This is a genomic window from Spirosoma luteum DSM 19990, assembly GCF_000374065.1.
In the GTDB taxonomy this organism is placed as follows: domain Bacteria; phylum Bacteroidota; class Bacteroidia; order Cytophagales; family Spirosomataceae; genus Spirosoma; species Spirosoma luteum.
In genome coordinates, this window is record NZ_KB893312.1 from 115344 (window position 1) to 173014 (window position 57671).

Below are 57671 nucleotides of genomic sequence, written 5' to 3' on the forward strand. Positions count from 1 at the left end.
AGATTTCATTAAGCTGGTGTTCATCGCCATTATCGTTGCCAGCCCCCTAGCCTGGTACGCCATGAATCGGTGGCTACAAGGCTTTGCCTACAAAGTCGCTATCGAGTGGTGGATGTTTGCCGGAGCAGGCTTACTGGCGGTGGGTATTGCGCTCTTGACGGTAAGTTTTCAGAGCATAAAAGCTGCGCTGATGAACCCAGTTAACTCATTGAGATCAGAATAACGACCGGGGCCTGGTTACTGCTCCGCCCCCGCGTTCTAACCCCAAAACGATACAACTATGTTGAGGAACTACATCAAAATTGCGTGGAGAAATCTGCTTCGTAACAAGGTCTTCTCGTTCATTAATATTACCGGGCTGGCGCTGGGCATAGCTACATGCCTGCTCATCAGTTTGTATGTGTACCATGAGCTGAGTTACGACCGGTTTCATAAAAAAGCGGACCGTATTGTGCGCGTTACGTTCCGGGCCAACATGAATGGCAACAAAATCAACGAGGCTCACGTGATGCCGCCAACCGCCCAAAGCCTGCTGCTCGACTATCCGGAAGTGCTCGAAGCTACCCGGCTGCGGCATGCGGGCGAACTCCTGCTGACGAAAGGAAATGACCTGGTTCGGGAGAATGCCGTTGCCTTCGCCGATGCTAATTTTTTTGAGGTATTCAGCTTCCCACTGGTGAACGGGAACCCCAAAACGGCCCTGCTCAGGCCTAACACAGTGGTGATTGCCGGAAAGATGGCCCGTAAGTATTTTGGTGATACCAACCCTATCGGCAAAACGCTGGCCCCAAAAGGTAGCAAACAGGTGCTGCAAGTAACGGGTGTTATGGCGGATTTTCCGGACAATTCACACTTTCGCTACGATTTTCTGGTAGCTATGGCGGGGGTGAATGAAGCTAAAGCGACTTCCTGGATGCAGTCAGAATTTTTCACCTATCTCGTGTTGCCGGAAGGGTACGACTACAAACAACTGGAAGCCAAACTCCCGCAGGCAGTAGAGAAGTACATGGGGCCGGAGGTTCAGCAGGCGTTCGGTATGTCTTTCGTTAAATTCCGCGAAGCTGGCAACGACCTGGGCCTGAAACTGCAACCCCTGACCGACATTCACCTGCATTCCGATTTCGCCTACGACCTAAGTCCGTCGGGCGATATCCGGTACGTGTACGGGTTTGGTGCCATTGCCCTGTTCATGCTCCTGATTGCTGCCTTCAACTTCATGAACCTCAGCACGGCGGGGGCCGCCAAACGAGCGGGCGAAGTTGGCATTCGTAAAGTGATGGGGTCGGTACGAAGCGCGTTGGTTTGGCAGTTTCTGGTCGAGTCGCTGTTGCTAACGGCTATTGCTCTGTTGCTGGGCATTGGTCTGGTGTTGCTGGTCCTGCCTGCCTTCAATAGCATAACGGGTAATAGCCTGACCTTTAATTTTTTGGCTATGCCGGTGCTATTGCCGGGTTTGGTGCTGTTTGGGTTGGTAGTAGGCATTCTGGCGGGGAGCTATCCGGCCTTTTTCCTGTCGTCGTTTAAACCGATTGCCGTACTGAAAGGTGGTACGGCATTCCGGGGGGCGGGGCGGCAACGGGTGTCGCTTCGTAGTGCGCTGGTAGTAATCCAGTTTTGTTTGTCGTTCATACTCATTGTTGGTACGGTGATTGTTTCGCAGCAGCTGACCTTTATCCGAAACACAAAACTCGGTTACACTAAAGAGCGGGTGCTGGTGCTGCACGAAACGGGGCGGCTGGGCAAAAACGAAACATTGTTTCGCCAACAGCTTTTGCAGGATTCTCGGGTAATAAATGCGAGCGTTTCGGGCTACGTCCCCGCCGGACCTTCCTACAATAATAACTTCCTCGTTTACGGTGACAACAAGGCCGGGCAGTATGTGAAAGGTATCCGGTACGATGTTGATGACCGATATATTCCGACGCTGGGCATGACAATGGCTGCCGGACGTAATTTTTTCCCGGCTTTCAGCACCGATTCGTCGGGCATCATCCTCAACGAAACGGCGGCCAAACAACTTGGTTGGGGCAACAATGCCATTGGCCACATCGTTACGAGACCCAGCAACGATGGCAGCAAAGAAACATACCGCGTCATTGGCATCGTGAGGGATTTTCACTTCAGATCGTTACACGAGCGCATCACCCCGCTCATGATGACGCTGGGGGATAACAATGGTACTATCCTGGTGAACGTGAAGACGGGCGACGTAGCGAACCTGCTGAAAACGATTGGCAATCAGTGGCATGCATTTGGCGTCGATGTACCGTTTGCGTATTCATTTTTGACCGACGATTTCAACGCTGTGTACCGGGCCGAGCAGCAAACGGGTCAAGTACTGGGGCTGTTTAGCGGACTGACTATTTTCATTTCCTGTCTGGGTCTGTTTGGTTTAGCCATCTTTACTGCCGAGAGTCGTACCAAGGAAATTGGCGTTCGCAAAGTGCTGGGTTCCAGTGTAACGAGTATTGTGGCCCTACTCTCCAAAGATTTCCTGAAACTGGTACTGTTGGCCATCCTCATCGCATCGCCGATAGCCTGGTACGCTATGAGTCAGTGGCTGAAAGACTTCGCCTACAAAATTGACATCGAGTGGTGGATGTTTGCCGGAGCGGGCTTGCTGGCGGTGGGCATTGCGCTCTTGACGGTAAGTTTCCAGAGCGTGAAAGCCGCCCTGATGAACCCGGTGAAGAGTTTGCGAAGTGAGTAGCGAGATTAGCGCCGGTACAAGCCTTTTATCGTTGGCTAGCCAACGCTTGTTAACGGCAGCTCACGAATCTGGTTTTCTTTGGCTGTCCATGTCAGAAAAACATCTTACGACTTATTACCCTTTCACAAGGAACACCGTGACCCCCTGGACCGTATAGTTCTGGTAATGGCACTGACCGATGGATTAGCCGTAGTATCGCGGAACACAACATTGTATTGTACCGTGACCTTGTTGAAACGCTCTGGTAATCTGGTACACTTCCCGTAAAATTTCCGCTAATACCATCGTTTATTAGCCCATCCGGTTAATTTTGCACCGGCTTCTGGCCAATTTTGCCCAATTTTCCCATCCTATGTCTAAGAAAACCAAGATTGTTGCCACCATTGGTCCGGCTTCCGACACGAAAGAACAATTACTGGCGCTAGCCAGAGCGGGCGTAAATGTGTTCCGGCTGAATTTTTCGCACGGTACCCATGAAGATCACCTGATGCGGCTAACGCGCATTCGGGAAATAAATGAGGAATACCACTTGAACCTCTGCGTATTACAGGATTTGCAGGGACCTAAAATTCGAATTGGCAACGTCGAAAACAAGGATGGTGTTACAATTGTGCCTGGCCAGGAACTGGTCTTTACCAATGATGATATTGTCGGCACCGCCGAACGGGTTAGTACACCCTACAAAAATATGTATCGGGATGTGCATCCGGGCGAGCGTATCCTGATGGACGATGGCAAACTGGAAGTTAAAGTACTGCGTAAAGAGGGTACCGATGTAGTAACTGAGGTCGTTTACGGTGGTCTGATGAAGTCCAAAAAGGGGGTAAATCTGCCTAATACGAAGGTGTCTATGCCCGCCGTAACCGAAAAAGACTGGGCCGACCTCGAATTTGGTCTTGAGCATAATGCTGAGTGGATTGCCCTCTCGTTTGTACGCGAAGCATCCGAAATTATCGAGATAAAAGAATATATTAAGTCGAAAGGCAAGACGAGCAGGGTTATTGCGAAAATCGAGAAGCCCGAAGCAATTGCCAATATCGACGAAATTATTGCCGCTACCGACGGCCTGATGGTGGCTCGTGGTGACCTGGGCGTTGAGTTACCCGCCGAAGAGGTGCCGATGATTCAGAAGATGCTGGTTGAGAAGTGCAATAAAGCCGCTAAACCGGTTATTGTGGCAACGCAAATGCTCGAAAGCATGATTGACGCGCCCCGGCCAACCCGCGCCGAAATCAACGACATTGCCAACTCCGTTATGGATGGGGCCGATGCCGTGATGCTCAGTGCCGAAACCGCGTCGGGCAAATACCCAATCCTGGCCGTTGAAAGCATGGCCAACACCATCCTGCAGGTAGAAAAATCGACCGATAAGATTTACTTCCGCTACCACGCTTATGTGAATGAGCACCCCACCGAAAATGTCCTGAACGACAACGTGGTGATGAGTGCCTGCCGACTCGCCCGCGATACTCAAGCCCGCGCTATTATCGGCATCACTAACTCTGGCTATACGGCCGAACGGATTTCGCACCACCGCCCAAAAGGCGATTTGCTGGTGTTCTCCAATGATGCCCAACTTCGGAATACGCTTGGTTTGTACTGGGGTATTCAGGTCATTCCGTATGAGCAGGATTTGAGTCTGAGTGTTGATCAAACGGTGGAAGGCATCAAAGACATTCTTGTTAGTCAGGGGCGGTTGGATGATGGCGACATTTTCGTCAACACGCTCAGCGTACCCCTCAGCCAATCCCGCCGGACTAATACGGTGAAACTGAGTATCGTCGACTGATGTAGCGGGGCCTCCGATTGGGTGAAAAGTTGATGAGTTAATCCGTTTAAAACGTTTTGCGTTGGTCAATGACCAACAAACCAGTTAACCAATCATCCGGCCAACTGCCGATAAATACTAAAAAGCCGCGAAACCAAAGGTCATCGCGGCTTTCTCTTTTTACTGAAAATGAAGAACGGTAAGAGGAAGAATCGGTTTGTTAGTTAACCCAATTCAGGCCTTTTCTGTTTTCGATTCCTTATTTTCTTCGGCAACCGGGGGTTCGGTAGCCTCTATTTCTTCTGATTCTACGGGTTCCTCAGTGGCTACCTCAAATACTTCGGGTGCATGCTGACTCAGGATGGTGTACCAGCTAATCAATTTCTTGATGTCGGCTGTTCGAACGCGGTCACGGTCGTAAGTAGGGACAACCGATGCCATAAAGTCAGCCATTTCCTCATTCGATCCTTTGGTGTCGGTAGGAAGTTTGTCGTTGTATTTCTCCCGGACGGTAAGCAATACATCGCCGAGTGACACGGATTTCTCATCGCTATCATCATCGACATAGATGGAAATATCATTCAATACCGACACACGGGCCGTTGGCCCCATCATGGTTTTTGCTTTTTTGTCGTCTAATGATTCAACGATAACGCCGGCCCGACCCGGTTTTAAAATTCGGTAAAGGCCACTATAGCCAGCCACATTGGCAATCTGTTTTAATGCTTCCATTAGCGTGATTTTGTAAATTGGTAACGTGTAGTGTAACAGGGGTATTGCTTAAACGGTAAAGAGTGAATAGGCAAATGAGCAGAAAATGACATTCCCATTTATTTCTTTTTACCTGTCATATACGCTTCATTCAGGGGTCGGATAAACGATAAAATCTCTTCGCGACCGGCACTCGTGATGGCTGATGTAATAAAAAACTGGGGGGCTTCTTCCCATTCCTCCAGCAGGGTGGTGCGGTAATTATCAATGGTCGCCTGGAGTTTGGGACCACTGAGTTTCTCGGTTTTGGTGAAGACAATAACGAAAGGTAAACCCCGCTCGCCCAGATTACTCATGAAGTCGAGGTCGCGTTTTTGAGGCTCAATCCGGGCATCGACCAGCACAAAAATGCAGAGCAGATTAGGGCGGCTGGTTAAGTAACCGTCGATAAGAATGGCAAATTTTTCGCGTTCAGTTTTACTGACCTGAGCGTAGCCATAGCCGGGCAAATCAACCAGATACCACGACTTATCGATAAGAAAATGATTGACAAGTTGCGTTTTTCCCGGCTTTCCCGAAATTTTAGCCAGTGTTGTCCGGCTCGTCAGCATATTGATCAGCGACGATTTTCCCACGTTTGAGCGGCCAATAAAGGCGTATTCGGGCCGATTGGGTGGGGGACAAAGAGCCGGGTCGGAATTACTGACCAGGAATTCAGCTTGCTTGACGGGCATAAGTAGAAGACGGTAAAACGGCCGCAAAGTTCGGAAAGATTAAGCAGAATGGCACACGATTTGTAATTTGCATGCCCATCAATATAATTACGGATAAAACGAGCGTTTCAGGGTAGAAACGAAAAACGCCCGTTCGTGCGTTATAGAATCGAAAACCTACAAAGACCACCGGCTCGCCGGGTTTGACTATGAAAAAACTATTTTGGTTGTTTGCAATTGCCCTTATCGGCGTTACTGTACTCCCGACTATCGCTGCTTTTGACCCTATCAAATCAGGCACTACCACTAGCCGAATGGCTCCGAAAGACAGCCCTGAGGGAATTCAGTTTACGGAAGCTTCCTGGAAAGACATTTTGAAAAAGGCAAAAGCGGAGAAAAAAGTTATTTTTCTGGATGCCTATGCCAGCTGGTGTGGTCCCTGTAAGTTGCTCCAGAAGAATGTTTTCACCAAGAAATCCGTTGGCGATTACTACAACAGCAAGTTTATAAACGTGAAAATGGACATGGAAAAAGGCGAAGGCCCGGCTTTAGCGCAGGTTTACCCACTGGAAGCCTATCCTACATTGCTGTACATCGACGGCAACGGAAAAATTCTGCGGAAGGTCCTGGGCCTCCAAACACCAGAAGCACTGATTGCCATTGGCAAGAGTGTAAAGTAAGCAGGCAATAAATTTGGTTTGTAACGAAAGAGGCTATTTCTCATAGAATAGCCTCTTTTTGTGGGCTTATTATTTTCTTTCTGGTAATAACGTAACAAATAGAAAGGAAACCCGAAATGAGCACAGCCAGCATAAACTGATGAACAGCAGACCAGTCCAGTGCCCGCAGAACTAACCCATTTATACCAGCCTGCATGAAGGCATACCCAGCCGCGACGCCCAGATGTGGCCAACCCCGCTGACTAATCAGTAACTGATACAGATGTGACTGGTGCGCCCGAAAAATGTTTTGTCGCCGGTGTATTCGATAAACAATGGTGAGAAGGCTGTCTGCGCCGTAGACTGCCAGTAGCAACAGGGGCAGATAGGTATGTTGTTCGTTGATGACGGTAAGCAGATTGTAGAGCATAATGAAGCCAATGCCGATACTGCCTACATCGCCCGCAAAGCAGATGGCTTTGGGCCGGGCGTTGAAAAAACTAAAAACCAGTAGTGCTACGAATACGAATGGATATAAAATTGGTGAACGGCTATCCATTTCATCTCTTTGAAGATACCACAGTGTTCCAATGGTGAGGAGACTGTAAAAAGCAGTCATACCGTTGATGCCATCCATAAAGTTGTACGCGTTGATAATCGCAACTCCCAGCACTAATAATCCAAGAAATAGCCACCAGTCCGTAGAAGAGGTATGTGTCTGTATCAGTAACATACTGATGGCTATTGACTGGGCAAAAAAACGAAACCGGACTGGGATACCAGCAACGTCGTCGCCGAAACTAATCAGCACCACGACGGTCAGGCCACCAAAGAACCAGGGCTGATTGAATGGGACACTCAAAACCATAGTCAATACGGCCAGATAAACGATAATCCCTCCACCCCGAACCGTCCTGGTAGTTTGGTGCAAACTCCGTCCGTTTGGTACATCGAATAAGCGAAAATGCCGCGCCAGCCGGATGTAAAGAAGTTCTAGCCCCAGTAATAGAATGGTCAGGAGGCCGTAGTTAGTCAAGGTCATTTGATTAAATCGGGTAGGTATTCATACCAATTTATTGACGGGTGATTTATTGCTTTTCGGGTGACCCATTGTCCTGATAATGTGCCGGGCTAGTTCCTGATTGATGGTATGCCGTGCGAACCGTCGTTTGAAGTCAACCCGTTCCTGCGTTCGGTAAGGCGTTTCGCGTAGTTGCCTGACCAGACTCTCTGCATCGGTAGGGTTGAAAACGAGAGTGTTCGGCAGGTAATACCGGATGAATGCAGCGGCATACCCACTAACCCCGGCCAGAATGGGCTTATCCGTAGCGCCATACTCAAACAGTTTGGACGGTAACACGCGCTGGCAGGCATCCCAGTTGTTCAGATGTACTAGTAAGTAATCCGCGTTTTGGTAAGCCGTTATCAACGCCTGTCGGTTGCAGGGAGGACGCAACTCAACGTTGGCACATTGTTTTTCCAGAAGGGCTGCCTCCAGTTTATATTTTGCCCCACCGTCGCCAATCACAACAAACCTGTACTCATTCTCCAATTGTTTCGCGGCTTCAGGGATGAGTTTATGCAGCCCCTGCCCATCACCGATATTGCCCGCATACAAGATGATTTTGGGCCAGCGGTTCAGGTGTGGCCGACTGGCCGGTACGGCCAGAAACGGGGTGTCGATACCATTCGTGCAATAGCTGTACGTGGCTTGCCGATACGCGTTAAAATAAGGTCGGAAACCTTCCGAAACCAGATTGATGTGCGCGGCATAGCCAAATGTGTAGCGCTCCACACGTTTCAGGAATGGATTCAAACAGACGTAAGCGAGTGGGAAACGGACAACCTCGGTTATCGCTTCCCGAAACAAATCGCGCATATCCAGAAAGAGGGGAACCGCTCGTTTGCGGGCTAGTCTGGCCCCCAGAAAAGCGGTAAACAAGCGGGAAGAAGAGGCAACAACCAAGTCGTAATCTTGCTCTTTCGTGAGCCGGTGAGCGGACCAGAAGTAAGACCAAAAGGCAACAATCTGACCAGCCAGTCCGCTTTTATGCTTCGGGACGCGGATGCGCTGTACCAGAACCGCACATTGGTCGGTAGGCCATTCATCCTGGTCAGATGCGGCTGGCGAGTAGGATGCGTACCGGTTTGGGTGGGTAGTAACCACCTGAATCGAGTCATGGGCAGTCAGTTGGCCAGCCAGTTCGCGGACCAGCGTCGTATTCCGGAAAGAACCGGGGCACAGGTCAGGCTCAAAATAAAAAGTCAGGTAGAGTATCTTCATTCGATTAGGGTGAGGACTGTTTCTAAGCAGGTCGAAAAATTAACGACAAGGCAGTGGCCTGACCGCAATTGGTTGAATCCATTGGCCATCTCATAAGCTTTGATGCGCCACACCGGTTTGGTTGCAGAGCGAAACGTTATGGCCAATGGGCCTGCCCGCACGCCATCGTCGAGCAACTGCCAGATTACGGAAGGATGAAAGTAAAACCGGGCGGTACCCGCCTGCCCGGATGCCGTTCCGGCTGGCCAGGTCAATAGTTGATCCGTTATCGAAATCGTATCGGCACCAATCGACCAGTTTCGTTCGTGGATAATTCCCCGATGCCGGTACCCATCATGCCGGGCTGTCAGTGAAGTAGCCGTATCGGTTATAAGAATCACCCTCGCCCGGCGACCTACCCGAAAGCTTGCCCACAGTTCAGAAGAGTCTGCATCCGCTACCGTTACGGTATTGTGAGCCGCCGTGCTGCGTTCCCAGTCCCGGCGTGGGCCATCTTGATACGTGGATGTACTGTTGTCCACAAGTATGGGTTGGTTATCCACATGTAGCACAAAGGAAAGCGTATCCGCATGGGCGTGACCGGGTTGGTGAGCCGGGCCGACGGAACCAACGCAGGTGATTAACTCGTACCGTTTTTGCCGGAACATTCGAAAGCCACTATCGGAAAGGGGTACGGGTTGTCGGGTCTTTTCAGGGAGCAACTGACTTGCCTTTTGCCGAAGTTGATTTGTGGTCGGTGCAAGGTCTGGAGTTGCGTCATTCACCATCGGAACAGTGCCACTCTGAAACGTTACTGCGTCGAGCCAGATCGCCAACGAGATCCCCTTTTCGGTTAACAAAGCAGTAAGTCGGGTGTTGTCGTATCCGGTGGTAGACTGCAAAATCAGCAGCGTGTCCAGCAGGCGGTCAAGGAGAAGCTGGTGGTACATGGGGCTACGTTCGTAATGCCCGCCATCCGATAAAATCTGTTTGTCTAACGCCTGATGGAAAAGCCCGCTTGCCTTTCGAATCCAGGGTGTGTGTCGGAAATACAACGCTCCCGTCAGTAATGCGAATCCGTTTTCGAGCAGGTGATTACCCGACAGATGATACTCCAGGCGTTGACCCAATAATCGGACCTGAGCGAACAGATGTTGGTTGATAGTCTCATCCCGAACCTGATGGCGACTCAGAAACTGCACCCAGTTTATAATGCGTACCGAGGTTGGATAGGCTTCCAGGCCGTCCCGCACATCAGCCGACTGACGAATGAAGTCGCGTATCAATATCAGCCCCCGGTCAACCGGCATACCCGGCTGGTTCAAAAAATCGAAGTAGGTCAGGTTGTAGGTCCAGAGTTTACCGTGACGGGCGTAATTCCAGTCGATGGCTGACGGGAAAAGCACAGTCAGGTTCAGAAATGTGAATCGCTCCGGTTGCCACGATACGGGTTTGTTGGCATCGGGTACGGCCAGAAAGCACGTTTCCGGTACCTTGTCAGCAAGGCGCAATTTGGCCGGGCTACGCAGCCGATGCCAAACCTGATACACGATTTGCCGACCCGTTAAATGCTGTACCGTCCGCCAGAGTAGCCTGATGTTTTTCATACACCATCCGTGGTTAGCAAATCCGCCTGTTCCATGCCGATAGGGCCAACATCGGCCCAGCGGTTCTCGCGCAGACTTTGCAGTGCGGCCAGGGTGGTTTGGGTCGTGTTGATTAATTCGGCGAAGGGAATCAGCGCGTCGCCACCCGTCCTGAGTTGGGTGAGTAACTGCTTCATCTGTTCGGTATGGCCCTTGTTCTGCCTGCCGAAAAGCCCCGAAAAAGGACCGAATTCGTACGTTTTCAGGCGACGGAAATTGTCCAGCACCAGTGTTCGTTCCTGGGAATACACCTCGACTCGTTCTTTCGGATAAGCTTTGCTGCCGTTGCTGAAATAATTGATAACCCCCGTTGAGCCATTTTCGTAGCGAAGCAGCAGGGAGACCGAATCGCTGGTTTCACTGGGTTGCGGACCCATGGCGTTCATACACACGCACCGTACGCGACTTCCGGTCAGAAACGTGATGAAATCCACGAAATGGCTCGCTTCGCCCAGCACACGGCCACCCCCGATGGCTCGGTCATGGACCCACGAATCGGCCGGAATGAATCCTGCATTTACGGTGACGACCACATTCATGGGTAAAGCAAGCGGCCCGAGCAACGCTTTCATTTTTCGCGCGAAGGGTGAAAAACGCCGGTTGAAACCAACCATCACCAGTCGGCCAGACTGTTGCTGCGCGCTAACTATGTCGCCCAGCTCATGCGCATGGATGGCCAGCGGTTTCTCGACAAATACGTGCTTCCCCGCTTGCAGGGCTTCAACCGTTAAACGGGCGTGGCTGTCGTGCCGGGTGGTGATGATGCACAGGTTGATGTCGGGGTCATCCAGTATGTGCCGGAAGTCCGTTGTGCTTTGTGCAATAGCGTATTTTTTGGCGAGTAAGGTGGCCGTAAGCCCTCCGGCACTGGCAATCGTTTTGAGGTTGGCGCCTGCCGATTTCAGGGCCGGGAGCAGGATGGCACTCGTAAAGTTACCCGCCCCAATAAGGCCAATCGTTACGTTCGTCGGCTGGTAGTGGTACTCGGTTAGCTGGAGCAACGGGTTAAGGCTAACCGTACTGGAGTAGGTGAGCAGTGAGCCAATCCGGTGGGTTCCTGTCAGGTCGGCGTAAATCCGGTTGTATTCCAAAAAGGGCACCCGGTCTGTAACGAGTGGTTTAACGAGCAACTTACCCGCAGCCAGAAAGTCCAGAATCGTCTGGAAATTCCGGTTCTCCGTCCACCGCACGTGGGCCAATGGATAGTCATGGCCTTCCTGTTCGTAGGCGGCATCGTAGCGGCCTGGCCCATAGGAATTGGATACCAGAAAGCTGATTTCTTTTTGCTGGAAGTCCGCGCGGTTTAAAGCTAGCCCCACGACACCAATCAGCACGATCCGCCCCCGCGAACGATTCATCCGGGCTGCCTGACTAATGAGGTTGTCTGACTGCGTTGACGCCGTGATAAGCACCCCATCCGCTCCGCCAGTCTCATGGGTCAGAGACAACACCGTTTTCACAGAATCTATATTCGGACCCGTGCGAATAACGGTGATGCCCAGTTTTTCGGCCAGCTGACATTTGGTTTCATCCGGTTCGATGCCAATAACCCTGCAGCCATTTATTTGCAATAGTTGAGCCACCAATAACCCGATCAGACCAAGACCGATAATGACGAACGTTTCATTGAGGGTCGGATTCAGCAAGCGAACACCGTGTAGGCCGATGGAACCGACCACGGTGAATACCGCATCGTCATCACTAACCGTATCAGGCACCGGGGCCACCAGGTTACGGGGTACGCAAACCACTTCGGCGTGGGGCCCGTTGGATACCACCCTGTCGCCGATGCGGAGGTCGGTAACGTCCTCGCCCAAGGCTAGTACCGTACCCATCTGGCAGTAGCCCAGCGGCAGGGGCTGGTCAAGCTTTCGCGACACGGCTTTCAGGGTAGAGAACAGCCCATCCGTTCGGATTTTGGCCAGTACCTGTTTTACTTTATCGGGCTGTTGGCGGACTTTTTCCAGTAAACCAGCCCGGCCGAAATTAACCAGCATTCGTTCCGTTCCCAACGATACCAGCGAACACCGGGTTTGAATCAAAACCTGCCCCCGGCTAACCAGCGGGACAGGCACTTCTTCGAGTAGCGTCTCGCCGGTTTTGAGATGCTGGATAAGTTGCTTCATGGAAACTGACTGATTATGGATGCGATACGTTCGGCGGTTTGTCCATCCCACAGCGGTGGTATCTTACCGGGGTTAATCTGGCCTGCCAGAATTTTCTCGGCCATTTGCCCGGCTGTATCGGGACTCAAATCGGCTACCAGCTGGTTAGTGCCGTAGTCAAGCGTGATGGGTCGTTCGGTGGAGGGGCGGAACGTCAGGCAGGGGACATGCAGGTACGTCGTTTCTTCCTGAACCCCACCCGAATCCGTGATGACCAGAGCCGCGTTTTCCATCAGATTGATAAATTCCAGATAACCCAGGGGCTCCAATAGATGGACATTCGGACTGGTTGCCAGCGCGTCGAAAAGGCCGAACCGAATCAGGTTCGTGCGGGTGCGCGGATGGACGGGGAAGACAACCGGCCGGAGAGTCGCCGTATTGTTTACCACCCGCAACAGCCGGCATAATCCCGCTTCGGTGTCTACATTGAACGGGCGGTGCATCGTCAGCAACACGTAGTCTTTTTTGATCAGGCCCAATCTCTCAACGGTAGTCAACGCATTGGCTTTGGCGCGATACTGTACCAGCGAATCAATCATGACGTTACCAACGAGGTATATTCTGTTGGCGGGTATGCCTTCCCGCCGGAGGTTGTCGCAGCTGGTATGGTCGGTTGCAAACAGGAGGTCGGCCAGCGCATCGGTCACGATACGGTTGCGTTCTTCGGGCATCTGCCGGTCGCCCGAACGGAGACCCGCTTCCACATGCGCTACCCGCACACCGTTTTGGGCAGCACCCAGCGCACAGGCTAATGTACTCGTTACATCCCCAACGACCACTACCCAGTCGGGCTGCTCTGCCTGGATAACCCGGTCGAATTTCTGGATTATATCGGCCGTTTGCAGGGATGCTGAACCGGGCGGTACGTTCAAGTAATAATCCGGTTGAGGCAGGTGAAACTGATCGAAGAATACGTCGCTCATCACCGCGTCGTGATGCTGACCGGTGTGAATGATTTTTGATTCGATGGACGGGTGTGCCAAAAAAGCCCGGTGCAGGGGAGCTACTTTCACAAAATTGGGTCGTACACCAGCGATGCTGAGGATTTTCATTCAATCAAGGGCTAGGTCGGACGTTTTTCTGAAAACTCCTACGAGTAAATTGTTGACATACGGTGCCGCCAGAAAAGGCTTCAATACCCGCGAGATGGGGTCCTGCCCCGAAAAGTAATCTGTTTCGACCGGGGTAAATCCAGCCTCGGTCAGTTGCCGGTTAAAGGTTATTTCGGTAGCTGTGTTGCGGATGTATTGGTAATAAGCTGGTCGGGCCAGCAATCGAAATAACTGGCGCTCCACTTTGCGGTAAAGACTTTGTTGGTTTGGGATGGATATGAGCAACAGTCCATCTGGTTTCAGTAGCAGCCTCGCCTGTTTCAGCATACCGTTCATGTCGCTCAGGTACTCAAGAATACTGGACATGACTACCACGTCCTGCAACGGGAACTGAGTCAATGTTTTCAGGGGTAGTGTGCCAACCGCGAATTGCACCCTTGTTGATGTTCTTTTTCGCCTGCACAGGGCAATCATCGCTTCCGACCCGTCGATACCCGTCACTACACAGCCTTTCCGGGCGAGGTAATTACTGAAAATCCCTGAGCCGCACCCCAGGTCGATCACCTGATCGGTGGCGGTTATGTACCGCTCAAATAGCCTCGTCCAAACGTGAAATCGTTCCTGAAAAGCCTTCGACAACGTGTACCGGCTGTCAAATTCCAGTGCCCTGTCATTATGAAAGTCAATGGCGTTTTTGCTGTCCATCAGTTAACCGTTGCTATGTCTTTTATGTGGTTTGTGTGCTGTAGTATCTCCTGATATAATTGCTCCCATTCGCCAATATGTGCATGTACATCGAACTGCCGGTGAGCCAGTTTATAAGCTCGTTGCCGGTATTGATGATAGGTATCCGGCGGCATAAGCACGAATTTTTCAATTGCTTCCCGGAGCGATTCGGGGTCGTTGGCTACCCAACTGCCCGCGCGCTCGGTTTCGAGCTGTTGCCAGGGTGTATTTGTTGACGCTGCAGCCGGGGTTCCCTGCGCCAGTGATTCGACAACGACATTACCGAAACTCTCCGCGTGGGAGGGCAGGACTGTTAACCGGGCGTTGGCGTAGAGGATTTCTTTCCACGGACCCCGCACCAATCCCACAAACGATACCTTCTCCGAAAGGCCCAGTTGGTTGATCAGTTCAGTGAGCACGTGGCCGTAGGCGCTATCGGTTTGCGGCCCGGCAATGACCAGTGAAAAGTCACTGGCGCGAAAAATATCCGATGCACCCAGGGCACGAATCAGGTTGTCGATGCCTTTGATGGGATGTAGTCGACCCATGAAGAGTAGATAGGGTGGAGTTAAGCGGGTCGTTTCACTGGGTTGGACGAGTGGTGGCAATTCCATCCGGCTCTGAATCTCGGTTACCGAAGTGGTCGTCCCGAAACAGGCCCGAACGTGAGCTGCCTCCTCTTTGCTGGCTACCTGAAAATGGATGGATGGGCCGAGTATTTGCTTGATAAAGTCCAGCACGAAGCGTTTGAGCCGTGGCCTGATACCCAGGGCTACCGGATTCAGTTCGCCGTGGGGCGACCAGATAACGGGCTTTCCTGCCCATTGACTCAAAAGAACCCAAATGAGGGAGGCCGGATAGAACAGGCTGTTTACGTGAACCACATCGGCGCTGGAAATTGCCTGCCAGCCTTGCCAGATGTGGCGCAGGGGCAGGTAGAAATGCGGATTACGGGTGTACATCACCCGCCCGCAATCCATCGTTACCCACTGGTTGCGCGGAACCGACGGTGGCAACTCCTGCGACGTAGCAATGACCGTTACGGCATGACCGGCCTGCGTCAACGCTTTTGCCAGCCAGTAAATGGTATTACTGGGGCCACCCATCTGAGCGGGGTAGAAGCAATCGGCGGAGAGCAGTATTTTCATCGGGCGGGTTGTGCTACAGGTGGAATGGGGACCATCTTCTGGTAGAGAGACCGGTAGTGAAAAGCGGCTGTTGCTGCGGTGTGGTGTTGCGCGTTGAGAAGCCCCGCCTTCACCAGTTTTTGCCGATAAGCTGCATCGGTTATCAGGCGTAAAATCCCCTGCCTGATTGCCTCTATATCCAGCGGATCGACAAAATGGGCCGAATCGGGAGCCTGGTCGTACATGGGCGAGTTGATGGAAGTAATCACCACGCGACCAACGGCATTTGCTTCCAGCAACGGCATCCCGAAGCCTTCGTAGGTCGATACAAACGTGACGATATCGCAGTCTGCATATAGCTGGACAACTTCCGCCCGACTAAGATTTTCAAATTGCCGGTAGTCAATTAACCGTTGTTGCAGCGCCTGTTGGATTGTGCCCGATAAGGGACCTACAAGCAGTAGCGTACAGGAAATGCCTTCGAGTGCAGTAATAATCCGGAGCAGGTTCTTATTGGGGGCGGTGCCTACCTGCAATAAAACCGGATGACTGGTTTGAAACAAAGCCGGTCGGTGCCTGAAAGCAGGGTCGTACCCATTGGGAACGACGATGACTTTTTGAGCAACGCGGCCTACATAGTTAATCAACTCCTGTCGGGTTTTATCCGATACAGCGGTCACCACGCTGGCCCGACGAATGGGGAAATAATACCAGAAGAGCCAGAAGAATGCGTACCGAAAAGGGCGCCCCTGGTTCGTTACCAGCGTACTACAATCGTGAATAGTGAGCACCGTACGCGACCCCGGCAGGGCCAGCGCCGTGTAGTGAACATCGCCCGTGATGTGGAAAACATCGCTTTTAAGGGTTCGTGCGAAACGCAGGTTCAGCCAGACGCTCCACCATCCCCGGCTGATGCGCGGCAGATACACTCGGTTGGTACGGATACCCGGTTGGTGGTCGAATTCCTGCTGAACAGTCCCGAATAGTTCTTCGATGCTGTGGCCTGTGCCGGGACTTCGAACCAGATACGTGATTGTCATGGGCTATAGTTCGATACCGGTTTGTTCCAGCAGCCAGAATAAGAAGGTGATGAAAAAGACGCTGTTTACCAGACTGCCCCAGGTCGAGAACAGGTCCGTTTCCATGGTCAGGCAACCCATATACACCATGGGAAGCCACAAAACGACGGATGGAATACGGGTCGCCAGTTGGAAGGCAACCCGAAAAAAGCCGCCCAGTAATAGGCCATAACCCAGCGCGAACAGGATACCACCGTAACCAAAATTCACGTACCCTTCGCCCACGGGCGATAAATTAATGCTGGTGTTGGCAAAATGGGGAAGGGTGGTAAAACGGCGGATATTTTCGTAACCGCCCGTTTGTGGTTTACCCGGCCATACGAACCGGGGAATAAAGGGGTAAACAAGTGATAACAGCACCTCGCCCTTCGCGTAGGCTTCATGAACAGGCACCTTGTTCATCGCATTACCGATGATGATGCCTTGGTTGAAGCGGACAAAAGCCGTGTACAGATGAAATACATTCAGGAGTTTTTTTGGATGACTTACCCGGTCCGCCAACAACGTAACCATCAGACCGGCATCGGCGGTGCGTTCGTTTTTCGTATAGCCCCAGGTCTGGTAGCGGTACTCGCGTTTAACCGACTGCACCAATAGCAGGAAGGTAAAAGACAGGCAAAGGGTAACCACTTTTATACGCAGTGTTGGTGGAGCAGGCAGGGTGGTCGATAGTACCAGCATCCCCGCCAGCAGCCAGAAGAATAAGTCATTGAATGTGCCCGTCGTGACGGTATGCAACAGGAGTAAACCAATGACACAGATGCCCTGTCCTTTCCAGAAGGTGCTCCGGGCGTAATAGCCGTAAAAGACGCTGGTCAGCAAGCAATACGCGGGGAGCGTTCCCAGAAAAGCAGGCAGGGTGGGTACACTCATTTTCAATAGGAATCCGATCAGGCCGATACTAAATAGTGCCTTACTGGCTCCCGGTCGCTGTTTTAAGTAATCAGCTGCCCGCAGAAGGTATTGTTTGTGGGATAATGACAACGTGTTTGGCTGGTTGGCAACCCCGAGTAAACCGGCACAGAAGGCCAGACAGGCCGGGAGGGCGTAGCTGAAATAAGTATTGGATTCGAGGGGCATGGAAGCCGGTACGAACCAGTACGTTATGGCTGGTACGAACAGAATTTCGCCAGCGGCAATACTGCTGATACATTCGGGCAGGGTAATCTTGTGGCCGATACGGTGGACGAAGGTCAGGAACATGTACACCGAAAAGGCCACGGCGAAGGCTTCATAAAACGAACTGTCGACCAGCCCGATGGCGAGCGGAAAAACCATCAGGCTAAGGAGCAGTCGTTTCATAAGGAACCCATTTATTCGTTTATCGACCTTTGTAAACCGGGTGCATTACCAAACCGTATAGCATTGAGTTTCTGCCCGATACTGCTCTGTTGAATAAGTACGGACGAAACGCCCAGCAATAAGCCGGTTCCGGCAAACAGCAGTACAGTAAGGATTCGTTTGGGCGATGTTCGTTTGAGCGGGACGGAAGGTGGTTCGAGTACTTTGAAAATGGGCGTTCGCTCCTGTACTTTCAGTTTCGCCTGCTCCAGCTGACGGGATAATTCAGTATATACCGTTTGAGCAATAGTCAGTTCCGCTTCCATCCGCTGCCGGTCCATCGTGGTCGACAGCATCACCAGATTTTTGTGGTTATCATTGTAATGAAACACGCTGAACTGCGCCTTCTGGTAGCGTTTTCGCACTTCGTTCACCCGATTATCATAGAAGGCTAGATCCTGCCGGGCTTTTTCGGTGCGGTAATTCGTAACATAGGTCGTCAGGTACGTCATGGCCAGCTGCGTTACGCTGGCAGCCACGTAGGCATCGGGCATCTGCGCCGTAATGGTAATCAGTCCCGACCGGGCATCGAGCCGGGCGTTGACCCGCTCCATAATTTCTTCGGCCAGGTCCTGTTGCTGAATGGACAACTGTAACGCACCAGATGGTCCCTTCGCCAACGTTTGTGGTTTTGTGTCAAGTCGGAAAAGAGACAGTAGCTTTTTGAAGGACCAGCCGGAGGTGCCTGTCAATAGAAAAGACCCCACCGTTTGCCGGGCACCGGTTGTGGTGGTAACTGGCTGATCAATCAGGTAAAGAATAAAGGGGGTGCTTTGTAATACATTCGGGTATAAATCAGGCCGGATGGCATCCATCCCGTCAGCCTCAGAAAAATCAATGTCGGTCAGGCCCGCCACAGACGATAATCGTTTAAACAGGTCGTTAGCCCCGCCGTTCATCTCGGGCATAACGCGGGCTTCAGACCGAAATTCCGGTTGCTGCATCCAGGCTAATGTGGCCCCCAGCATCGTACACAAAACAACCAGCCCAACAACCCGAAGGCGGGCCTGCCAAACCAACCGGAGCAGCACATCGGCCGGTACAAATAACCGATGATTTATGTCCGTTCGTTGTGTCATCCGAAAAAGAAGGTTGGCGCTGAAGGCGTGTGATAGCGACGAAAGAATATAAGACGAAGTGAAATGAAAAAAGTATCCAAAATGTTGAAATCAGGATACTTTTTTCATTTGTATTTTCTCTGGACGGTAACCGCAAAGCACGCTGAGGTAAACGCAAAGTGCGCTAAGGAACTGCTCAGGCCAGCATTGCGACCTTCACGGTTACAGCCGTTGCATAAACCGGGGGATAACGGCGTTTTTCCAGGCGACAAACGTGCCATCCTCAATGTGCGCTCTTGCCTGCCGCACGAGCCACAGATAAAACGTCAGGTTTTGCAGACTGGCCACCTGACCGCTCAGTAACTCGTCGGCTTTGAACAGGTGCCGCAGGTAGGCTTTCGAATAGAACGTACTGGCGTACCCACCCAGAGCCGGGTCGATAGGGCTGAAATCCCGACTCCACTTCTCATTTTTGATGTTGATAATACCCTCTGTGGTGAAGAGGAGGCCGTGCCGGGCGTTGCGCGTCGGCATTACACAGTCGAACATATCCACGCCCAGCGCAATTGCTTCCAAAATATTGGCGGGTGTACCCACCCCCATCAGGTATCGGGGTTTGTCGGCGGGTAGAATGCTGTTGACCAGCTCAATTGTGGTATACATTTCTTCGGCGGGTTCGCCCACGGCCAGTCCACCAATGGCGTTGCCTTCCCGGCCTTTGCTGGCTATGGTTTCTGCCGACTGTCGGCGCAGGTCGGCGTAGGTGCTCCCCTGTACAATGGGAAACAGCGTTTGCCGGTACCCGTAATGCGGCTCAGTCGTATCGAACCGGTCAATGCATCGGTCGAGCCAGCGGTGGGTCATCTCCATCGACTTTCGGGCGTATTCATACTCGCAGGGGTAGGGCGTGCATTCGTCGAATGCCATGATAATATCGGCCCCGATGGTGCGCTGAATGTCCATCACCCCTTCGGGCGTAAACGTATGTTTGGAGCCATCGATGTGTGATTTGAACGTAACGCCCTCCTCCTTAATCTTGCGCGTATTTGACAAAGAATAAACCTGATAACCCCCTGAATCGGTCAAAATAGGCCGTTTCCAGCCGTTGAAACCATGTAGTCCACCTGCCTTACTGAGTATATCCAGTCCCGGCCGTAGGTACAGGTGATAGGTATTGCCCAGAATAATATCGGCATTGATGTCGGTTTCGAGTTCACGCTGGTGAACCGCTTTCACCGTTCCCGCCGTTCCGACGGGCATAAAAATGGGGGTTTGAATGGTGCCATGCTCCGTTGTCAGCGTGCCTGTCCGAGCCTTTGACTGGGGGTCATGGGCAGTAATCGAAAATGTCATTCGGCAAAGATAAGGGGTAAGGGGCTTGCTCAAAAACCCTTACCTTTGTTGCTGCATTAAAAACCAGCGCGTTAGCGGCCTGCCACCTTCCCTTGCTGATTACGATATTGCTGATAATCTGGCTGTTTATGGTCGGCATTCAGCTCATTTACATCCTTTTTGTTTATTCCCGAACGGCTTTCTACAGGCAATCTGCGCAGAACAAACAGGCAGATAGTGCTTTGCCAAATGAACCGTCGCCGGGTGTTTCCATCGTTGTTTGTGCCCGCAACGAACTCGATAATTTAAGGGAACTGCTGCCTCTACTGGATACCCAGCAATACCCTGATTTCGAGGTCCTGGTAATGGATGACCGCTCCACCGATGGAACGGGGTCATTTCTGGAAAACGATATTGCTCATCTGGAACGGGTCCGGTTTATTTACATCGACAAGGAATATGAGCACATAACCCCCAAAAAATACGCGCTGACCATTGCCCTGAAAAAAGTGAAATACCCTACTGTGCTGCTCACGGATGCTGATTGCCGCCCGGCGTCGGATGGCTGGCTAAAAGGTATGACTGCTCCATTGACTGATAAGGAGAAAGCGATTGGGCTGGGGTTCTCACCGTACGAGCATCGGCCTGGTTTTCTGAATCGGCTCATCCGGTTCGAAACCCTGTTTACTGCCGTGCAGTACTTTTCGCTTGCTCTGGCCGGGCGTCCGTATATGGGTGTCGGTAGAAATCTGACCTATCGGACCAGCCTATTTTTTGCTAACCAGGGCTTCTACCGCCACAAGAATGTTGTTGGTGGTGACGATGATTTGTTCATCAACGAGGTCGCTACAGGCAAAAACACGGGTATTTGCCTGGATGCAAATACATTTATGTGGTCGAAACCAAAAGAAAACTGGCCCGAATGGCGGCTACAGAAACAGCGGCACCTGAACGTCGGGAATTATTACAAAGCAGGAAACAAAGTTCTGCTCGGGCTGCTTACTGGCTCACACGTACTAACGTGGGTGCTAACGCTGGTATTTGGCCTGACTGTTCCGGTGTTGGCCATCCTGCACTATTCATTTAGCCCGATGGAATGGCTACTTTTGCAGGCCGGGCTAGTGGCGTTTATGATTCGACTACTCCTGTTTTGGGGTATTGTAGGACGAATCAGTTTTCGGCTGGGGCATACCGTACACTGGACCACCATGCCGTATATGGATGTAGTGCTGGCCGGTTATTACGGACTGGCAGGCCTGAAAACGCTGTTCACCAAACGCGAGAAACGCATTTACTGGCGATAGGTTTTAATCAAGAATGGTGAACTATAAATGATGAATGCGGAGATGCCAATCATTTATAATTCGTCATTTATAATTCATCATTCCCTCCACATGGACCTTATCTTAAAATACTTCCCAAACCTGACCGCTGAGCAACAGGAACGCTTTGCCGCGCTGGATGGACTTTACCGCGACTGGAACGCGAAAATCAACGTGATTTCACGTCAGGACATCGACGCACTCTACGAAAAACACGTGCTTCACTCGCTGAGTATCGCTAAAATTGTGAACTTCAAACCCGGCACCGAAATTCTGGATGTGGGGACGGGGGGTGGCTTTCCAGGTATTCCACTAGCTATCCTGTTTCCGATGGTCGATTTTCACCTGGTCGACAGCATTGGCAAGAAGATAAAAGTGGTGCAGGAGGTGGCCAGTGCGCTGGGTTTACAAAACGTGAAGGCGGAGCAGGCCCGCGTGGAGCAACTGAGTACTACATACGACTTTGTGATAAGCCGGGCCGTAACGCGCCTGAAGCCTTTTCTGGGCTGGATGCGGTACAAAATCCACAAGTCAGGTAACAATGACCGCCCTAACGGGGTTCTGTACCTGAAAGGGGGTGACCTCAGTGAAGAACTGTCTGAGATAACGGACCGCTACCGCGTGTACGACCTTTCAGACTATTTCGAGGAGCCTTTTTTTGAAACCAAGAAACTGATTTATATACCTAAAAAATAGCAACTCCTAACTCCCAATACTCCCAATCCTATGTCTAACGAGAAATTTCGAAGCAGCAGTTTTAAAGACCCGATCCGGAGTGACGAGGTCGAGTTTACCGACAAGGGCGTCACCTTCCGGGAGAAGAAACTCATTGGCGGCACCGATAACTTCGTTTTCTACTCCGACATTTCCGGGGTCGAGATTGACAACGGACTGTTTTTCGCTACGGTACGGGTTATTCCCCGCGCCCGGCCTCAGATTGTGCTCGAAAACTTCACCAAGGGCGATGCCCAGCGTATTAAAGACCTGATTTTGCAAAACGTACCTCACTACGGGGGCGATCCCACTACAACGCCGGGTCGTTTATAGGCATTACTTTTTTTTGCCCTGTTCTTGCGTAGTATCGTGTTTCACCTTACTTTTGCACCACAATAACCGATAAAATTCCCGAATAGCTCAGTCGGTTAGAGCATCTGACTGTTAATCAGAGGGTCGCTGGTTCGAGCCCAGCTTCGGGAGCATTGATAGTGAGCCACTTACAGCGTAAAAGCAGTAAGTGGCTTTTTTATTTACAAACAATTTTCAAGTTAAGAGTAAGTGTCAATAATTTATCGCTTATTTGGCATTACCATAAACTATACCAAATAATCACATCAAAATAAATTTATACAATGCCATTACCTAATAGCTGGAAGTTGTATGATCAGTCTATTGATGAAAGGTGTCAAGATTTAATTGATTATAGAATATGGGAGGGAATTAGCCTTGATCAATACAGATTATGGAGAAGAAACTTCAGCACGGATGAAGAAAAATTCTTAAGGGCATGCATTTTAGACTCTCTCCTATATCGATCAAAGTCACAAACAATAGCAATGTTGGAGGATAATATATATAAAAACATAAATAACACTTTTAGACTAAATCCACCTCCACCTAATGCATTAAAATCATTCCCCGAATGTCTTAGAAGCGAAGTAGCGGACCCTAATATCCGAATAGTACTAGCATTAAAGAGAAATGATGGTCCTACTAAAGGAGCATATATAATGGGCAGATACATTAGAAGAAATCTGCGTATAAAAGATAGATACATCATCACACCAGAAAGCATAGACAATGCTTACACCAATGAAAACGTGAGAACATTCATCTTTATAGATGATATTTCTGGTACAGGGAAAACCTTTTGTGACGTACACAGTGAATGTGACCAGATTCAATTGAATTCTAGTTATATAATATTTGCACCGCTAACAATTCATGAAACCGCTGTTAATAAGATAAGTGCATCTTTTCCTGATATCAAATTATGTTATGTTGAAAAACTAGATTCAACACACTCATTCTTCAATTTTGGTTTAGAACCACAACTGGATCAAGAAATCGAAAGACTATACTCGAACTTAATTGTAGCTAAATTAGGTACCGTTTCTAAAAGGGTTAAAAAGGGTTACGGAAAGTTAGGACTTTTATATTTATTTGAACACGCTTGTCCAAATAACTCTCTGCCTGTTTTATATCATAATAGAGATGGTTGGAATCCTTTATTTACTAGATGATGACAAACCAAATAGATAATCCTATTGCTCAAAACAGAGCGGAAGAACTTGGATATGATCTGTGGGACGAATTCGTTATTCCTCCATACTATGATAACCTTGACCTTTTATCAGCAAAAAAACCACGTGTAATCGTTGGAGGAAGAGGTTGTGGCAAAACAATGTTACTAAGATATTTATGCCATCAATCACAATTCTCACTAAAAAGGAAATTCAATAATGATATATCGATTAAACATATTGGTATATACTGGAAGATAGATACGCAATTTGCAAAAATACTAACAAAAAGGGGTATAGATGAGATTGAGTGGCAATCTGCTTTTGAGCATATGTCAACATTAGTAATCAGTAGAGAAGTAATCAAGAGTTTAGAAAGTATAGCATCGTCATCATATAAAGAGTTTGATCAGACACACTTGGAAGAAATAGACTTTTCAAACCTGAAAGATTTTATCCCTGAAATAACAGGGGATATTAATAATTTAAAAAGATCTATAAATAAGCTATATAATCAATTTCAATTGTGGGCTAGTAACTTCAAAAGGTACGAAATACCTATTTTTTTACCTAAAGGATTTGCGACAGAACTAATAAATTGCATTTATGAAAAAAATACAATATTTAAAAATGCTACTTATTATGTTTACATAGACGAGTACGAAAACTTACTAAAAGATCAACAATGTTTAATTAATACTTGGCTTAAACATAGTGAACCTCCTCTTGTATTTAATATAGCAATGAAGAGAGAGGCTTTTAATAATAAATCCACAATAGGTAATGAACAACTTGTAAGTATTCACGATTACAGAGAATACGATCTGGAAGCATACTTTGATGACAATAGCGTATTTAATTTATTTGCTGCTGAAATACTATTTTTAAGATTATTTGACAAAATAAGTGATCTGCCAATAGATCGCGATGTATTAAGAAGTTCTTCTAGCGAAGCAATCGTTAGCAGACGTAACGAAAACTACAAGAAAAGAGTTACTGACTATGCTAAGAAGTACTTCCCTAGCCCAACATACGCAGAAATTGCGAACGAAATATTAAACGATGTAACTCTATACAAAAGACTTGTTAAATTAATAAACAATGCTTTAGACAGCAAACAATCAAAAAGAAATGCTGAAGACTTCATCTCAAAAGAACATCCTAGTGCTACAGTAGTAATGTTTGCATTACTAAACAGAAGCCTTGAGGAACGTCTTATTATTGAAGAGTTTGAGAAACTAAAATCCAACCAAGATAATAATTTTACAGGAAATACAGGGTGGGTAGATAACAATTTAGTAGGATGTATACTATTTATCTATGAACCGCTACCAAGACAATGTAAGGTTTATTCTGGCTTTAATACTTTCTGTAAAATGTCACGTTCTAATATCAGGCATTTTTTAGAATTGTGTAATCGATCGATTAATATCGACCTCACAATAGATGGCAGTGCATATTATAAACCTGTAGAACCTGAGAAACAAGCTGAGGGGGCTAAGCAAGCAAGTACAAGTCTTTTAAAAGAGATTAATCAATTCGGTAACAACGGAGTAGCAATACATAAATTTATTGTACGACTTGGTATGTACTTTGCAGTACAACAAAGAAATCCATCTCAAAGTGAACCAGAGCAGAATCATTTTTCAATAAAAAACGGAATTTCAAACCTTGAAATAAGATCCTTTATCTCGGAATGTATAAAGTGGTCTGTCTTGTATGAAGTAAAATTAACCAAGAGAAAAGGTGGTTCGAGGAATCCAGAAATTGAAGAAAGCGAATACACCTTAAATCCAATCTATACACCTTATTTCGACATAAGTTTTCGAAAAAAGAGGAGAGCCGAAATGAGAGAATCCGAACTAATTACAATTGTAAGTGGAAATGATGTTGCATTTAAAGAACTTTTGGCTAAAAAATCAAAGTATCTTGATGTAATACTTGAAGATTCTAAACTACCACTTTTCGAATATTTTAAAAAACGCTTCAATGAAGATTAATATTCAGTTTGGTGACAGTATACACGAAATTAGTTTTTCAAACTACGATATTGCATTCGTCGGCGAACCTATTGATGATAGAGGTAACGCAGCAATAAACTACATAAATACCAATGTTGCTTCAGTCATATTTCTCAACTACGTTCCTGGAGAATTTGAAATACAGATTAACGATAACCAAGTTCCAGTGGACGACCTCGAAAACAACTTGCCGCAGTTGAACGATAGTAATGTTTTAATTGATGCTACAACTATTGGTTTCGTTGAACTACTTCTTTTGCTTCAACTTTTATTTGATATAAATAACCACAATTTTTCAATCTTGTACATTGAGCCTGCTTCATACAGTAAACGACAACGTAACAGTCTGTTACATTTCAGAGATTTTGATTTATCAATACAAACTAAAGGATACGAAGCAGTACCCGGTCACGCACTAACTATCGACAACGAGGTTCACCAAAAGGTTGTATTTTTATGTGGTTTCGAAGCAGAAAGGATGGACCGTGTGATCGAGGATTCCGAAATAATAAGTAAACGTTGTAAGTGTATTTTTGGGCTTCCTGCGTTTAAACCCGGGTGGGAAATGGATTCATTCGCCAATAACATTCATATAATGAAGGCAAAAGATATGATGAGGGACATAGACTTTTGTGGTGCAACCAATCCTATGGCGGTTTTCGATAAACTCAGTACGACCTACCAAGGGCTAGATGAAGACGACCAACTGTTTGTTGTACCATTAGCCACAAAACCAATGAGCATAGGGGCATGTTTATTTCTTGCTAGTAAACCTAAGAATAAAGTTGCAGTTCTATATGACCATCCTCAAAAGAAAACAGGAAGAGGCATAGATGTTGGTAAATGGCATTTGTACAATATCACCTAATTCCGTCAAATGGAAGTTCTTGACAGACATTATACTGAAATAGTCTTTTCAGAATTACTTATAAATTCGATAAGTTATCACCAACCGAAATCTATTGTAGATTTAGGTATAGGCAATGGTTCGTTAACTGTTGCTGCTTATAACAAATGGAATGATGCCTCGTTTTGGGGTTGTGATATAGATCTCGAAAGAATAGAAACAACAAGGACAAATCTTCCTTTTGCTCAAATTTCTAAGATTGATGGTTTAGACGTGAATAGTCCTTTTCCTCTAAAGGTTGGAACAATCGACATCGCGATTTGCAACCCTCCATATTATAGAGTTGCTGAAAAGGAAAAGTATATTAAACTTTTTGAATCTGTTAGCTTACCCCATGTGGATTCTTTACCATTTGTAACGGCTGATTTAATATTTCTAGCAAACAATCTTTTATTACTCAAACAGGGAGGTCAATTAGGAATTATAATACCTGACGGCTTAGTTACTAGTCAAGTATTTGAACCCGTTAGACAAGCATTACTCAATAAATACACTATAAAGTCTATTATTGAGTTACCATCTAATATATTTAAAAAAACAGAAGCAAAGACACATATACTTATCATAGAGAAAAGAACTAAAATTAATTCTTATGAAGTCGAATTACTTTGTGCAGATAAACAAGGCATATGTAGTCATAAAGTTTTAGTTCAGTCTGCAATGTTATATGAAAGGATGGACTATACATACACAAATTGGATGGTTAACGATAGAATTCCCACCAACAAAAACCTAAGGGATATTAACGCTACAATCATAAGAAGTAACAGAACTACAAAAGAATTAAACGAGAGAAATATAGAATTTCTTCATTCGACTAGTTATAATGAAGGTGAAATTTTGAGAATAAATAGTTCTTTTGATGAAGATAACCGGCTAATTTATGCAGTAGATGGCGATATTATAGTAACTCGTGTTGGTAAAAGGTGTATTGGTAAAGTATGTTTAATAGAAAAAGGTAGAATTCCTATAAGTGATTGTCTATTCATTATAAGAGTATCAAAAGAGTACAAAAACTTGGTCTTTAGTGCATTAATTTCTAGCTCTGGAAAGAAATGGTTTGAAATAGTGGGGCATGGGGTATGCTCAAAAGTTATTTCTAGAGAAAATCTCTACTCTTTTAACTTTTAGTTGCCCACTATGCCTCATATAGACTTTTATGATAAATGGTCGGATACTCTGAATATTACTAATTCTACCTCGCTACCTCAATCTTATACTTCTTTCCCTTCATTTTTTCGTCTTTTACACGCTCCAGTAACGCGTCTACTTTGGCTGTTTTTACGGCGGCAAAGGAGATGAAGTCCTGCACCTCAATGCGGCCTAGGTCACCTTTGTCGAGGCCACCTTTCTGCGAGAAAAAACCAACGATATCCACTTTGTTAAGTTTGTTCTTTTTGCCGCCACTCACGTAGAGCGTCACAAAGTCGGGGGGGGCGGGTAACGTGGGTTTGGGTTGGGAATCGGTAGGCAGGTCGATGGTTTCGAGGGAGTCGTCCAGGTAAGCCGGGCGCGGTTCATTCCGATGCAGAATAACGTAGGCCGTGCCCGATGCCATCATGCGGGCCGTGCGGCCATTCCGATGCACAAACTCATGCGCCTGTAGGGGCAGGTGGTAATGAATGACATTTTTCATCTCCGGAATGTCCAGCCCACGGGCTGCCAGATCAGTAGTGACCAGGTCGTTGACGCTGCCATTCCGGAACCGGATGAGTGCCCGTTCGCGGTCGGCCTGTTCCATGCCGCCGTGGTAAAACGTGGTGTATAGCCCATCCTCATTGAGCAGGGCACTGGTTCGTTCGGCGGCTTCCCGGTGGTTGCAGAACACCAGGGCGGCTTCGGGGCCCAGCGAGCAAAGCAACTGAAACAACGTGTCAATCTTGTCCTTCGCTTCGGAGTACACCACCTTCACCGTCAGCCGGGGTGTTTCATCTTCGGGCATAAACGACAGTGTAGTGGGCGACTGGAGCCGGATAAAGGCTGGGATGGGAATACCCGCCGTAGCCGAAACCAGCACCCGCTTCCTGAGGTTGCGCAGCCCCCGGACAATGAAGGCCATCTCATCCTGAAACCCCAGTTCCAGCGCCTTATCGAACTCGTCCAGCACCAGCGTTTTAATGCCATCCAGGGAAAAGGTTCGCCGGGTAAGGTGGTCCCGGATGCGGCCGGGCGTACCAATCAACAGGGCGGGCGGATTGCTGAGGTTGTTGATTTCGGTTTCCATCGGGTGCCCCCCGTAGCACACGTTCACTTTGAAACCCGTCGCCATTTTTTTCCACACCTGCTCAATCTGCATGGCCAGTTCGCGGGTGGGTGCCAGCACAAGGCATTGCACGGAATTGCTGTCGGCATCGAGCAGACCCAGGATGGGTAGCAGAAAGCCAAGGGTTTTGCCGGAGCCGGTGGGCGCAATAAGAAACGTGTCATTGTCCTGACCGATGGCGTCGCGGGCGGCTTCCTGCATCGGATTCAGGGCCGTAATGCCCAGACTTTCCAGTATCTGAGCCTGTTGCTGTGGGGTTATCATGCCCTAAAAGTAAGGGAAAACGCCGGGTTAAGGCGGTTCCTGACCCGGCTATCACTGGTTTCCCGCCATTTAACGCGGTACCCATCCAATAGCGGTTCTATTAGATACCGGGCCAACCGCGCTTTTAGCCCTAAAATGCCCGGACAATGGATCGAAGAAATTTTGTGCGCGCCAGTGCCGTTGCGCTCTGTGCGGTGCCAACGCTACCCGCAGTGGCTTTTTCGCCGGTTGTTCCCCTGCCCGTAAAACCCGACTGGCTGCGTGACCTTATTCACCTGAACGACCAGCAGCTGACGTCGATACAGGCGTATCGGGTGCGCGAAGCCGGGCCGTTTCTGGGTGCCGTAACCGATGGGGACGGCATCCCCAATCCGCAGTCGACGGCCGATTTCATTCGTCGGGCTTCCTGTGCTATTTCCTGCCTGGAGTCGCCGTTTTACCAGTCGGCTGACTTACTACAGCAAATCGACCTGGCACTGGGCTACCTGCTGACGGCGCAGCATACCGATGGAACACTCGATTTGCCCGCTACCAATTTTCATTCGACGCCCGATACGGGTTTTATCGTGAAGCGGCTGGTACCCGCTTATACCTTACTGGAGCAGTCGGGTACACCCAAGCGGGAGGCCGTGCTGGTCACATTCAACACGTTTCTGCTTCGGGCGGGGGAGGCCCTGACGGTGGGCGGTATCCATACCCCTAATCACCGCTGGGTGGTGTCGGCAGCGCTAACCAAACTAAACGAGCGCTGGCCGGATGCCCGGTACGTGAACCGGATAAACCAGTGGCTGGCCGAACACATCGACATGGACAGCGACGGGCAATACAACGAGCGCAGTACGTTAATATACTCACCCCTGACCAATAGGCTGCTGATTACAATAGCCAAAGGACTGAAAAAGCCGGAACTGCTGGGTTACGTTCGCCGGAATCTGGCCATGACCATGTATTATGTTCATGCAAACGGAGAGGTGGTTTCGGAGGCTTCCGGTCGGCAGGATAAAGCGCAGGTGGGTACGCTGGAAGGGTATTATTTGCCCTACCGATACATGGCGATTCACGACAACGACGGCGAGATGGCGGCCATGTGCCGACTGATTGAAAAAACGGCCATGCCTAAAACCGTTTATCTGCTCGATTACCTGCTGGAAGACACCACCCTGTGGCAGGAATTACCAACTATGAAGCTGTTACCCACCAGTTACGTAAAAATCTATCCCCACTCGGGGCTGGTGCGCATTCGTCGCGGTAGATGGGATAGTACCATTTTGTCGGCTAACCCCGTCTGGCTAACCTTTCATAAGGGCGATGCCGTGTTGCAGGGAATCCGGGTGGCTAGTTCGTTTTTTGGCAAGGGGCAGTTTCAGACCGAAAAGATCGAACAGCAGGGAGATAGCTGGGTGCTCACGCAGGCACTGGACGGACCGTACTATCAGCCTTACCCGCCCGACCAGATTCCGCCCGATGGGGACTGGGAAAAGATGCCGCGAACCAACCGGGCCCAGAGCGAAGTGCAAAAACTCCAGACAACGGTAACCATCAGCGAACAGGCCAATGGGGTACAGGCCCGCATTACAATCGCCGGAACCGACGGAGTGCCCGTTGACCTCGAGTTGATTTTTCGTCCGGGCGGCACGTTCGCGGGGGTCACCGCTCACCCGACGCGGGCTAATGCGTACCTGCTGACAGGTTCCGGCTCGTACACCGTCAAAAAGGATACTATCACATTTGGGTCAGAGCAGGCGGGTCCCGAACCGGCAACCCACAGAAATGTTCAGCTACGGGGTGCGCTGCCCGCTATGGATGCCCCCAGCGTTTACGTGACCGGTTTCACCCCTTTCGACCGCACAATCAGCCTGACATAGCGGAGGTTATAACGGTAGCTCACTGATTAGCCGTACCTTTGCGGGCTGGTAGACGACAGCCTGATTATGACATTTGACGAATTAAATTTAAACAAACCCCTGCTGAATGCCCTGAATGATATGGGCTATACAACACCCACCCACATCCAGCAACACGTTTTTTCGGTGGTGATGTCGGGTCGGGATGTGTGCGGACTGGCCCAGACGGGTACGGGGAAAACGCTGGCCTATTTGCTGCCCTGCCTGCGCCAGTTAACATTTTCCAGGGAGAAATTACCCCAGCTGCTCATCATTGTTCCCACGCGGGAACTGGTGGTACAGGTACTGGAAACGGTAAATCAGCTGACAACATACCTGAACCTGACGGCGGTGGGGGTGTACGGTGGCGTCAACATGAAGCCGCAGGTAGCCCAGGTGTTGCAGGGCATGGATATACTGGTGGCCACGCCCGGTCGGCTGGTCGATTTACTGACGAGTGGCGTGCTGAAGGCGAAAGCGGTTAAAAAACTGGTAATCGACGAAGTAGACGAAATGCTGAATCTGGGCTTTCGTACGCAGCTGAAAATTATTCTGGACCTCCTGCCCCCCAAACGGCAAAACCTGCTGTTCTCCGCTACCCTGACCACCGATGTGGAAAAACTGATCGAAACGTTTTTCAACAGCCCCATTCGGGTGGAAGCGGCCCCGGTGGGAACACCCCTGGAAAACATTGCCCAGACGGCCTATCAGGTGCCCAACTTCCATACGAAAGTCAATCTGTTGGAACGGCTGCTCCGTAAGGATGCCGCGATGAACAAAGTACTGGTTTTTGTGGCCACCAAACAGTTGGCCGATCAGTTGCACGAACAACTGGATGATGATTTTTCGGAGCAGACAGGTATCATCCACTCCAACAAGGCGCAGAATCTCCGCTTTGAGGCTGTTGACCGGTTTAAGTCGGGCGTGTACCGCGTGCTGATTGCTACGGATATTATTGCCCGTGGGCTGGACATAGCCGAAGTATCGCACGTTATCAATTTCGATTTGCCCGAAGTGCCGGAGAACTACATTCACCGGATTGGCCGGACGGGCCGGGCCGAAGTGGATGGGGTTGCCATTGCCTTCATTACCCCCCGGGACGAAGAGAAACTGGCGGCTATCGAAACCCTGATGAACTACCCGATTCCGGTGCTGCCCCTACCGGAACATCTGGCCATATCCGACGTGCTCACGGAGGAGGAGAAGCCGAACGTGTACATGAAAATACCGGATATCAAAACCCCCAAACGGGAGGATGTCGGTCCGGCTTTTCACGAAAAACTCGATAAAAACAAGAAAGTAAACGTCCGGCGCGATCACGCAGCCGAAAAAATGTTGAAATATGGACGACCCATCAAGCGGAGCGGAAAAAAATAAACAGTCTTTCAAGGCACTTGGCCTATCGGAACCCCTGCTAAAAGCCGTAGCGGAGCAGGAGTATGCCCGCCCATATCCTATTCAGTGGGATGCCATTCCGTCCATTCTGCGCGGTAAGGATATATTGGGTATCGCCAAAACCGGTTCGGGCAAAACGGCCGCGTTCGTACTGCCGATCCTGGAACTGTTTCACCGGACGAAAGAAGCGACAGGGGCCAGCCCCAGTGTGCTGGTACTGGTGCCCACCCGCGAACTGGCCGCGCAGGTAGCCGGGGTATTTCAGGAATTGAGCATACATCTGTTCCCGAAGGTAAAAACTGTAGCGGTGTTTGGAGGGGTAGCCATCAACCCCCAGATGATTGCCGTACACGGGGCCGACATTATCGTGGCCACCCCCGGCCGACTGCTGGATTTACTGTCGCAGCGGGCGTTACGCCTGTCGGGCGTGGAGATTCTGGTGCTCGATGAGGCCGATAAAATGCTTGAACTGGGTTTCGATGAGGAGATGAGCCAGCTGTTTGACCGACTCCCCAAAAAGCGGCAGACGATTCTTTTCTCCGCCACCCTAGGCGACTCCATTCAGGACATCAACGAGAAGTGGCTTCGGTTGCCGGTTCGCGTAGAAGCCATCGAGGAAGAAGCCCCCAACCTCGAACTAATCAGCCAGCTAGCCTACAAAACCAGTCTGGAGCGGAAGGGGCCACTGCTGCGCTACCTGATAAAAACCGGCAACATGACGCAGGTGCTGGTGTTTGTGTCCTCTACCCGAACGGCGGACAACCTGGTCGTTAAGCTCAACAAGAATGGGATTCAGGCGGCTGCTATCCACGGTCAGAAGGGGCAGAGCATCCGGACGGAGGTACTCCGTGACTTTAAAGCGGGTAAGCTGACCGTGATGATTGCCACTGATCTGCTGTCGCGGGGTATCGACATTCCGTTGCTACCCTACGTCGTTAACTTCGAGTTGCCCCGCTCGCCTAAAGATTACGTTCACCGGATTGGCCGAACCGGCCGGGCCGAAGCAGCAGGGAAAGCAATCTCGCTCATTACCCCGGATGATGATCATCATTTTTATATCATCCAGAAAAAGATGGGCAAACGGGTGGAGCAGATTGACGCGGCTGACTTCGATTTGCAGGGGTACTGATTTGAGGCTTCCGTGGCTCCAGAGTGCCTTAGTGACCAATTTTATCCCTGTCGTCTACATACAGTCATCTGCCATCTTTCTGTTTCCTGACAAGTTGATACGTGTCAGTCCGGTTAAACCATCCGTTGCAGAAACAATCTTATGCAAAACAATGGCCGTACCGATCAGGTTAATTGGGATTTGAAAGCCATTGTTCTCACGTAAACTAAGAAACGCTATGAAAAAGACCAATTCGATTGCTACAGTAATTGTGCTGGCAATCACTATACTAGGTCAGCCGGTTGAGGCTCAGGTTATCAAAGGCTGGGGCACCGGAACCAATGGTGCCGTTATCGGTGCTGCTACCGGAGCTGCCGCAGGGGCTGCCATCAATAAGCGTAATCGCGCCGTTGGTGGTGTTGTCGGTGGTATCGTTGGAGGAGCGGGCGGCTACGCCATCGGTAAGAAGTCAAAAAGACGCTGGAGCCCGCAGGCAACGGGTACCGCCATCGGAACCGGTGCAGGTGCTGCTGCCGGGGCCATCATCAATAAACGGAATCGTGTGGTTGGTGGCGTTGTTGGTGGTGTAGCGGGCGGAGCAGCCGGGTATGCTATCGGGAAGCGTATTGACAATAAAAAGAAGGCGGCCGAAGCTGCCCGGGTTGCTGCCGCCGAGAGAGCCCGCGTAGCAGCTGCGGATAGAGCCGCGGCCGAAAAGGCCGCTGCCGACCGGGCTACTGCCAATCAGTCCGAACAGGCGCGGGCCGTAGCTCAGCGAACTGGCGTACCAAATTCAGTAGCAGGAGGAGCCGCCAGCCCAACGGTAGCGGCCAATAACCCCAACATGCAGGCTGCAAGCCTGATGGAAGCGGGTAAGCCGGTTGCTTACGTATACAAGTCTGGCTTTCTGGTGAACGATACGTATGGTGATCCACTGTCGCCCTATCCAACTTCTGAGTATCGTCGGAAAAGCTGGTAATCTTATCTGGTCTGGTACACTGCTCTCATCCGATTACGTGGGGCAGTGTACTTTTTTTGTCATTCACTATAAATTTTACAACTATGAACTTCTTCCGTATGCTCATTGTGGCTGCACTTTTTGCATCCTGCTCAAAAACCACTGACACCGATACTGTTAACATTCAGGATTTAAACCGGCAGTTTATTGATGCGTGGAACAACAAGGATGCGGCCAAAATAACGAATCTGCTGGCCGATGATGCCGAATTCCTGCAAGGTAACACGCATTTCAAAGGAAAGGCGGAAGTGGCCGAGAAGTGGGTACGCGAAACCCTGCCTACTCTGAGCGACCTGAAAACGAACGTAGTAAGCTCCGGTACTGATACGAAGACCGCTTACGAAGCAGGTACGTTTTCAGTGGATGTGATGCCGGTCAATCCGGCCGATCCGCACGCCTTTGGTGAGGGGAACTACATCCTTCTCTGGAAAAAAGTAGCAGACGATAGCTGGAAATTAAGTTATGCCCAGTTGGAAGACCTGCCGGTACAGGTAAAAAACTAGTACTGACTGTCTCTTTATTCTGCCCGGTATGGTTCACCAGACCCTGCCGGGCAGAACTATTTTCTGATTACCCCTCTTTTATGACGTATGACAACGAATGAAATTTACGATGTACTGACCGATGCCATCAGTGCCATCATTCCGGACGAATGGACTATTGCCCGGCTGAACGCGCAGTTTTTGTCTGACGGACTGGAGATGGAACTGGATGGTCATTACCTGACCCCGGCGGGTGAACTGGACGTTTTATCTACCGATTTCCCGGATGAAGCCACCGAAGCCGTCCAGGAATTGTATCTGCAACGGAAAACCGCGGGAGAGCCACCCGCCAACCGACTACAGATTGACCTGACAGCTCAGGGTCAGTTTACGGTCGAGTTCAGTTGGGATCAGGAAATCCAGGATGAAGAAGATCATTTCTCCAAAGGTGGTACTGCCAGGGAGTGGATCGCTATTCGCGAAGCCAAATACGGCCCGATTGATGATCAATCGTAAGGAAGCTTGGAGTCCTGTTTCTTTTATCCTACAACACAACCTCCGTCAGTGGCTCATGGCTGCTTCGGTGTGTAAGCCGATACTGAACGACCCGCTGCCCAATGAGCAGGACAGCCAGTCCGCCCACAACGCAACCTGTCATGACGCCTACCATCGGTATGGCAGTATTGTTGTGCAGAAAACTGACCGTAGCCGAAACCAGTGCGCCAAAACCCATCCGGAAACTACCCATCAGTGCGGCCGCGCTACCGGCATGCCGCGTAAACGGAGCCAGAGACAAGGCTGCGGCATTAGGGCCGGTTACGCCCTGTCCGGCCAGGAACAGAAACAACATCCCAATCAGGCCAACCTCGCCAAACCACCCCGCCCAGGTGCCGAGGACCATCAATAGCCCAACGACTGACTGATACGTGAGCGTAACCAGAATGATCTGCTCGCTGCTGTATCGTTTCAGGAAAAAACGGTTTAGTTGCGTTGGTGCCACTAGTGGGATGGTCATGAGCGCGAAAATCCAGCCGTACTCCTGCGCACTGGCGTGATAAATATTCATGAACACATCGGACGAACCCGCCAGATAGGCGAAGGGGGCTGACGTAGCAATGCCACCAACCAGCGTATAAATCAGAAATTGAGGCTGCTTTATAACGGTAAGAAAACTTCCCAGTACTGCCTGCGGGCGCAGCGATAGGGAAGCATCCGGCTGTCGGCCATCGGGCAGGGCAAAATAGATACCAACCAGCATAAAAGCGGTAATGACGGCCAGGATAAGGAAAATGGAATGCCAGCCGAACGCCACAGTAGCGTAACCACCAATGGTTGGAGCAATCATGGGCGAAACGGCGATGACGAGAATAAGCAGCGAAAAAACCTGTGCAATCTGCGAAACCGGAAATAAATCCCGCACCAGTGCCTGTGCCGCCACCAGCCCCACACAACCGCCCAGTGCCTGAAGTAGCCGCATGGCAATCAGCGTTTCTATGGATGTGCTGAACGCGCAACCGATAGACGCCAGCAGGTAAACGACCAAACCCGCGTACAAGGGCCGTTTCCGGCCATACCGGTCCAGCAGGGGGCCGTACAACAGTTGCCCGATAGAAATACCGACCAGGTACGCCGTTAGGGATAGCTGAACCTGGGAAATGGAAGTGTGAAGATCGCGGGCAATGGCCGGAAAACCCGGCAGGTACATGTCGATGGAAAAGGGACTGACGGTAGAGAGTGCCCCCAAAATCAGGATAATAACGAAATGCTGTCGGCGAGTCATAAACTCAAAGAAAGGTACTTCTCTACATACGTTCAACCCGGAATGATTGTTCCCGAATTAACCGTTCTGAGGACGCGTGTCGGTCAGAATGCCCGGTTGCTGCCTATGGGGTCTAACCGCTCAGGTAACAATGGCCTGGTGACCTACCCATCTGGCGGACCTGGGTCAGAACGGGGACGATTTCACCCCGATTGAGTTTCGGTAGAGTGGTAGTCTGTTTCATACAATCAACGGGTAATGTACCTTTGTTTGGCAGGCCGGTTGCCTACAGAAGGAGATTGACGATGAACAGAACGGATAGGTCAGTCATCCACCAGAGCAAACAAAAACTTTTATTGCGATGTATTATGTGAGCGATTGGGATAACAAAACCGGCATTACCCTCATGCCCCCATTAGTTGATTATGCAGGACATTGAACCCTTCTATGGCTGGGAGAAATACTATACCGCATCGGAAGATGCGCAGTCTCCGTTTTATGAGCGGGAGTATAACATGCAGCAGTATGAGAACACAATCTACGGCTACTATATTCACCCACTCTGGGATGAAATAGGCTCCGAAACGCTGTACTGCAAAATTCTGTTTGCCAATTACGACCGGCAGTTTGTAGTAATTGAACTCTTTGGCGAGTGGAACGACACGCTCCACAACGACATTATGTACCTAAAGCGGCAAGTAATAGACCCGCTGTTACAGCAGGGTATCAAATATTTTATCCTGGTTAGTGAGAACATCCTCAATTTTCACGGCTCCGATGATAGCTACTACGAGGAGTGGTTTGAGGAAGTGGAGGATGGCTGGATTGCAGCCGTCCACTCGCCGGATTTCATTGAGCGGGAATGGAAAAAATACCACCTCGATTACTACATCAATTTTGGGGGCACGCTCGACATTGCCAATTGGCGGACTCTCAAACCCGCCGGGCTGTTCGAGTTGGTTAATACCCTGCTCGTCCGTCGGTTAGGGGGATGATGGCACCCGCGAGATTCGTACGTCAATGGTCTTTTTCGTAGGTTTTCTCACCTGCTTCAATGGCAACTGACAGCACGTTGGTTGCGGGAGGGATCGGGCATGAATACCCTTCCTCGTAGGCGCAGTATGGATTGTAGGCCCGGTTGAAATCCAGCGTTATTTGCCCGTCTTTAATGTCGCCTGTGCGGAAGTCGATGTAGCGCCCACCGCCGTACGTTTCTTTGCCGGACGTGGCATCTTTGAATGGTAGAAAAAGATAATCCCGGTAGTTAGGGAGCTTCATCAGGTTCAGACTCCGGTACAGGGTTAGCTGCTGCGGCTTGCCATTCAGCACAAACGACAGTACGGCGTAGGCTACATGCTCCTTCGTTTTGCCGCTGTACGTAGGCATGTCGAATGGTTCGGCGTTTACGGTTCGCTCGACTGCGGCAATTACCCGGTACGTTGAATCGGGTTCGTAGAAGTGGACGTACGCTAAATCGGTCGTTGCTTTCAGCGGGCCGCCCGCCGAATCCAGCAACTCTTTTTTGTAGGTTTCCCGGTGTTGGGCCAGTTGCTCCAAAAAGGGTGTTTGGGCCATCGCCCGGGTAGTGAGCAGGGTACAGAGTAGGAGCAGGATACGCATAATAAGCAAGTCGAGGTCAGTTAGGTATCTGGCAGAATGACACCGTATACGCAAAAATGGTTGCGGCACGGGTGAAAATTGGCTCACCAGTCTGCCGGGTTAACACTAGCAGTTAACCAGCCGTTATGTCGGTTTCTCACAACTATCACTCTATCAATCTGCCAACTGGATTTCTCCTTTCCGGGATTACTGATTTTACCTTCCACTTAATCTATGGGATAGTATAAAAGTGCAAGAAAATAATTGTTTATTATAGTTTGTTGCTATATCTTGACTGTATCATCAATCCTTACGGTCATGAAAAAATCACTGGTAGTAATTACTCTGGTATTAAGTACCGTTATGAATGGGTTGGCTCAGGCTGACAACGAAGCTATAAAGCGTGTGCTGCGTAGTGAAACCGAAGGCTTTTTTAAACGGGATAAAGCGGAATGGGCCAATGCCTGGGCGCATACACCTTACGTAAACTTCGCTGCTAACCTGTATGGCGGAGATTTCAGGCTGATTAAAGGATGGAGCGAGCTGGAAAAACAATTTGCCAGCCAGTTCAAAAGTAAAAAGGTGTCAGATAAGGTTACGGTACAAAACGATAACTATATGATTCACCAGAATGGCAATATGGCCTTCGTTACGTACGACCAAACCCTGTTGGATAGTCACGGAAAAACGACATCGAAAGAAAGCCGGGTGCTGGAAAAGCTAAACGGACAGTGGAAAATAATCAATGTCATCGCGTTGACCAACCTGCAAAATTTCGAAAAAAAATAAGTTTTGACAAAAACAGACACGACCCGAATGCCAGCATTCGGGTCGTGTCTGTTTAAAAGATGATATAGCGCAGGCTAATTCCCAAACTGCTTTACCAAGCCTTCCAGCGTGTGCAGGGGCTGCACCCCCGATTGGCGCCAGACAATCTTACCGTCTTTAAACATAATCATGGTCGGTATGCTCCGAATCTGGTACTGTTGGGCGGCTGCCTGAGCCTTATCTACGTCAATTTTAATCACGCGAACCTTATCGCCCGACCGCTCGGTGAGTTGTTTCAGGATAGGAGCCTGCTGTTTGCAGGGACCACACCAGTCGGCATAAAAATCGACTAACACGGGTTTGTCACCCTGTATGAGTTCCTTGAATGATTGCTTATTCATAGTGGATTGTGGTTAGTTTGTGGTTAGCGTAAAGCAACGAAGCATACGGGGTCAACCTGTTGACGAACAGCCGTGAACGACAACCAATAAACAACAACCAGCGGCTATTGTTCCTGGTTAACTGGTTCTTTCAGGATGGTATGTCCCATCTTGTCGCGCTTCGTCTGGAGGTACCGTTCATTGTGCGGATTGGACGATATCTCAATGGGGATGGTGTCTATAATTTCCAGCCCGTAGCCCATTAGTCCAGCCCTTTTCTTGGGGTTGTTCGAGATAAGCCGCAGTTTACGAATACCCAGGTCACGCAGTATTTGCGCCCCTACGCCATAGTCGCGGGCATCCATTGGCAAACCCAGTTCCAGATTGGCTTCAACCGTGTCGCGACCCATTTCCTGTAGTTTGTAGGCCTTCAGCTTATTCAGCAAACCAATGCCGCGCCCTTCCTGAAACATATACACGACTACGCCTTTTCCTTCGGCTTCTACCATCTGCATGGCGGAATGCAGTTGCCCGCCACAATCGCAGCGACAGGAGCCGAATATGTCGCCCGTAACGCAGGACGAATGAACCCGCACCAACACCGGTTCGTTAGGTTCCCATTTTCCTTTTATGAGCGCCAGGTGTATATCGCCGGTGTTACTCTGCTTGTAGGCAATCAGGTCGAAATGACCCCATTTGGTCGGCATATCAACCCCAATTTCCCGATGAATCAATGATTCGGTGCGGAGCCGGTATGCAATCAGGTCCTGAATGCAAATCAGCTTCATGCCGAAGCGGTCGGCCAGTACCCGCAGTTGGGGTAATCGGGCCATAGTACCGTCTTCATTCAGTACTTCGATCAGCACACCCACTGGCGACAAGCCCGCCAGTTTAGCTAAATCAATGGCCGCTTCGGTGTGTCCCGACCGACGGATAATTCCGCCTTCAACGGCCCGCAAAGGGAAAATATGCCCCGGCCGGCCCAGGTCGTCGGGCCGGGTGGCCGGATCGACCAGTGCCTGGATGGTTTTGGCCCGGTCGGAAGCCGAAATACCCGTTGTGCAGCCATTACCCAACAAATCAACCGACACCGTAAAGGGGGTTGTATGAACCGATGTGTTACTGGTAACCATCATATCCAGTCCCAGTTCTTCGCAACGTTCCTGCGTGAGGGGAACGCACATGAGGCCCCGCGCTTCCCGAACCATGAAGTTGACCATTTCGGGCGTAATCATCTCGGCCGCACAGATCATATCGCCTTCATTCTCGCGGTCTTCGTCATCCACGACCAGCACTATTTTCCCGGCTTTAATATCGGCAATGGCCTCTTCAATTTGATCTAACCGGATGGGTGTCAACCCGTCCTGCGGTAACCCCTGACCCGAATCGACAGGCGACCCGCCGGTTTCGGAGTTGGTACTATTATTGCTCATCTCTTTGCGTCTATACGTGTCTGTACCTGTACATTTGCCGTTGATGGCTCATTCTCCAATCGTACAGGACGATTGGAAACAGGCACTGTTTGGTTGAAAACTGATTTAGAGAAAGATACGTTTCGCCAGATGCGAAAATGTCTGTTAAGCCGTTTTCTACAAAGTAAGAAACGACGTAACTTTATACGAACGATAAAAAATTACCCTCTGTGCAAATTTTACCATTGGTGCTGATTGATATTGGGGTGAAAGCCGATAAATTGGCTTACCGAACAGTATCAACGCTGGCCATATTAGTACTGTTGAGCGGATTCTTACAGGTTCAGGCCCAGAATGTTTGTATCAATCCACAGTATCCCGGTAGCTTTTCCATCGACAAAGCGAAAGTGTGCGTTGGTTCTCCCATCACCATTACTGCACCGTCTGCCATCATCAATGCCGGGTACAATTTTCAGTACGATGGCAAGAGTTCGGTTGATAAAATTACCCTGTCATCTACCAAAACGTTTTCCTATACGGCTCCCGGCTCGTACACCGTAGTGCAGGTTGGAAGTGGTGGTGGGGCGGCTACCGGTACTATTCTGTGTCGGGAAGTGGTGGTGTTACCCGTTGATCCGGTTAAGTTCACAGCGAAGGGGTGTTCGGGCCGGCGGGCTACGGTTACAGTCGATGCATCCACACTGGGGCAGTATGATAGTTACGAGATTTACTGGGGTGATGGGGTACGGGAGCAGAAAACGCGGGCCGATGTGGCGGTCGATTTATCCCATACGTACACCAACGCCGGCTCGTACACGATAACTGTGCAGGGTATTTATAGTGCCCCGGCAAGTTGCAGATCAACGATAACAACTGCTCCCCCCATTACGGTTACATCGGCGGCAACGCAGCCCATTATTACGGCGCTGAAAACCACCAGCGATAATGCCATTGACATTACCTACCAAGCTGGCTCCGGTTTATCCGTGCAGCTTTATCAGAAAGTAAATGGAACCTATGTCGCAACGAGCCAGAAAGGGTCCGGTTCCGGTACCTTCTCGGTGCAGGCAGATGCCAAGCAGGTGCAATGTTTTCAGGTAGTGGCGCAGGATGCCTGTAGTACCGCCGGCCTGTCGTCGGATGAGGTGTGCAGCCTGGTACTCAGCGTAACAGCAGCCAATAAACAGAACAATCTGAGCTGGCAATCCTACGCGGGTACCGCTTCGCAGTTTCGATTTTACCGGGTTTACCGCAACGGAAGTGTCAACGGACAGGTAACCAACCGGACTACCGGAACGTACGTTGATGCCAATAATATCACTTGTGGTACGCAGTACTGCTATTCGCTTGAAGCCACTGCCGGACCAACAATTATCACGTCGCAACCCATCTGTGCAACGGGAATCAACAGTAATGCGCCCGATAGCCTGGGCAGCGTGGTAGTATCCATCGAAAACAACCGTCCGCGTCTGGTTGCGGCCCTCCCCACAACGGGTGCCCCCCTGACGTATACCCTCGTCATTAGCCGGTCAACCGGCCCGTCGGGACCCTTCCAGCAGGTGGGTACAGTGGCCAACAAAAATACATTTGTGGATGACAGTGCCAACCCGTTGGCCAGTTCGTATTGCTACCAGGTGGCTTATCAGAGTAACTGCGGATTGACATCCGTGCCGTCGAAGCCGGTTTGTACCGTACTTCTGTCGTCAAAGTCGAACAAGGGAGTTGACTGGACTGTCGATTCCCCCTTCACTCCGGAACTGGTCGACAACTATATTCTGGAAGTAGTCGATTCATTAAACGGAACCAAACGCGAAATTCCGATTAGTGGCAACACCCATTACGAACCCGACCCTAACGACCCCAACCTGCAGTCGCAGCGGTATCGCATTATTGCTGTGTCTACCAACGGGACAATTAGTTACTCCAACTTCTTTACCTTCCGTCGGGAAGCAAAAATTCTGGTCCCCGACGCTTTTTCGCCGAATGGCGATGGATTGAATGATACCTTCCTAGCAAAAGGTATCTATTTTGACCAGTACAAAATGATTATCTATGACCGCTGGGGTGAGGTAGTGTATACAACAACCGACAAAACCCAGGGCTGGGATGGCCGAATAAAGGGGCAACTGGCCGAGCAGGGGCAATATATGTACCGGATCGAAGTAACTGATCTGACCAGTTTCCAAACTGTTCGTACGGGTGCGGTGTTGTTAGTCAGATAAACACAGTCAGTTGATTAGTTAGTGAGTTAGTCGGTAAAAACTAATCAACTGACAGACTAATCAACGGATTGACTCACTAACTATAAAGCATATGAATATGATGGATATGTTCGGGAAAATGAAGGAAGTTCAATCCCGCATGAAAGATGCTCAGGAAACGCTCGGTACAATTACCGAAACGGGCGAATCGGGTGCCGGTTTGGTGAAAGTAACGGTCAATGGTCTTAAAAATGTCCTGAGAATTGAGATCGACCCTGACTTGATCCGGCCCGATGATCGCGAAATGTTACAGGACCTCATTGTAGCTGCTACCAATAAAGCGATGGGCAATATTGAAACGAAAGCCCGCGAACATCTGCGTCAGGCTACCGAAGGCTTATTGCCCAATATCCCTGGTCTGAATCTGGATGGGCTGATGCCATAAATAGTTTGTACGTTTGTGTCGTAATGCCAGTCGGTCTGTTCGTTGAGTTGGATAGTGATCGTCGTGGCGTACACAATTAATCGACGCAAAAATTGCGAAACGCAGTACGTGGATATCCTCGCCATTGTTATTCTTAACTACAACGGGCAACCGTTTTTAGCCAAATTCCTGCCGCTTGTGCTGGCCAATGCCGATGGGCATCCGGTTTACGTAGCCGATAGTGCCTCCACCGACTCATCGGTAGCCTACCTGAAAACGACGTTCTCCTCCGTGCGGGTCATCGAACTTCCCCAAAACGAAGGCTATGCCGGTGGGTACAATCGGGCACTCGATATCATCAGAACCCAGTATGGGGGAGCTATGTACTATGTGCTCCCTAACTCCGATATTGAGGTAACACCCGGCTGGCTGTCGCCCATGCTGGCCTTGCTGAAGGCGAATCCTGCCATTGCTGCGTGCCAGCCTAAAATCCGGTCTTACAGTGAGCGTTCGTTATTTGAACATGCAGGTGCTGCTGGTGGCTTTATTGACTGGATGGGCTACGTTTTTTGCCGGGGACGCGTGTTTGCCACTTTCGAGACCGATAACGGGCAGTATGATGATAATCGACGGGTGTTCTGGGCAACGGGGGCCTGCCTGTTTATACGGGCCGAGGTGTTTCATCGGGTGAGTGGGTTCGATGCTTCCTTTTTTGCCCACATGGAAGAGATAGACTGGTGCTGGCGCGTCCAGCAACTTGGCTATGAAGTGTGGGCCTGCGGACAATCGACGGTTTACCACGTTGGAGGTGGTACGCTCCACAAATCCAATCCCCAGAAAACGTTCCTGAATTACCGTAACAGCTTATTTATGCTGTACAAAAACTGGCCGAGCGACGGGTGGCTATGGCCTAAAATACTTCTGCGCCTGGTGCTGGACGGTGCATCGTCGCTTCTCTTCATGATAGTCGGACAGTGGCCGGATATATGGGCTATTCTACGGGCACACTTTGCTTTCTATGGCGCATTGCCGCAACTGCATCGGCAGCGTCGGTTCTTGAAAAAGCAGCAAACGACTACTGTATCGCTTTATCCAAAAAGTATCGTCTGGCAGTATTTTGCGGAGGATAAAAAGACGTTTGGGGAGATAAGCGGTGAACAATGAAGCGTATAGACTAAATTAATGCAAATTAGTCTATACGCTTCATTGTTCACTCCTGATTACCGCATTACAGTTCCCAAACGGTTGGGTGGGCATGACGACGCAGGTGTTTATTGATTTCCATCCAGAAAGCCAGTATCAGGTAAAGAATAACCGGCGAACCCATCGTCAGGAATGAGGTATAAATGAAATACAGGCGAATGCTGCTGGCTGATATACTCATCTTCTCTCCTAATCGCGTGCATACGCCAAATGCCTGACTTTCAAGAAAATAGCGGAATTTGTCGACTTTTTTTGCCAGGAAACGAATAATTAACCAGTTAGCCATAAGATGAAGGGTTAATAACTTCTTAATAGATTGTTTGCTGTACAGATAGAAACTCAATATAAACTTAGTGTATTTGGTTAAAAAATAGCATTGAAACTGTTGAAGTTAGAACATTTTTATTTTCTTTGTGTTGCAACTCGGCAAATGGTACTGCCAGACAGGTTGCACGAATATACTTAACAAAGTTCGTTGATTATCAACTAGGTATCCTGTGGGATGCAACAGTATCTGTTTCTTATTCTTTGTTAAGAACTGACCCTTGAAATGTTTAATTTTTTAATTGTTTAGGTTTTATGCAAACGGGTGAAGTTAAGTTTTTCAACGAGAGTAAAGGGTACGGGTTTATTGTTGAAGATGGTACCAGTAGAGATATTTTCGTTCACGTTACCGGCCTGAACGGTCTCACTATTCGGGAAAAAGACCGGGTACAGTTTGAAGTGGTCGACGGCAATAAAGGTCTCAATGCCGTAAAGGTTCAGAAAATAGCCGATTAATTTACCCTCCAGTGTTTACGTACGGAATAAGTACCCCACTTAGTTTTTAAGTGGGGCTTTTGTCGTTTAGTTTTCCGTCCAGCTCCGCACCTGCTCAAGCGTAGGCATGGGTACGTCCATTTTCAGCTTTTTACGAACACCGCCCAAATCGTTGAACAGTTTATTCGGGTTAGCAGCCTGCAACTGGTCAACCGTCATGAAATTTAGTTTTTGCAGCGCCGGAACCCATTCAACAGGAACGCCAGCCGTTACAAAATCGCTCTCCTGCGACTGCTCCACTTTCTTTTCGGGGCGCATCTGAGGAAAAAACAACACATCCTGAATAGACGGCTGGTTGGTCATAATCATGGCAAGCCGGTCAATACCCAGTCCTACACCCGCCGTTGGAGGCATCCCGTATTCGAGAGCGCGCAGAAAATCTTCGTCCAGCATCATGGCTTCCTCATCACCCCGTTCAGCCAGGCGCAGTTGGTCTTCAAAGCGTTCGCGCTGGTCGAGTGGGTCGTTCAACTCAGAGTAGGCGTTGGCTATCTCTTTCCCGTTGCAGATGGCTTCAAAGCGTTCCACCAAACCCGGTTTGCTCCGGTGCTTTTTGGTTAACGGCGACATCTCAACCGGATAATCGGTGATAAACGTCGGCTGAATCAGGTTGGGTTCGCAGGCATCACCGAACAATTCGTCGATCAGTTTCGATTTGCCCATCGTACTATCCACTTTAATGCCCCGACTTTCGGCTACCTGCCGTAGTTCGGCTTCCTGCATGTTTGACACATTGACACCCGTGTAAGCCTGAATGGCTTCGAACATGGTCATGCGTTTCCAGGGACGCTTGAAATCAATGACGTTTTCGCCCACCGTTACTTTGGTTGTTCCGGCCACGTCCAGCGCTACCTTTTCCACCATTTCTTCAATAGTATCCATCATCCAGAGGTAATCCTTGTAGGCTACATAGAACTCAACCTGCGTAAACTCCGGGTTGTGCGTACGGTCCATTCCCTCGTTACGGAAATCTTTGGCAAACTCGAAAACACCATCGTAACCACCCACAATTAACCGCTTCAGGTACAGCTCGTTGGCAATCCGCATGTAAAGCGTCATGTCGAGCGAGTTATGATGGGTGCGGAATGGCCGGGCGGTAGCTCCCCCGTGAATAGGCTGCAAAATGGGTGTTTCGACTTCCAGATACCCTTTCTGACTCAAAAAAGAACGAATAGAGTTCACCAGCTTCGTCCGTTTGACGAACACATCGCGTACGTGAGGATTTACAATCAGGTCGACGTAGCGCTGGCGGTACCGTTGTTCGGGGTCCGTAAAGGCATCGTACGTTTCTTTCTCCCCCCGCTCATTCATCACTTCTTTCACCACCGGAAGGGGACGCAGCGCTTTGTTCAGGATTGTGAATTCATTGACATAAACCGAGAGTTCGCCGGTTTTGGTCGAGAATACGTAACCCCGAATGCCGATGATATCACCAATATCCAGCAGTTTTTTGAAGACGGTATTATAGAGGGTTTTGTCTTCTCCGGGGCAAAGGTCATCACGCCGGAAATAGAGTTGCATCCGCCCGGTAGCGTCCTGCATTTCGGCAAAAGAGGCACTACCCATAATTCGAAAGCCCATGAGCCTGCCTGCTAGTTGAACGTTGCCCCAGCGGGCATCGTCGGAGAGGTTCATTTCGGGTTCCACCGTCGATTCGGGGTCGGGCAGAAACCGGGCTTTGATGTCGGCAATGGTGGTATTTACATCAACCAGGGCAGCGGGGTAGGGGTCAATGCCCATCCGCATAAGTTCTTCGCGCTTTTGTCGGCGGTTTATTTCTTGTTCGCTCAGGAGCATAAAAGTGGTACCAAGTCGGTCAATCAGCGAGTTGACCCGTTAATAAGGCCGCAAAAATAGCGAAAAGGATTGGCGTTTGCAGGATTTGGTCGCTGTTCGTCTACTTCGACTGGGCTACTGTCCCGGCCCGCGCAGGTATTTATCCAGAAATTCTTTCACCGCTTTGTAGGCCGTTATCTCGTTTTCTTTCTTCACAAAACCGTGTCCTTCATCCGGGAAGGTGACGTACTCGACCGGTACGCCGTTTTTCTTCACATTCGCCACAATTTCGTCTGATTCAATTTTCAGCACCCGTGGGTCATTGGCTCCCTGAATGACTAGCAATGGCTTTTTGATGCGCTCCGTATGAAACAACGGCGACTTATTGTAGAGCGCCACCGAGTCCGTTTTGGGATGGCCGATTTCCTTAAACATAGCCTCGCGCTGCGGACCCCACCATTCGGGCATACTGTTCAGCGTGCGCAACCAGTTGGCTACCCCGAAAATATCGACCCCTACTGCGAATTCGTCGGGCGTAAAGGTCAACCCGGCCAGCGTCATGTAACCGCCGTACGACCCGCCCATAATACCGATTTTGACCGGGTCGACGTAACCGGTTGCGGCCAGGAACTTCTTCGATTCAACGCAGTCTTTCAGGTCGGCATCGCCATGCTTACGGTCATCGGCGGCATAAAACGTTTTGCCATAGCCCGAACTGCCCCGGTTATTCACCGCCATCACCACATAACCGTTGTTGACCAGGTATTGAACGAGCGGGGAGTAGTTGAGCCGGGTCTGCCCGCCGGGGCCACCATGAATGGATAGAATGGCTGGGAGCTTATCACCCGCCCGTGCGTCTTTGGGTTTGAAAAGCAGGGCGGGTATCTCCATGCCATCAAACGATTTGTACCGAATCACCTCACCCGAAACCAGATCGGCAGCGTCGATTTCAGGATTCAGGCCGCGTACTAATGGAGTGGCCTTACCAGATTTGAAATCGTACGAATACAGGGTAGCGGGCGAGTTAGAACTGTTGACAAAAAAAGTCATGCGGCCTTCGCTGTCGGTAATGTTTACGCCGTTGATATCGCCACCCGGTAAGGCGGGCATCTTGATAGCCTGATTGGTTCGGGTGTCAATGATTTTCAGTTCCGTGCGGGCATCGTTGTTAATGGACAAAACCCGATAACGGCCCTTGTACGACAGGTTATCGCCAGAAATATCCCAGTCTGCTTTGTCGAGAACAGTACTCTGACCCGTGACCAGGTCGTAAGACTTGACGTACGAAAACTGGTTTCCTTCATCGGTAGAGATGAGGAGCTTCCGGCCATCGGGTGTGAAGCCTTCGGGACCATTGTTTACGTCTCCGGTGTGTTTTGTCAGGAGTTTGGTTTCTTTGGTTTTGGTATTGTGCAGATACACATCTCCATTGCTGGTCGTGATGGTTTTAGCCAGTGCGATGTAGCGCTTGTCGGGTGATACGTCGCCGGGGAAAAATCCGCCCGGATTTTCGAAAAGCAGGGTAGGCGTGAGGGTAGCCATGTCCATTTCGTACACATCGAAAGCCGCCGGACTACGCTGGTTCGACTGGTAGAAAAAACTTTTTCGGTCGTGGCTGAGACCTGCAAACTGGAACTTCGCTTTTGGAGCGGGGGTAAGATCTTTTACGGCACCGTCTTTTTCGCGCAAATAAATGTGCGTCAATTCATTTCCACCCTGGTCGCTGCTGTACAGAATGCGCCCGTCGGGCAGGTAACCGATGGCAAAAATGGCGTTTGTTTTAGAGTTAGTCAGTTGTTTTGGCTGGCCTGTGCCGTTGAACGGAATTTCATACAGGTTAAATACGCCATCCTGATTGCTGCTGAATAGCACGTTCTGCTCATCCGGCGAAATATCTGATCCACCAAACCGGATGGTTTTCATAAACTGCTCGATGGTGTATTTACGAACCGCTTTCGGAGCTGGCCCTGCCAGCATTTGATGGGCGCTTATGGACAGACACATTGCCAGAAACAAGTGCCGGACTGATTGATTTTTCATGGAAAGGGTGTTTGATTAGCTACGGATGTTTTCGGCGTACGTTGCCGATAGAGACCGGGAGCAAAAATGGGGAAATAAAATCGATTCTGATTGCTTGATTCTGACCTATTTATGGATGGATTGAGCCAACGGTCATTGCTGTAATTTGTTGGGCTTTACGGGCCTGTTTCTACCAGCACGCATTTACTAAGAGAAGGGAGGAATTTTCTTAACAATTACGTAACATTCTCTATTTTTGTTTGATTGAAAATAGAGAAAAGTGAGCCGTTTTCGACTTGTAATCAACCTGCTACGCGGCATCCGATTTAGTTGTCAGGTGATGCCAGGGAGCGTTCTGATACGCTTTTTGTGGCTAGCGATTTTAGTAACTACACTAAGCAACGAAAGTACCGCCCAAATTACACCACCAGGTCTTGAAGGCAGTCGGGTAGCAGGTTGGGTAGCTCTTGGCTTTACCCAGGCAATCAATTCCAAATTGGCGCTGGCTACCTACGTGGGTACGTCAACGCAGAGCAGCTTTGGGGATTACAACCTCCTGGATAAGCCAGCTATTTCGGTGATAAACCAGGAGGTGAGCTATCAGTTTACTCCTTACTGGCAGGCCGTTTTGGCGGGTAGCATCCGCTCTCAATCACTATATGAGAAAGAAGCGCCCTACGCACTTAGAAATCCCGGAATTCGCCAGGAATTACGCACCTATGCCCGGTTCTTCTTTCGACATAAGCAGGGGAAAATAAGTTGGGCGCACTCGTTTCGCCCTGAATATCGTCGGTTCTATACGGCGGACTGGCGGGATTGGACGACCCCTTTACAGGTTCGCCTGCGATTAAAATCTCAGCTTTCCGTTCCATTAAACACCGCTCAGACCACCCAATTTGTAGTCGCTAACGAAGTGTTAAGTGTGATTGACAAGCCTACTGTACCGCTCGCTATTGAATCCCGGTGGAGTGGTTACCGACTTACGGAAGACCGGCTTGCTCTGTTTGTTCGACACCTGTTGCCAAAACCTGATCTTTGGGTGGATACTGGCTTAATGAATCAATTTACATGGGATGCCACCAACCAGAAAATACAATATACCCTTTACCTATCCATCGATTTTATTTTTCGTGATCCGTTTAGTAGGAAGGCGACGGAATGAGAACCGGTTTTAGTCCTTCCTGACTTTGTACTCATAAAAAGGTAGAGAAGCTGGCTAACTGGAAGGGTTTGGTATCGAACTCAGTCCGTCCGGTCAGGGCTAATTCAGCCAGTATCTGACCCACGGCTGCGGAGTGTTTGAAACCATGACCTGAACAGGCCGATGCCAGTAATACATCGGGGTATGCAGGGTGCTGATCGATGATAAAGTCCCCGTTGGGCGTCATGGTGTACAAGCAAACGGCCGATTTAACACACGCTGAGCTGATACCGCGTAGCACAGGGGCTACAAATTGGTCGTACATCAATTGCGTTTCTATCTGGCTGACCGTGCGATCAACAGCGTGGGGTAAGGTTGTATGTTCGTAGGTTTCTGTTGCCAGTTTAATCCCCCCGTCTGGCCCATTTACCGCCGGGAATCCATATACATCCCGATCACTAAAGATGAAAACGGGCATCTTATCGGGGGTGTACTGCGCATAGTCGTTCTGAATGTCAAACCAGTACAGAACTTGCCGATACACTCGAAGTAAATCGGCATACGGTGTGCCCCGGAGTGATTCCGTCAGCCATGCGCCGGTGGTAAGAATCAGTTTTCGGGTGTGGTAGACAGCCCGATCTGTCTGGATGGTAATACCTGCTTCGATCGATTGGAAAGACAGCATCCGTTCGTTCGTGCGGACGGTTGCCCCATTTTTGCGGGCCTGCTCAAGCTGGACGGAAACACAGCGTTCTGGCTGTAGGAATCCCGCTTCCGGTTCGTAATACCCCACGTCATTCGGGCGAAACTGAAACTGAGAAAATTCCTGCCGAAGTGCTGGTAAATCAAGTATGCGGTGGGGGATGCCAAACTGCCCGGCGGCCTGAATCGTTGTATTGAGCCATCCTGTTTTGTTACGGGTTTGTACCGCGGAGTTTTGCTGGCCTACGAATAAGCCGCCGGTAATGGTCAGTAATGGCTCGGCCGACTGTTTTTCGAGTTCCCGCCAGATTTGGTAAGAGCGTAGGGCCAGCGGAATGAAATGCGTTCCCTCGCCAATGGCTTGTCGCGTTATCCGGGTGTCCCCGTGGGTTGACCCAAGCGTGTGAGGAGGAGCAAACTGATCGAGTCCCAGTACGTTCGGGGTTTGTTTTGATAGCTGGTAGATGGCAGCACTTCCCACAGCCCCCAGCCCCACGACAATCGCGTCAAAAATCATGTTTTATCCGTCATTGCGGCAGTGTGTAGCGTCGCTAATACCCTTCGTCTGTAACCAGGTAATACAATTTCGTATGCGTGGACTGATCCCGGTTCTGGACAGTAACGGTTAGCAGCTCGACGTGTGTGTAATCGTTGAAAGGCGAAACGGTGCTATCAATCACCGATTGATTCGCTTCTTTACCCGTCCGTTCGACCGAGGAAATGGCTTCTTCCCGCGAATCGAAACTACCCAGCAGATCGCCCAGCTCGAGCGTGGGCTCCTGCTCCGGTAATTCGCCCGATGTACTGGAAATTGGGGACTCTGCAACCTCCGATGAATTAGTGGCCGGAGCCGTATACAATTCTACAAGCATGTTGAAAGAAACTAAGATGTACAGGGTAAACGATTGGCAGCTCGTTTTGATAGCAGGAAGTTGGTGACTGAACACGCAAATCAACCGGCCGACGATTAATTAGAGCTGTACTGCCACCCGGGAACAAGCGCGGACTACGGCAAAATACCTTTCTTTGAACAAAGGAGTCACGTTCATTTGTTTAGCTTTTTTATCGATTCTCATTTTTGAACAAGTAACATTCGGTATGACGCCCAACTTCGGTCAAACAACAACTACGCTCTTCGATGCCGCCCGCAACGGTGATATTGCCTCACTACAGCGACTCATTGCCAGCGGCCTGAATGTAAATATGCAGAATGAAAAGGGTTATACGCCCCTGATCATAGCCGCTTACGATGGACAGTTGCAGGCGACCCAGGTATTGCTGGAGGCCAATGCTGATCCGAACATGCAGGACGACAGCGGAAACACGGCACTTATGGGCGTATCGTTCAAGGGCTACCCCGAGGTTGCCCGGCTTTTACTTGAAAAAGGCGCGGAGGTAGATCAGCGCAATGGCAATGGGGGTACGGCACTCATGTTTGCTACAATGTTTGGCCGAAACCAGCTGGTAAAACTCCTGCTCGACTACGGAGCCGACCGTAGCCTTGTGGACCTACGCGGATTGAGTGCGATTGATCTGGCCCTTCAGCAGGGTAATGAAGAAGGCCTGAAACTACTTCAGCAGCCGTAATTCCAGGCCTTCATATAGAAAAGGTTATTTACCGCCGGGACGCGTGGGGCGAACTTCAATTTTACTGGGCAGGGTACGCGGATTCATTTTAATAAGGTCACACACCAGCTCGCCAATGTCTTCCGGCTGTATTTTCCAGGCGTCTTTTTCGCTGGGCTCATGGTCGTTGAAATGCGTGGCTACCGAGCCGGGCATGATAGTGGTCACTTTGATGCCTTCACTCCGTAAATCGAGCATGATGGCCTGCGTAAAGCCAACCAGTCCAAATTTGCTGGCGTTGTAAGCCGATCCTTTCTCGAAGAAGTTGGTACCGGCCAAACTGGCAATAGTGATGAAATAGCCTTCCGTTTTTTTCAGCGCGTCCAGCGTGGCTTTTGCCGTGTAGAAAACGCCCGTCAGGTTGATGTCGATGGTTTCCTGCCATTGCTCAGGGGTAAGTTCCTGAATAGAGGCAAAATGGCCCACGCCCGCGTTGGCAATGACGTAATCGAGCTGACCCCACTGGCTCATTATGCTCTCTACTACTTTTTGCTGCGAGGTAAGATCACGTACATCAGCCGCCATACCCAGTGCGTAGCCGGGTTTAATTTCGTTTAGTTTTTTGGCCGCCAGTTCTGCCGCTACGGATGACCGGCTTGTGATTGCTACCTTGATTCCCTGATTGATGAGAGCTTCGGCAATACCGTAGCCGATGCCTTTTGTGCCGCCGGTAATGAGGGCGGTTTTTGTACTGTCTGCCATAACTGGTTAGGTAAGTTGGTAAGAACAACGTGCCAAACTGCGCGTATGGAGGAATAACTCCCTGATTGGCGCAAGGGTTTACACGACCAACTGGCCAACGCCTGTTTGCGGATTAGCCACCCGCTTTTTTGGCTTTGTATCCCTTGCCAACAAGCCAGGTCAGCACCTTGTCGCGGTGATCACCCTGAATCAGGATTTCGCCATCTTTACCGGAGCCACCCGCTCCGCAAACGGTTTTGAGTTGTTTCGCCAGTTCCGTTAAATCGGCGTTGGTGCCAACAAACTCCCGAATGGCGGTTACCACTTTATTGCCGCCCAGTTTCAGCACCCAGATTTTAAGATTCTGCTGGGCAGGGAGCAGCGTTTGCGCTTCAGGCTCCTCATTGAATTGGTACTGAAAGTTAGGATCGGTGGAGTAAACAACACCACTACTTTTTTTCTTACTCATTGTATAGGCAGACTAAAACGGCAAAATAACACAAAGAAGCCATTTATGATGCTCTATGCGGGAAGATGGTTGTAGCCTGGTCATTTACTTGTGGCACCTGGTTAATGTTGCCCCTCCTGTGCATCACCTGGGCTAGTTCTGGAAGGGTAGGGCAGGGGTTAGAAAGGTACAGACTATTTTCGGGTATGGCGATCGTTTTTGACTAATTGACTGGGTCAAAACCAACGCGCCCTACAGGAGGGCAACTCGTTTTCTCGATGAATGCGGTTGGCACAGGGTAAACCGGCACAGGAGCCGGATGAAGTTATTTGTAGAATTGACAAACCGGATGCAACTTGAGCCTCATAAATAACTCCGTTCCTGGCTAACAGTTGGCCGTGTCATTTGTTAGTGACTTGTGAACGCTTTGCCTTTTGACTACTACCTTGGTTTGTTTTTCTCTTTCTGTCGGTCAGCTACGTCCCTGGCGCGAGGGCGACGAAGAATCATTAGTTCGGCATGCCAGTAACCGGCAAATCTGGAATAATGTGCGCGACTTTTTTCCATACCCGTACACGCCCCGCGATGCACATTCGTGGGTGCGTTCCAATAAGTCGTACCAGCAGCCGAATAATCTGGCTGTGGAGGTGGATGGGAAGGCGGTGGGGAATATCGGCTTTACCGTTAAAGACGATATTTACCGGTATAATGCCGAAATCGGCTATTGGGTTGGCGAGGAATACTGGGGTCGGGGTATTATGACGGAAGCGATACCGATTATGACGGACTACATTTTTGCCAATTTTCAGGTAAACCGCATTTTCGCCTGCGTGCTGGAAGGAAACACCGCTTCCATGCGCGTACTGACCAGCGCCGGGTACCAGCAGGAGGCTATTCACCGGAAAGCCGCCGTGAAAAATAATCAGTATTTAGATGAATATGTGTATGCCATTCTCCGGGCCGAACATCGGGAATTGAAGTCATCCACCAGTACGCCTTAGCGGGCTGGCTGCCTGCTTATTTTCAGGTATTGTTATCCGAAAAAGCCCAACTATAGGCTATTTTTTGGTTATTTTGTCAACTCATTACCGCTTCGGCGGACTCGTCTGTTATGCCGAAAATAGTTATTGCCATTGATGGCTATTCCAGTTGCGGAAAAAGTACCACCGCTAAGGCAGTAGCTGCCCGTTTAGGGTATGGGTATATCGATACGGGTGCTATGTACCGGGCCGTTAGCCTGTTTTTTATCCGGGAACGGGTGTCACTTTCCAGCTCGAAAGAAGTGAACGAAGCCCTCGAAAAAATTCATATTTCCTTTAAACACAACAACCGGACAGACCGCAACGAAACCTGCCTGAACGGCTTGAACGTGGAGGAGGAGATTCGGAAGATGTACATCTCCAACATTGTGAGCGAGGTAAGTGCTATTCCCGAAGTACGCTGGGCCCTGGTCGCTCAGCAACAGAAAATGGGGCGAAGGCGGGGGGTCGTTATGGATGGCCGGGATATTGGTACGAAAGTTTTTCCCGATGCTGAAGTAAAGGTTTTTATGACTGCCGATACGTATACCCGTGCCAAACGCCGACAGCAGGAACTACTCGTAAAAGGGGAAATGATAAATCTTCAGGATATCATTAACAATCTCGAAAAGCGTGACCTTATCGACACGACCCGTTCTGAAAGCCCCCTGGTGCAGGCCCCCGATGCTACGCTGCTGGATACGTCGCACATGACCATTGAAGAACAGGTGGACTGGGTGCTCGAACTGGCCGACCGGCGATTGGTGGAAATCCATCGCAACAGCCACAAAAAAGCCGCTAATCCAGTCAATTGATTGCCTATGACTGCCGACTTTCTGATTGTGGGCCAGGGTGTGGCCGGGTCCATACTGGCCTGGACGCTCGACCAGCGGGGATGCTCGGTAATCCTGGTCAATGACCCTGCCCGACCGTCGGCTTCGGCGGTGGCGGCTGGTATCGTTAATCCGCTTACGGGGCGCAAACTGGTGCGCACCTGGAAGGCCGATGAGCTGTTTCCGTTTCTGCACCAGTTTTACCGGCACATCGAACAGACACTTAACGTTCGGTTTTTTCACCCCAAAACCATCTACCGCCCCTTCCGGTCGATGGCGGAGAAAACGGCCTACGAATCCCTGACGGACAACCCGGCCATACAGCCATACATAGCAAATGCTGTCAATCATGCGTTATACGACCAATTCATCAATAACCCGTTCGGGGGGCTTGAGGTGACCCAGGCCGGGTGGCTGGATGTCAATGAATTCATCCGAATCATAAAAGGCTATTTCATTCAGAAAAACCAGTATGCCGACATCAGCGTAAAGATTAATGAATTGGTGTTCAGCGATGGAAAAGTGGAGTGGCAGGGTATATCGGCAAAAAAAGTTATTTTTTGCGACGGCGCACAGTTAGGCGAAAATTCACTGTTCAACTGGCTTCCCTACAACCCCGTGAAAGGGGAGATTATAACGGCAGTAGTGCCCGATTACGCCATCACTTCCATCGTAAATCAAGGCCTCTTTATCTTACCCATTCGGGATGGATTGGTAAAAATCGGGGCTACGTACAGCTGGCACGACATCGACTGGAAAACAACCGGGGAAGGGCGTACATTCCTGGAAACGAAAGTGCGGGATATCCTGAAAGTACCTTTCGAGATTGTTGCCCAGCAGGCGGGTATCCGCCCATCAACCAAAGACAGGAGACCATTTATTGGGCTGCATCCTGCCCGGGCAACCGCTGGTGTTTTTGGGGGGATGGGCACCAAAGGCGTATCGCTGGCTCCGTATCTGGCCGAGCAGTTTTCCCGGCACCTGCTGGATGGTGAAGATTTGGAGCCGGAAGCGAATATTAGCCGCTATGATTCGTTATTATTACACGATTTGGACGAGCCAGCGTAGTACATTGGAAATTCCAGGTTTTTAGGTCATATTCATTCGTTAAACGCGCTGTACAAGGCTGTGCCTGGTAACGGCGTTTTGGTCATTGTCCTGTTATGCGAAATCGATACATAATACTGTTGAGCCTGTGGCTGGGTGGGTTGAGCGTGGCTACGGCACAAAACTACCCGTCGCTGGAACGGTTCGGGAAAAACCGGATTCAGTACCGGAATTTTGAGTGGAAAATAATCCGCACCTCAAACTTCGAGATTTACTACTACCAGGATGGCCGCCAGATTGCTAACCTGACGGCCCAGTACGCCGAATCGGAATTCGACCGGATTACCGAACTGCTGGGCTACACCCCCTACAGCCGGGTGAAAATTTTCCTGTTTAACTCCCCCGCCGAACTCACCCAGAGTAACATTGGCCTCAATGCGCAGAGCGGATTGAATAGCCGGGAACAGAACCTGTCCAAATCTCGGGTAGAGCTGGCCTTCACCGGCGACCAGATTAGCTTTCGGAAGCAGATTATCCACGATATTGCCATGCTGTTCGTCT

General features: G+C 49.8%; 54 protein-coding genes and 1 tRNA gene (2 of these 55 cut by a window edge). 30 read left to right on the top strand and 25 right to left on the bottom strand.

Going from position 1 to position 57671, the window contains the following annotated elements; all coding sequences use genetic code 11:
* From B156_RS0127485 to pyk, 3 genes are all read left to right on the top strand, one after another.
* Positions 1–223 carry the end of an ABC transporter permease gene (locus B156_RS0127485; RefSeq protein WP_018623023.1) on the top strand. Its footprint begins 2228 nt before the window's first position, so the window shows 223 of its 2451 coding nt (coding positions 2229–2451); its start codon lies off the left edge, out of view; the stop codon is at positions 221–223.
* A 57-nt stretch (positions 224–280) separates the two neighbouring features.
* A complete protein-coding gene (locus tag B156_RS0127490) occupies positions 281–2710 on the top strand; it encodes an ABC transporter permease (protein ID WP_018623024.1) in 2430 nt (809 codons plus the stop codon).
* Positions 2711–3062: 352 nt separating this feature from the next.
* Complete coding sequence (gene pyk / locus B156_RS0127495; RefSeq protein WP_026261101.1) at positions 3063–4499, top strand: pyruvate kinase; 1437 nt, start codon at positions 3063–3065, stop codon at positions 4497–4499.
* A gap of 213 nt (positions 4500–4712) precedes the next feature.
* Here the strand turns inward: pyk and B156_RS0127500 are convergent, their stop codons facing one another.
* Both B156_RS0127500 and yihA read right to left on the bottom strand, forming a co-directional pair.
* Positions 4713–5210 carry a DUF5606 family protein gene (locus B156_RS0127500; RefSeq protein ID WP_018623026.1) on the bottom strand — a complete coding sequence of 166 codons (498 nt, stop codon included), beginning with the start codon at positions 5208–5210 and terminating at the stop codon, positions 4713–4715.
* Positions 5211–5308: 98 nt separating this feature from the next.
* Positions 5309–5923: a ribosome biogenesis GTP-binding protein YihA/YsxC gene (gene yihA, locus B156_RS0127505; RefSeq protein ID WP_040586461.1), complete on the bottom strand. Its 615-nt coding sequence runs from the start codon at positions 5921–5923 to the stop codon at positions 5309–5311.
* 188 nt (positions 5924–6111) lie between these two features.
* On the opposite strand from yihA, the gene B156_RS0127510 reads away from it, so the two are divergent.
* Complete coding sequence (locus B156_RS0127510) at positions 6112–6582, top strand: thioredoxin family protein (RefSeq protein ID WP_018623028.1); 471 nt, start codon at positions 6112–6114, stop codon at positions 6580–6582.
* Positions 6583–6622: 40 nt separating this feature from the next.
* Here the strand turns inward: B156_RS0127510 and B156_RS0127515 are convergent, their stop codons facing one another.
* From B156_RS0127515 to tgt, 11 genes are all read right to left on the bottom strand, one after another.
* Positions 6623–7603 (bottom strand): MraY family glycosyltransferase, encoded by a 981-nt coding sequence (locus B156_RS0127515; protein WP_018623029.1) that lies wholly within the window; start codon positions 7601–7603, stop codon positions 6623–6625.
* A 21-nt stretch (positions 7604–7624) separates the two neighbouring features.
* On the bottom strand, positions 7625–8845 hold the full coding sequence (locus B156_RS0127520; protein ID WP_018623030.1) for a glycosyltransferase family 4 protein: 1221 nt from the start codon (positions 8843–8845) through the stop codon (positions 7625–7627).
* Complete coding sequence (locus tag B156_RS0127525; protein WP_018623031.1) at positions 8842–10431, bottom strand: heparinase II/III family protein; 1590 nt, start codon at positions 10429–10431, stop codon at positions 8842–8844. Before B156_RS0127525 ends, B156_RS0127520 begins: the two co-directional genes overlap by 4 nt.
* Positions 10428–12596, bottom strand: a complete 2169-nt coding sequence (locus tag B156_RS0127530) for a bi-domain-containing oxidoreductase (protein WP_018623032.1) — start codon at positions 12594–12596, stop codon at positions 10428–10430. The genes B156_RS0127525 and B156_RS0127530 overlap by 4 nt, the downstream gene beginning before the upstream one ends.
* Positions 12593–13687, bottom strand: coding sequence for a non-hydrolyzing UDP-N-acetylglucosamine 2-epimerase (gene wecB, locus B156_RS0127535; RefSeq protein ID WP_018623033.1), 1095 nt, complete (start codon positions 13685–13687; stop codon positions 12593–12595). The genes B156_RS0127530 and wecB overlap by 4 nt, the downstream gene beginning before the upstream one ends.
* Positions 13688–14392 carry a class I SAM-dependent methyltransferase gene (locus B156_RS0127540; protein WP_018623034.1) on the bottom strand — a complete coding sequence of 235 codons (705 nt, stop codon included), beginning with the start codon at positions 14390–14392 and terminating at the stop codon, positions 13688–13690. It lies immediately after the preceding gene.
* Positions 14392–15561 (bottom strand): glycosyltransferase, encoded by a 1170-nt coding sequence (locus tag B156_RS0127545; protein WP_018623035.1) that lies wholly within the window; start codon positions 15559–15561, stop codon positions 14392–14394. Before B156_RS0127545 ends, B156_RS0127540 begins: the two co-directional genes overlap by 1 nt.
* The gene (locus tag B156_RS0127550; RefSeq protein ID WP_018623036.1) at positions 15558–16580 is read right to left on the bottom strand and encodes a glycosyltransferase family 4 protein; all 1023 of its coding nucleotides are present in this window, start codon (positions 16578–16580) and stop codon (positions 15558–15560) included. Before B156_RS0127550 ends, B156_RS0127545 begins: the two co-directional genes overlap by 4 nt.
* 3 nt (positions 16581–16583) lie before the next feature.
* Positions 16584–17921, bottom strand: a complete 1338-nt coding sequence (locus B156_RS0127555) for a hypothetical protein (protein WP_018623037.1) — start codon at positions 17919–17921, stop codon at positions 16584–16586.
* Positions 17922–17932: 11 nt separating this feature from the next.
* On the bottom strand, positions 17933–19039 hold the full coding sequence (locus B156_RS0127560) for a hypothetical protein (protein ID WP_018623038.1): 1107 nt from the start codon (positions 19037–19039) through the stop codon (positions 17933–17935).
* A 201-nt stretch (positions 19040–19240) separates the two neighbouring features.
* The gene (tgt, locus tag B156_RS0127565; protein ID WP_018623039.1) at positions 19241–20371 is read right to left on the bottom strand and encodes a tRNA guanosine(34) transglycosylase Tgt; all 1131 of its coding nucleotides are present in this window, start codon (positions 20369–20371) and stop codon (positions 19241–19243) included.
* Positions 20372–20499: 128 nt separating this feature from the next.
* Between tgt and B156_RS0127570 the strand changes: the two genes are divergently transcribed.
* The 8 genes from B156_RS0127570 (at position 20500) to B156_RS0127605 (ending at position 27971) form a co-directional block, all read left to right on the top strand.
* Positions 20500–21654 carry a glycosyltransferase gene (locus tag B156_RS0127570; protein WP_245563868.1) on the top strand — a complete coding sequence of 385 codons (1155 nt, stop codon included), beginning with the start codon at positions 20500–20502 and terminating at the stop codon, positions 21652–21654.
* A 90-nt stretch (positions 21655–21744) separates the two neighbouring features.
* Positions 21745–22368 carry a 16S rRNA (guanine(527)-N(7))-methyltransferase RsmG gene (gene rsmG, locus B156_RS0127575; protein ID WP_026261102.1) on the top strand — a complete coding sequence of 208 codons (624 nt, stop codon included), beginning with the start codon at positions 21745–21747 and terminating at the stop codon, positions 22366–22368.
* 30 nt (positions 22369–22398) lie between these two features.
* Complete coding sequence (locus B156_RS0127580; protein WP_018623042.1) at positions 22399–22719, top strand: PH domain-containing protein; 321 nt, start codon at positions 22399–22401, stop codon at positions 22717–22719.
* A gap of 76 nt (positions 22720–22795) precedes the next feature.
* Positions 22796–22869 (top strand) — tRNA-Asn (locus B156_RS0127585).
* 152 nt (positions 22870–23021) lie between these two features.
* A complete protein-coding gene (locus tag B156_RS0127590; RefSeq protein WP_018623043.1) occupies positions 23022–23912 on the top strand; it encodes a phosphoribosyltransferase-like protein in 891 nt (296 codons plus the stop codon).
* Positions 23909–25912 (top strand): ORC-CDC6 family AAA ATPase, encoded by a 2004-nt coding sequence (locus tag B156_RS0127595; protein WP_018623044.1) that lies wholly within the window; start codon positions 23909–23911, stop codon positions 25910–25912. The genes B156_RS0127590 and B156_RS0127595 overlap by 4 nt, the downstream gene beginning before the upstream one ends.
* Positions 25902–26801: a hypothetical protein gene (locus tag B156_RS0127600; RefSeq protein WP_018623045.1), complete on the top strand. Its 900-nt coding sequence runs from the start codon at positions 25902–25904 to the stop codon at positions 26799–26801. The genes B156_RS0127595 and B156_RS0127600 overlap by 11 nt, the downstream gene beginning before the upstream one ends.
* 9 nt (positions 26802–26810) lie before the next feature.
* On the top strand, positions 26811–27971 hold the full coding sequence (locus B156_RS0127605; RefSeq protein WP_018623046.1) for an N-6 DNA methylase: 1161 nt from the start codon (positions 26811–26813) through the stop codon (positions 27969–27971).
* Positions 27972–28035: 64 nt separating this feature from the next.
* Here the strand turns inward: B156_RS0127605 and B156_RS0127610 are convergent, their stop codons facing one another.
* A complete protein-coding gene (locus tag B156_RS0127610) occupies positions 28036–29367 on the bottom strand; it encodes a DEAD/DEAH box helicase (RefSeq protein ID WP_018623047.1) in 1332 nt (443 codons plus the stop codon).
* Positions 29368–29513: 146 nt separating this feature from the next.
* Between B156_RS0127610 and B156_RS0127615 the strand changes: the two genes are divergently transcribed.
* The 6 genes from B156_RS0127615 (at position 29514) to B156_RS0127640 (ending at position 35769) form a co-directional block, all read left to right on the top strand.
* On the top strand, positions 29514–31232 hold the full coding sequence (locus B156_RS0127615) for a hypothetical protein (protein ID WP_018623048.1): 1719 nt from the start codon (positions 29514–29516) through the stop codon (positions 31230–31232).
* Between the two features lie 66 nt (positions 31233–31298).
* Positions 31299–32627 carry a DEAD/DEAH box helicase gene (locus B156_RS0127620; protein ID WP_018623049.1) on the top strand — a complete coding sequence of 443 codons (1329 nt, stop codon included), beginning with the start codon at positions 31299–31301 and terminating at the stop codon, positions 32625–32627.
* Positions 32593–33774 carry a DEAD/DEAH box helicase gene (locus B156_RS0127625; protein ID WP_018623050.1) on the top strand — a complete coding sequence of 394 codons (1182 nt, stop codon included), beginning with the start codon at positions 32593–32595 and terminating at the stop codon, positions 33772–33774. Before B156_RS0127620 ends, B156_RS0127625 begins: the two co-directional genes overlap by 35 nt.
* A 217-nt stretch (positions 33775–33991) precedes the next feature.
* Positions 33992–34732, top strand: a complete 741-nt coding sequence (locus tag B156_RS0127630; RefSeq protein ID WP_018623051.1) for a glycine zipper domain-containing protein — start codon at positions 33992–33994, stop codon at positions 34730–34732.
* 83 nt (positions 34733–34815) lie between these two features.
* Positions 34816–35274 (top strand): YybH family protein, encoded by a 459-nt coding sequence (locus B156_RS0127635; RefSeq protein ID WP_018623052.1) that lies wholly within the window; start codon positions 34816–34818, stop codon positions 35272–35274.
* An 87-nt stretch (positions 35275–35361) separates the two neighbouring features.
* Entirely contained in the window at positions 35362–35769 is a 408-nt protein-coding gene (locus tag B156_RS0127640; protein ID WP_018623053.1) for an antitoxin YezG family protein, read from the top strand.
* Between the two features lie 28 nt (positions 35770–35797).
* Here the strand turns inward: B156_RS0127640 and B156_RS0127645 are convergent, their stop codons facing one another.
* Complete coding sequence (locus tag B156_RS0127645) at positions 35798–37033, bottom strand: multidrug effflux MFS transporter (protein WP_026261103.1); 1236 nt, start codon at positions 37031–37033, stop codon at positions 35798–35800.
* Between the two features lie 404 nt (positions 37034–37437).
* Between B156_RS0127645 and B156_RS0127650 the strand changes: the two genes are divergently transcribed.
* Entirely contained in the window at positions 37438–38007 is a 570-nt protein-coding gene (locus tag B156_RS0127650) for a hypothetical protein (protein ID WP_018623056.1), read from the top strand.
* Between the two features lie 22 nt (positions 38008–38029).
* On the opposite strand, the gene B156_RS0127655 is transcribed toward B156_RS0127650, so the two are convergent.
* Positions 38030–38632: a DUF1684 domain-containing protein gene (locus B156_RS0127655; protein WP_018623057.1), complete on the bottom strand. Its 603-nt coding sequence runs from the start codon at positions 38630–38632 to the stop codon at positions 38030–38032.
* A 297-nt stretch (positions 38633–38929) separates the two neighbouring features.
* On the opposite strand from B156_RS0127655, the gene B156_RS0127660 reads away from it, so the two are divergent.
* Positions 38930–39400 (top strand): hypothetical protein, encoded by a 471-nt coding sequence (locus B156_RS0127660; protein WP_018623058.1) that lies wholly within the window; start codon positions 38930–38932, stop codon positions 39398–39400.
* A 74-nt stretch (positions 39401–39474) separates the two neighbouring features.
* Here B156_RS0127660 and trxA read toward each other — a convergent pair whose 3' ends face one another.
* Both trxA and B156_RS0127670 read right to left on the bottom strand, forming a co-directional pair.
* A complete protein-coding gene (gene trxA / locus B156_RS0127665) occupies positions 39475–39780 on the bottom strand; it encodes a thioredoxin (RefSeq protein WP_018623059.1) in 306 nt (101 codons plus the stop codon).
* 104 nt (positions 39781–39884) lie between these two features.
* The gene (locus B156_RS0127670) at positions 39885–41192 is read right to left on the bottom strand and encodes a bifunctional 3,4-dihydroxy-2-butanone-4-phosphate synthase/GTP cyclohydrolase II (protein ID WP_018623060.1); all 1308 of its coding nucleotides are present in this window, start codon (positions 41190–41192) and stop codon (positions 39885–39887) included.
* A gap of 209 nt (positions 41193–41401) precedes the next feature.
* On the opposite strand from B156_RS0127670, the gene B156_RS0127675 reads away from it, so the two are divergent.
* From B156_RS0127675 to B156_RS0127685, 3 genes are all read left to right on the top strand, one after another.
* Complete coding sequence (locus B156_RS0127675) at positions 41402–43393, top strand: T9SS C-terminal target domain-containing protein (protein ID WP_018623061.1); 1992 nt, start codon at positions 41402–41404, stop codon at positions 43391–43393.
* A gap of 91 nt (positions 43394–43484) precedes the next feature.
* Positions 43485–43817, top strand: a complete 333-nt coding sequence (locus B156_RS0127680) for a YbaB/EbfC family nucleoid-associated protein (protein WP_018623062.1) — start codon at positions 43485–43487, stop codon at positions 43815–43817.
* Between the two features lie 108 nt (positions 43818–43925).
* On the top strand, positions 43926–44960 hold the full coding sequence (locus B156_RS0127685; RefSeq protein WP_018623063.1) for a glycosyltransferase family 2 protein: 1035 nt from the start codon (positions 43926–43928) through the stop codon (positions 44958–44960).
* Positions 44961–45024: 64 nt separating this feature from the next.
* On the opposite strand, the gene B156_RS0127690 is transcribed toward B156_RS0127685, so the two are convergent.
* The gene (locus B156_RS0127690; protein WP_018623064.1) at positions 45025–45285 is read right to left on the bottom strand and encodes a PspC domain-containing protein; all 261 of its coding nucleotides are present in this window, start codon (positions 45283–45285) and stop codon (positions 45025–45027) included.
* A 293-nt stretch (positions 45286–45578) separates the two neighbouring features.
* On the opposite strand from B156_RS0127690, the gene B156_RS0127695 reads away from it, so the two are divergent.
* A complete protein-coding gene (locus B156_RS0127695) occupies positions 45579–45779 on the top strand; it encodes a cold-shock protein (RefSeq protein ID WP_018623065.1) in 201 nt (66 codons plus the stop codon).
* Between the two features lie 66 nt (positions 45780–45845).
* Here the strand turns inward: B156_RS0127695 and lysS are convergent, their stop codons facing one another.
* Entirely contained in the window at positions 45846–47615 is a 1770-nt protein-coding gene (gene lysS / locus B156_RS0127700) for a lysine--tRNA ligase (RefSeq protein ID WP_018623066.1), read from the bottom strand.
* 114 nt (positions 47616–47729) lie between these two features.
* Positions 47730–49634, bottom strand: coding sequence for a S9 family peptidase (locus tag B156_RS0127705; protein WP_026261105.1), 1905 nt, complete (start codon positions 49632–49634; stop codon positions 47730–47732).
* A gap of 259 nt (positions 49635–49893) precedes the next feature.
* Between B156_RS0127705 and B156_RS0127710 the strand changes: the two genes are divergently transcribed.
* The gene (locus B156_RS0127710) at positions 49894–50775 is read left to right on the top strand and encodes a DUF2490 domain-containing protein (protein WP_157627211.1); all 882 of its coding nucleotides are present in this window, start codon (positions 49894–49896) and stop codon (positions 50773–50775) included.
* Between the two features lie 31 nt (positions 50776–50806).
* Here B156_RS0127710 and solA read toward each other — a convergent pair whose 3' ends face one another.
* Both solA and B156_RS0127720 read right to left on the bottom strand, forming a co-directional pair.
* Positions 50807–51973, bottom strand: a complete 1167-nt coding sequence (gene solA / locus B156_RS0127715) for an N-methyl-L-tryptophan oxidase (protein WP_018623069.1) — start codon at positions 51971–51973, stop codon at positions 50807–50809.
* A 34-nt stretch (positions 51974–52007) separates the two neighbouring features.
* Positions 52008–52328: a hypothetical protein gene (locus tag B156_RS0127720; protein WP_018623070.1), complete on the bottom strand. Its 321-nt coding sequence runs from the start codon at positions 52326–52328 to the stop codon at positions 52008–52010.
* Positions 52329–52554: 226 nt separating this feature from the next.
* Between B156_RS0127720 and B156_RS0127725 the strand changes: the two genes are divergently transcribed.
* Positions 52555–53043 (top strand): ankyrin repeat domain-containing protein, encoded by a 489-nt coding sequence (locus B156_RS0127725; RefSeq protein ID WP_026261106.1) that lies wholly within the window; start codon positions 52555–52557, stop codon positions 53041–53043.
* 24 nt (positions 53044–53067) lie between these two features.
* Here B156_RS0127725 and B156_RS0127730 read toward each other — a convergent pair whose 3' ends face one another.
* Positions 53068–53784, bottom strand: coding sequence for an SDR family oxidoreductase (locus B156_RS0127730; protein WP_018623072.1), 717 nt, complete (start codon positions 53782–53784; stop codon positions 53068–53070).
* Between the two features lie 112 nt (positions 53785–53896).
* Positions 53897–54232 carry a translation initiation factor gene (locus B156_RS0127735; protein ID WP_018623073.1) on the bottom strand — a complete coding sequence of 112 codons (336 nt, stop codon included), beginning with the start codon at positions 54230–54232 and terminating at the stop codon, positions 53897–53899.
* Between the two features lie 413 nt (positions 54233–54645).
* Between B156_RS0127735 and B156_RS0127740 the strand changes: the two genes are divergently transcribed.
* The 4 genes from B156_RS0127740 to B156_RS0127755 all read left to right on the top strand — a co-directional run.
* Complete coding sequence (locus B156_RS0127740; RefSeq protein WP_245563870.1) at positions 54646–55212, top strand: GNAT family N-acetyltransferase; 567 nt, start codon at positions 54646–54648, stop codon at positions 55210–55212.
* Positions 55213–55322: 110 nt separating this feature from the next.
* Positions 55323–56045: a (d)CMP kinase gene (gene cmk, locus B156_RS0127745; RefSeq protein WP_018623075.1), complete on the top strand. Its 723-nt coding sequence runs from the start codon at positions 55323–55325 to the stop codon at positions 56043–56045.
* A gap of 6 nt (positions 56046–56051) precedes the next feature.
* On the top strand, positions 56052–57131 hold the full coding sequence (locus B156_RS0127750; protein ID WP_018623076.1) for an NAD(P)/FAD-dependent oxidoreductase: 1080 nt from the start codon (positions 56052–56054) through the stop codon (positions 57129–57131).
* Positions 57132–57226: 95 nt separating this feature from the next.
* Positions 57227–57671, top strand: the start of a protein-coding gene (locus B156_RS0127755) for a hypothetical protein (RefSeq protein ID WP_026261108.1). It continues 2816 nt past the right edge of the window; 445 of the gene's 3261 nt are visible here — the first part of the coding sequence; its start codon is at positions 57227–57229; its stop codon lies off the right edge, out of view.

Excerpts from the sequence above, each read along its gene's own strand:
- B156_RS0127490 (WP_018623024.1), top strand. The coding sequence starts at position 281 with ATGTTGAGGAACTACATCAAAATTGCGTGGAGAAATCTGCTTCGTAAC.
- pyk (WP_026261101.1), top strand. The coding sequence starts at position 3,063 with ATGTCTAAGAAAACCAAGATTGTTGCCACCATTGGTCCGGCTTCCGAC.
- B156_RS0127500 (WP_018623026.1), bottom strand. The coding sequence starts at position 5,210 with ATGGAAGCATTAAAACAGATTGCCAATGTGGCTGGCTATAGTGGCCTT.
- yihA (WP_040586461.1), bottom strand. The coding sequence starts at position 5,923 with ATGCCCGTCAAGCAAGCTGAATTCCTGGTCAGTAATTCCGACCCGGCT.
- B156_RS0127510 (WP_018623028.1), top strand. The coding sequence starts at position 6,112 with ATGAAAAAACTATTTTGGTTGTTTGCAATTGCCCTTATCGGCGTTACT.
- B156_RS0127515 (WP_018623029.1), bottom strand. The coding sequence starts at position 7,603 with ATGACCTTGACTAACTACGGCCTCCTGACCATTCTATTACTGGGGCTA.
- B156_RS0127520 (WP_018623030.1), bottom strand. The coding sequence starts at position 8,845 with ATGAAGATACTCTACCTGACTTTTTATTTTGAGCCTGACCTGTGCCCC.
- B156_RS0127525 (WP_018623031.1), bottom strand. The coding sequence starts at position 10,431 with ATGAAAAACATCAGGCTACTCTGGCGGACGGTACAGCATTTAACGGGT.
- B156_RS0127530 (WP_018623032.1), bottom strand. The coding sequence starts at position 12,596 with ATGAAGCAACTTATCCAGCATCTCAAAACCGGCGAGACGCTACTCGAA.
- wecB (WP_018623033.1), bottom strand. The coding sequence starts at position 13,687 with ATGAAAATCCTCAGCATCGCTGGTGTACGACCCAATTTTGTGAAAGTA.
- B156_RS0127540 (WP_018623034.1), bottom strand. The coding sequence starts at position 14,392 with ATGGACAGCAAAAACGCCATTGACTTTCATAATGACAGGGCACTGGAA.
- B156_RS0127545 (WP_018623035.1), bottom strand. The coding sequence starts at position 15,561 with ATGAAAATACTGCTCTCCGCCGATTGCTTCTACCCCGCTCAGATGGGT.
- B156_RS0127550 (WP_018623036.1), bottom strand. The coding sequence starts at position 16,580 with ATGACAATCACGTATCTGGTTCGAAGTCCCGGCACAGGCCACAGCATC.
- B156_RS0127555 (WP_018623037.1), bottom strand. The coding sequence starts at position 17,921 with ATGAAACGACTGCTCCTTAGCCTGATGGTTTTTCCGCTCGCCATCGGG.
- B156_RS0127560 (WP_018623038.1), bottom strand. The coding sequence starts at position 19,039 with ATGACACAACGAACGGACATAAATCATCGGTTATTTGTACCGGCCGAT.
- tgt (WP_018623039.1), bottom strand. The coding sequence starts at position 20,371 with ATGACATTTTCGATTACTGCCCATGACCCCCAGTCAAAGGCTCGGACA.
- B156_RS0127570 (WP_245563868.1), top strand. The coding sequence starts at position 20,500 with ATGGTCGGCATTCAGCTCATTTACATCCTTTTTGTTTATTCCCGAACG.
- rsmG (WP_026261102.1), top strand. The coding sequence starts at position 21,745 with ATGGACCTTATCTTAAAATACTTCCCAAACCTGACCGCTGAGCAACAG.
- B156_RS0127580 (WP_018623042.1), top strand. The coding sequence starts at position 22,399 with ATGTCTAACGAGAAATTTCGAAGCAGCAGTTTTAAAGACCCGATCCGG.
- B156_RS0127590 (WP_018623043.1), top strand. The coding sequence starts at position 23,022 with ATGCCATTACCTAATAGCTGGAAGTTGTATGATCAGTCTATTGATGAA.
- B156_RS0127595 (WP_018623044.1), top strand. The coding sequence starts at position 23,909 with ATGATGACAAACCAAATAGATAATCCTATTGCTCAAAACAGAGCGGAA.
- B156_RS0127600 (WP_018623045.1), top strand. The coding sequence starts at position 25,902 with ATGAAGATTAATATTCAGTTTGGTGACAGTATACACGAAATTAGTTTT.
- B156_RS0127605 (WP_018623046.1), top strand. The coding sequence starts at position 26,811 with ATGGAAGTTCTTGACAGACATTATACTGAAATAGTCTTTTCAGAATTA.
- B156_RS0127610 (WP_018623047.1), bottom strand. The coding sequence starts at position 29,367 with ATGATAACCCCACAGCAACAGGCTCAGATACTGGAAAGTCTGGGCATT.
- B156_RS0127615 (WP_018623048.1), top strand. The coding sequence starts at position 29,514 with ATGGATCGAAGAAATTTTGTGCGCGCCAGTGCCGTTGCGCTCTGTGCG.
- B156_RS0127620 (WP_018623049.1), top strand. The coding sequence starts at position 31,299 with ATGACATTTGACGAATTAAATTTAAACAAACCCCTGCTGAATGCCCTG.
- B156_RS0127625 (WP_018623050.1), top strand. The coding sequence starts at position 32,593 with ATGGACGACCCATCAAGCGGAGCGGAAAAAAATAAACAGTCTTTCAAG.
- B156_RS0127630 (WP_018623051.1), top strand. The coding sequence starts at position 33,992 with ATGAAAAAGACCAATTCGATTGCTACAGTAATTGTGCTGGCAATCACT.
- B156_RS0127635 (WP_018623052.1), top strand. The coding sequence starts at position 34,816 with ATGAACTTCTTCCGTATGCTCATTGTGGCTGCACTTTTTGCATCCTGC.
- B156_RS0127640 (WP_018623053.1), top strand. The coding sequence starts at position 35,362 with ATGACAACGAATGAAATTTACGATGTACTGACCGATGCCATCAGTGCC.
- B156_RS0127645 (WP_026261103.1), bottom strand. The coding sequence starts at position 37,033 with ATGACTCGCCGACAGCATTTCGTTATTATCCTGATTTTGGGGGCACTC.
- B156_RS0127650 (WP_018623056.1), top strand. The coding sequence starts at position 37,438 with ATGCAGGACATTGAACCCTTCTATGGCTGGGAGAAATACTATACCGCA.
- B156_RS0127655 (WP_018623057.1), bottom strand. The coding sequence starts at position 38,632 with ATGCGTATCCTGCTCCTACTCTGTACCCTGCTCACTACCCGGGCGATG.
- B156_RS0127660 (WP_018623058.1), top strand. The coding sequence starts at position 38,930 with ATGAAAAAATCACTGGTAGTAATTACTCTGGTATTAAGTACCGTTATG.
- trxA (WP_018623059.1), bottom strand. The coding sequence starts at position 39,780 with ATGAATAAGCAATCATTCAAGGAACTCATACAGGGTGACAAACCCGTG.
- B156_RS0127670 (WP_018623060.1), bottom strand. The coding sequence starts at position 41,192 with ATGAGCAATAATAGTACCAACTCCGAAACCGGCGGGTCGCCTGTCGAT.
- B156_RS0127680 (WP_018623062.1), top strand. The coding sequence starts at position 43,485 with ATGAATATGATGGATATGTTCGGGAAAATGAAGGAAGTTCAATCCCGC.
- B156_RS0127690 (WP_018623064.1), bottom strand. The coding sequence starts at position 45,285 with ATGGCTAACTGGTTAATTATTCGTTTCCTGGCAAAAAAAGTCGACAAA.
- B156_RS0127695 (WP_018623065.1), top strand. The coding sequence starts at position 45,579 with ATGCAAACGGGTGAAGTTAAGTTTTTCAACGAGAGTAAAGGGTACGGG.
- lysS (WP_018623066.1), bottom strand. The coding sequence starts at position 47,615 with ATGCTCCTGAGCGAACAAGAAATAAACCGCCGACAAAAGCGCGAAGAA.
- B156_RS0127705 (WP_026261105.1), bottom strand. The coding sequence starts at position 49,634 with ATGAAAAATCAATCAGTCCGGCACTTGTTTCTGGCAATGTGTCTGTCC.
- solA (WP_018623069.1), bottom strand. The coding sequence starts at position 51,973 with ATGATTTTTGACGCGATTGTCGTGGGGCTGGGGGCTGTGGGAAGTGCT.
- B156_RS0127720 (WP_018623070.1), bottom strand. The coding sequence starts at position 52,328 with ATGCTTGTAGAATTGTATACGGCTCCGGCCACTAATTCATCGGAGGTT.
- B156_RS0127725 (WP_026261106.1), top strand. The coding sequence starts at position 52,555 with ATGACGCCCAACTTCGGTCAAACAACAACTACGCTCTTCGATGCCGCC.
- B156_RS0127730 (WP_018623072.1), bottom strand. The coding sequence starts at position 53,784 with ATGGCAGACAGTACAAAAACCGCCCTCATTACCGGCGGCACAAAAGGC.
- B156_RS0127735 (WP_018623073.1), bottom strand. The coding sequence starts at position 54,232 with ATGAGTAAGAAAAAAAGTAGTGGTGTTGTTTACTCCACCGATCCTAAC.
- cmk (WP_018623075.1), top strand. The coding sequence starts at position 55,323 with ATGCCGAAAATAGTTATTGCCATTGATGGCTATTCCAGTTGCGGAAAA.
- B156_RS0127750 (WP_018623076.1), top strand. The coding sequence starts at position 56,052 with ATGACTGCCGACTTTCTGATTGTGGGCCAGGGTGTGGCCGGGTCCATA.